56 protein-coding genes and 5 pseudogenes (2 of these 61 only partly in view) are annotated in these 55,669 nt (G+C 71.7%); 25 read left to right on the top strand and 36 right to left on the bottom strand.

The window, feature by feature from the left end; all coding sequences use genetic code 11:
* Positions 1–652: the 3' portion of a cytochrome P450 gene (locus tag AMK21_RS12715; RefSeq protein WP_073877268.1), read on the top strand. Its footprint begins 737 nt before the window's first position; 652 of the gene's 1,389 nt are visible here — the last part of the coding sequence; its start codon lies beyond the left edge, outside the window; its stop codon occupies positions 650–652.
* A gap of 140 nt (positions 653–792) precedes the next feature.
* Positions 793–1,125 (top strand): SCO4225 family membrane protein, encoded by a 333-nt coding sequence (locus AMK21_RS12710; RefSeq protein WP_073877266.1) that lies wholly within the window; start codon positions 793–795, stop codon positions 1,123–1,125.
* Positions 1,126–1,280: 155 nt separating this feature from the next.
* Here AMK21_RS12710 and AMK21_RS12705 read toward each other — a convergent pair whose 3' ends face one another.
* Both AMK21_RS12705 and AMK21_RS35400 read right to left on the bottom strand, forming a co-directional pair.
* Positions 1,281–2,384, bottom strand: a complete 1,104-nt coding sequence (locus AMK21_RS12705) for a methyltransferase domain-containing protein (RefSeq protein ID WP_073877264.1) — start codon at positions 2,382–2,384, stop codon at positions 1,281–1,283.
* A 374-nt stretch (positions 2,385–2,758) separates the two neighbouring features.
* The gene (locus AMK21_RS35400; protein ID WP_199863185.1) at positions 2,759–2,911 is read right to left on the bottom strand and encodes a hypothetical protein; all 153 of its coding nucleotides are present in this window, start codon (positions 2,909–2,911) and stop codon (positions 2,759–2,761) included.
* Between the two features lie 131 nt (positions 2,912–3,042).
* Here AMK21_RS35400 and AMK21_RS12700 point away from each other — a divergent pair, with 131 nt between their 5' ends.
* From AMK21_RS12700 to AMK21_RS12680, 4 genes are all read left to right on the top strand, one after another.
* Positions 3,043–4,161, top strand: coding sequence for a helix-turn-helix domain-containing protein (locus AMK21_RS12700; protein ID WP_073877262.1), 1,119 nt, complete (start codon positions 3,043–3,045; stop codon positions 4,159–4,161).
* Between the two features lie 12 nt (positions 4,162–4,173).
* Positions 4,174–4,755 (top strand): HD domain-containing protein, encoded by a 582-nt coding sequence (locus AMK21_RS12695; protein WP_073877260.1) that lies wholly within the window; start codon positions 4,174–4,176, stop codon positions 4,753–4,755.
* Positions 4,756–5,331: 576 nt separating this feature from the next.
* Entirely contained in the window at positions 5,332–6,435 is a 1,104-nt protein-coding gene (locus AMK21_RS12690; protein WP_234421916.1) for a MarR family transcriptional regulator, read from the top strand.
* A 279-nt stretch (positions 6,436–6,714) separates the two neighbouring features.
* A complete protein-coding gene (locus AMK21_RS12680) occupies positions 6,715–7,161 on the top strand; it encodes a hypothetical protein (RefSeq protein WP_073877256.1) in 447 nt (148 codons plus the stop codon).
* Between the two features lie 426 nt (positions 7,162–7,587).
* Here AMK21_RS12680 and AMK21_RS12675 read toward each other — a convergent pair whose 3' ends face one another.
* From AMK21_RS12675 to AMK21_RS12635, 9 genes and pseudogenes are all read right to left on the bottom strand, one after another.
* On the bottom strand, positions 7,588–8,193 hold the full coding sequence (locus AMK21_RS12675; RefSeq protein WP_073877248.1) for a TetR/AcrR family transcriptional regulator: 606 nt from the start codon (positions 8,191–8,193) through the stop codon (positions 7,588–7,590).
* Entirely contained in the window at positions 8,181–8,915 is a 735-nt protein-coding gene (locus AMK21_RS12670; protein WP_073877246.1) for an enoyl-CoA hydratase family protein, read from the bottom strand. The genes AMK21_RS12675 and AMK21_RS12670 overlap by 13 nt, the downstream gene beginning before the upstream one ends.
* Positions 8,912–10,495 (bottom strand): 4-coumarate--CoA ligase family protein, encoded by a 1,584-nt coding sequence (locus tag AMK21_RS12665; RefSeq protein ID WP_073877244.1) that lies wholly within the window; start codon positions 10,493–10,495, stop codon positions 8,912–8,914. Before AMK21_RS12665 ends, AMK21_RS12670 begins: the two co-directional genes overlap by 4 nt.
* 140 nt (positions 10,496–10,635) lie before the next feature.
* Positions 10,636–11,808: an acyl-CoA dehydrogenase family protein gene (locus tag AMK21_RS12660; protein ID WP_073877242.1), complete on the bottom strand. Its 1,173-nt coding sequence runs from the start codon at positions 11,806–11,808 to the stop codon at positions 10,636–10,638.
* Positions 11,805–13,805 carry an acetyl/propionyl/methylcrotonyl-CoA carboxylase subunit alpha gene (locus AMK21_RS12655; RefSeq protein ID WP_073877240.1) on the bottom strand — a complete coding sequence of 667 codons (2,001 nt, stop codon included), beginning with the start codon at positions 13,803–13,805 and terminating at the stop codon, positions 11,805–11,807. The genes AMK21_RS12660 and AMK21_RS12655 overlap by 4 nt, the downstream gene beginning before the upstream one ends.
* Before the next feature lie 36 nt (positions 13,806–13,841).
* On the bottom strand, positions 13,842–15,440 hold the full coding sequence (locus tag AMK21_RS12650; RefSeq protein WP_073877238.1) for an acyl-CoA carboxylase subunit beta: 1,599 nt from the start codon (positions 15,438–15,440) through the stop codon (positions 13,842–13,844).
* Positions 15,437–17,167, bottom strand: a complete 1,731-nt coding sequence (locus AMK21_RS12645; protein ID WP_073877236.1) for an acyclic terpene utilization AtuA family protein — start codon at positions 17,165–17,167, stop codon at positions 15,437–15,439. Before AMK21_RS12645 ends, AMK21_RS12650 begins: the two co-directional genes overlap by 4 nt.
* Complete coding sequence (locus AMK21_RS12640; protein ID WP_073877234.1) at positions 17,164–17,970, bottom strand: TIGR03084 family metal-binding protein; 807 nt, start codon at positions 17,968–17,970, stop codon at positions 17,164–17,166. Before AMK21_RS12640 ends, AMK21_RS12645 begins: the two co-directional genes overlap by 4 nt.
* Positions 17,971–18,088: 118 nt before the next feature.
* Positions 18,089–18,277: pseudogene (locus AMK21_RS12635) on the bottom strand (TetR family transcriptional regulator); the annotation flags it as partial.
* 247 nt (positions 18,278–18,524) lie between these two features.
* Between AMK21_RS12635 and AMK21_RS12630 the strand changes: the two are divergent.
* Together AMK21_RS12630 and AMK21_RS12625 are read left to right on the top strand one after the other, a co-directional pair.
* A complete protein-coding gene (locus tag AMK21_RS12630; RefSeq protein WP_073877232.1) occupies positions 18,525–18,767 on the top strand; it encodes a CopG family transcriptional regulator in 243 nt (80 codons plus the stop codon).
* The gene (locus tag AMK21_RS12625) at positions 18,764–19,198 is read left to right on the top strand and encodes a type II toxin-antitoxin system VapC family toxin (protein WP_073877230.1); all 435 of its coding nucleotides are present in this window, start codon (positions 18,764–18,766) and stop codon (positions 19,196–19,198) included. The genes AMK21_RS12630 and AMK21_RS12625 overlap by 4 nt, the downstream gene beginning before the upstream one ends.
* Positions 19,199–19,211: 13 nt before the next feature.
* Here AMK21_RS12625 and AMK21_RS12620 read toward each other — a convergent pair whose 3' ends face one another.
* Entirely contained in the window at positions 19,212–20,171 is a 960-nt protein-coding gene (locus AMK21_RS12620) for an EamA family transporter (RefSeq protein ID WP_073877228.1), read from the bottom strand.
* Between the two features lie 117 nt (positions 20,172–20,288).
* Here AMK21_RS12620 and AMK21_RS12615 point away from each other — a divergent pair, with 117 nt between their 5' ends.
* Positions 20,289–21,221, top strand: a complete 933-nt coding sequence (locus AMK21_RS12615; RefSeq protein ID WP_073877226.1) for a LysR family transcriptional regulator — start codon at positions 20,289–20,291, stop codon at positions 21,219–21,221.
* 13 nt (positions 21,222–21,234) lie between these two features.
* Here AMK21_RS12615 and AMK21_RS12610 read toward each other — a convergent pair.
* A pseudogene (locus AMK21_RS12610) lies at positions 21,235–21,531 on the bottom strand (phosphotransferase-like protein); the annotation flags it as partial.
* 54 nt (positions 21,532–21,585) lie between these two features.
* Entirely contained in the window at positions 21,586–24,429 is a 2,844-nt protein-coding gene (locus AMK21_RS12605) for an FAD-binding and (Fe-S)-binding domain-containing protein (RefSeq protein WP_073877224.1), read from the bottom strand.
* Between the two features lie 242 nt (positions 24,430–24,671).
* Here AMK21_RS12605 and AMK21_RS12600 point away from each other — a divergent pair, with 242 nt between their 5' ends.
* The 9 genes and pseudogenes from AMK21_RS12600 (at position 24,672) to AMK21_RS12560 (ending at position 32,529) form a co-directional block, all read left to right on the top strand.
* Positions 24,672–26,225, top strand: coding sequence for a sensor histidine kinase (locus AMK21_RS12600; protein WP_073877222.1), 1,554 nt, complete (start codon positions 24,672–24,674; stop codon positions 26,223–26,225).
* Positions 26,222–26,659 carry a roadblock/LC7 domain-containing protein gene (locus tag AMK21_RS12595; RefSeq protein WP_073877220.1) on the top strand — a complete coding sequence of 146 codons (438 nt, stop codon included), beginning with the start codon at positions 26,222–26,224 and terminating at the stop codon, positions 26,657–26,659. Before AMK21_RS12600 ends, AMK21_RS12595 begins: the two co-directional genes overlap by 4 nt.
* On the top strand, positions 26,656–27,027 hold the full coding sequence (locus AMK21_RS12590; RefSeq protein WP_007449967.1) for a DUF742 domain-containing protein: 372 nt from the start codon (positions 26,656–26,658) through the stop codon (positions 27,025–27,027). The genes AMK21_RS12595 and AMK21_RS12590 overlap by 4 nt, the downstream gene beginning before the upstream one ends.
* On the top strand, positions 27,008–27,667 hold the full coding sequence (locus AMK21_RS12585) for a GTP-binding protein (RefSeq protein WP_073877219.1): 660 nt from the start codon (positions 27,008–27,010) through the stop codon (positions 27,665–27,667). Before AMK21_RS12590 ends, AMK21_RS12585 begins: the two co-directional genes overlap by 20 nt.
* Positions 27,664–28,926 (top strand): cytochrome P450, encoded by a 1,263-nt coding sequence (locus AMK21_RS12580; protein WP_073877218.1) that lies wholly within the window; start codon positions 27,664–27,666, stop codon positions 28,924–28,926. The genes AMK21_RS12585 and AMK21_RS12580 overlap by 4 nt, the downstream gene beginning before the upstream one ends.
* Entirely contained in the window at positions 28,923–30,152 is a 1,230-nt protein-coding gene (locus AMK21_RS12575) for a cytochrome P450 family protein (protein WP_073877216.1), read from the top strand. The genes AMK21_RS12580 and AMK21_RS12575 overlap by 4 nt, the downstream gene beginning before the upstream one ends.
* Positions 30,153–30,249: 97 nt before the next feature.
* Positions 30,250–31,368, top strand: coding sequence for a phosphoserine transaminase (serC, locus tag AMK21_RS12570; protein ID WP_073877214.1), 1,119 nt, complete (start codon positions 30,250–30,252; stop codon positions 31,366–31,368).
* Between the two features lie 157 nt (positions 31,369–31,525).
* Positions 31,526–32,137 (top strand): Uma2 family endonuclease, encoded by a 612-nt coding sequence (locus tag AMK21_RS12565; protein ID WP_073877212.1) that lies wholly within the window; start codon positions 31,526–31,528, stop codon positions 32,135–32,137.
* A pseudogene (locus AMK21_RS12560) lies at positions 32,097–32,529 on the top strand (DinB family protein). Before AMK21_RS12565 ends, AMK21_RS12560 begins: the two are co-directional and overlap by 41 nt.
* Positions 32,530–32,561: 32 nt before the next feature.
* Here the strand turns inward: AMK21_RS12560 and AMK21_RS12555 are convergent.
* From AMK21_RS12555 to AMK21_RS12485, 15 genes are all read right to left on the bottom strand, one after another.
* The gene (locus AMK21_RS12555) at positions 32,562–32,975 is read right to left on the bottom strand and encodes a DUF4259 domain-containing protein (protein ID WP_073877210.1); all 414 of its coding nucleotides are present in this window, start codon (positions 32,973–32,975) and stop codon (positions 32,562–32,564) included.
* A 96-nt stretch (positions 32,976–33,071) separates the two neighbouring features.
* Positions 33,072–33,545, bottom strand: a complete 474-nt coding sequence (locus AMK21_RS12550) for an Asp23/Gls24 family envelope stress response protein (RefSeq protein ID WP_073877208.1) — start codon at positions 33,543–33,545, stop codon at positions 33,072–33,074.
* 105 nt (positions 33,546–33,650) lie between these two features.
* The gene (locus AMK21_RS12545) at positions 33,651–33,908 is read right to left on the bottom strand and encodes a gas vesicle protein K (protein ID WP_026241249.1); all 258 of its coding nucleotides are present in this window, start codon (positions 33,906–33,908) and stop codon (positions 33,651–33,653) included.
* Between the two features lie 59 nt (positions 33,909–33,967).
* Positions 33,968–34,207 (bottom strand): gas vesicle protein, encoded by a 240-nt coding sequence (locus tag AMK21_RS12540; protein WP_199863184.1) that lies wholly within the window; start codon positions 34,205–34,207, stop codon positions 33,968–33,970.
* 3 nt (positions 34,208–34,210) lie between these two features.
* Positions 34,211–35,038: a GvpL/GvpF family gas vesicle protein gene (locus AMK21_RS12535; protein ID WP_073877205.1), complete on the bottom strand. Its 828-nt coding sequence runs from the start codon at positions 35,036–35,038 to the stop codon at positions 34,211–34,213.
* Complete coding sequence (locus tag AMK21_RS12530) at positions 35,035–35,433, bottom strand: gas vesicle protein (protein ID WP_073877202.1); 399 nt, start codon at positions 35,431–35,433, stop codon at positions 35,035–35,037. The genes AMK21_RS12535 and AMK21_RS12530 overlap by 4 nt, the downstream gene beginning before the upstream one ends.
* Complete coding sequence (locus AMK21_RS12525; RefSeq protein WP_073877200.1) at positions 35,430–36,617, bottom strand: SRPBCC family protein; 1,188 nt, start codon at positions 36,615–36,617, stop codon at positions 35,430–35,432. Before AMK21_RS12525 ends, AMK21_RS12530 begins: the two co-directional genes overlap by 4 nt.
* A 6-nt stretch (positions 36,618–36,623) precedes the next feature.
* Entirely contained in the window at positions 36,624–37,730 is a 1,107-nt protein-coding gene (locus AMK21_RS12520; RefSeq protein ID WP_073877198.1) for a histone protein, read from the bottom strand.
* On the bottom strand, positions 37,723–37,989 hold the full coding sequence (locus AMK21_RS12515; RefSeq protein WP_030567135.1) for a gas vesicle protein GvpG: 267 nt from the start codon (positions 37,987–37,989) through the stop codon (positions 37,723–37,725). Before AMK21_RS12515 ends, AMK21_RS12520 begins: the two co-directional genes overlap by 8 nt.
* A 2-nt stretch (positions 37,990–37,991) precedes the next feature.
* Positions 37,992–38,771: a GvpL/GvpF family gas vesicle protein gene (locus AMK21_RS12510; RefSeq protein ID WP_073877195.1), complete on the bottom strand. Its 780-nt coding sequence runs from the start codon at positions 38,769–38,771 to the stop codon at positions 37,992–37,994.
* 1 nt (position 38,772) lies between these two features.
* Positions 38,773–39,252, bottom strand: a complete 480-nt coding sequence (gvpJ, locus tag AMK21_RS12505) for a gas vesicle protein GvpJ (protein WP_073877193.1) — start codon at positions 39,250–39,252, stop codon at positions 38,773–38,775.
* 33 nt (positions 39,253–39,285) lie between these two features.
* Positions 39,286–39,609, bottom strand: a complete 324-nt coding sequence (locus tag AMK21_RS12500; RefSeq protein WP_073877926.1) for a gas vesicle protein — start codon at positions 39,607–39,609, stop codon at positions 39,286–39,288.
* A gap of 122 nt (positions 39,610–39,731) precedes the next feature.
* Positions 39,732–40,373 carry a class I SAM-dependent methyltransferase gene (locus tag AMK21_RS12495; protein WP_073877191.1) on the bottom strand — a complete coding sequence of 214 codons (642 nt, stop codon included), beginning with the start codon at positions 40,371–40,373 and terminating at the stop codon, positions 39,732–39,734.
* A gap of 67 nt (positions 40,374–40,440) precedes the next feature.
* The gene (locus tag AMK21_RS12490) at positions 40,441–41,358 is read right to left on the bottom strand and encodes an ABC transporter permease (protein WP_234421915.1); all 918 of its coding nucleotides are present in this window, start codon (positions 41,356–41,358) and stop codon (positions 40,441–40,443) included.
* On the bottom strand, positions 41,355–42,416 hold the full coding sequence (locus AMK21_RS12485; protein WP_073877188.1) for an ATP-binding cassette domain-containing protein: 1,062 nt from the start codon (positions 42,414–42,416) through the stop codon (positions 41,355–41,357). The genes AMK21_RS12490 and AMK21_RS12485 overlap by 4 nt, the downstream gene beginning before the upstream one ends.
* Before the next feature lie 112 nt (positions 42,417–42,528).
* On the opposite strand from AMK21_RS12485, the gene AMK21_RS12480 reads away from it, so the two are divergent.
* Together AMK21_RS12480 and AMK21_RS12475 are read left to right on the top strand one after the other, a co-directional pair.
* Entirely contained in the window at positions 42,529–43,377 is an 849-nt protein-coding gene (locus AMK21_RS12480) for a TetR/AcrR family transcriptional regulator (RefSeq protein WP_073877186.1), read from the top strand.
* Positions 43,378–43,426: 49 nt separating this feature from the next.
* Complete coding sequence (locus tag AMK21_RS12475; RefSeq protein WP_073877184.1) at positions 43,427–43,828, top strand: PPOX class F420-dependent oxidoreductase; 402 nt, start codon at positions 43,427–43,429, stop codon at positions 43,826–43,828.
* A gap of 22 nt (positions 43,829–43,850) precedes the next feature.
* Here the strand turns inward: AMK21_RS12475 and AMK21_RS12470 are convergent, their stop codons facing one another.
* Entirely contained in the window at positions 43,851–44,870 is a 1,020-nt protein-coding gene (locus AMK21_RS12470; protein ID WP_073877922.1) for a hypothetical protein, read from the bottom strand.
* Positions 44,871–44,982: 112 nt separating this feature from the next.
* Here AMK21_RS12470 and AMK21_RS12465 point away from each other — a divergent pair, with 112 nt between their 5' ends.
* A complete protein-coding gene (locus AMK21_RS12465) occupies positions 44,983–45,693 on the top strand; it encodes a GDSL-type esterase/lipase family protein (protein ID WP_234421913.1) in 711 nt (236 codons plus the stop codon).
* Between the two features lie 107 nt (positions 45,694–45,800).
* Positions 45,801–46,034 (top strand): annotated as a pseudogene (locus AMK21_RS12460) (HAD-IA family hydrolase); the annotation flags it as partial.
* A 21-nt stretch (positions 46,035–46,055) separates the two neighbouring features.
* Here the strand turns inward: AMK21_RS12460 and AMK21_RS12455 are convergent.
* Together AMK21_RS12455 and AMK21_RS12450 are read right to left on the bottom strand one after the other, a co-directional pair.
* Positions 46,056–46,697 carry a TetR/AcrR family transcriptional regulator gene (locus tag AMK21_RS12455; protein ID WP_073877182.1) on the bottom strand — a complete coding sequence of 214 codons (642 nt, stop codon included), beginning with the start codon at positions 46,695–46,697 and terminating at the stop codon, positions 46,056–46,058.
* Positions 46,698–47,153: 456 nt separating this feature from the next.
* Positions 47,154–47,696, bottom strand: coding sequence for a MarR family winged helix-turn-helix transcriptional regulator (locus AMK21_RS12450; protein WP_073877180.1), 543 nt, complete (start codon positions 47,694–47,696; stop codon positions 47,154–47,156).
* A gap of 19 nt (positions 47,697–47,715) precedes the next feature.
* Here AMK21_RS12450 and AMK21_RS12445 point away from each other — a divergent pair, with 19 nt between their 5' ends.
* Entirely contained in the window at positions 47,716–48,657 is a 942-nt protein-coding gene (locus tag AMK21_RS12445; protein ID WP_073877178.1) for a DMT family transporter, read from the top strand.
* Here the strand turns inward: AMK21_RS12445 and AMK21_RS12440 are convergent.
* Positions 48,641–50,953, bottom strand: coding sequence for a glycoside hydrolase family 3 N-terminal domain-containing protein (locus tag AMK21_RS12440; protein ID WP_073877175.1), 2,313 nt, complete (start codon positions 50,951–50,953; stop codon positions 48,641–48,643). The genes AMK21_RS12445 and AMK21_RS12440 overlap by 17 nt on opposite strands.
* Positions 50,954–51,080: 127 nt before the next feature.
* On the opposite strand from AMK21_RS12440, the gene AMK21_RS12435 reads away from it, so the two are divergent.
* Positions 51,081–51,680 (top strand): TetR/AcrR family transcriptional regulator, encoded by a 600-nt coding sequence (locus tag AMK21_RS12435; RefSeq protein ID WP_073877918.1) that lies wholly within the window; start codon positions 51,081–51,083, stop codon positions 51,678–51,680.
* A 167-nt stretch (positions 51,681–51,847) separates the two neighbouring features.
* On the opposite strand, the gene AMK21_RS12430 is transcribed toward AMK21_RS12435, so the two are convergent.
* The 3 genes and pseudogenes from AMK21_RS12430 to AMK21_RS12420 form a co-directional block, all read right to left on the bottom strand.
* On the bottom strand, positions 51,848–52,750 hold the full coding sequence (locus AMK21_RS12430; RefSeq protein ID WP_073877173.1) for a CPBP family intramembrane glutamic endopeptidase: 903 nt from the start codon (positions 52,748–52,750) through the stop codon (positions 51,848–51,850).
* Positions 52,751–53,021: 271 nt separating this feature from the next.
* Positions 53,022–53,177, bottom strand: a pseudogene (locus AMK21_RS12425) (deaminase); the annotation flags it as partial.
* A gap of 139 nt (positions 53,178–53,316) precedes the next feature.
* Positions 53,317–54,435, bottom strand: a complete 1,119-nt coding sequence (locus AMK21_RS12420; protein WP_374194569.1) for an aromatic ring-hydroxylating oxygenase subunit alpha — start codon at positions 54,433–54,435, stop codon at positions 53,317–53,319.
* Positions 54,436–54,767: 332 nt separating this feature from the next.
* On the opposite strand from AMK21_RS12420, the gene AMK21_RS12415 reads away from it, so the two are divergent.
* Positions 54,768–55,669 carry the 5' portion of an AMP-binding protein gene (locus AMK21_RS12415; RefSeq protein ID WP_073877171.1) on the top strand. The gene runs 769 nt beyond the window's last position, so 902 of the gene's 1,671 nt are visible here — the first part of the coding sequence; it begins with the start codon at positions 54,768–54,770; its stop codon lies off the right edge, out of view.

Here is a 55,669-nt window from a genome sequence, read left to right as displayed (position 1 = left end):
CCTGCGGGCGCTGCTGTTCGCCGGCATCGAGGCCACGGCCTCGACCCTCGCCTGGGCCTGCTACGAGTTGGGACGCCACCCCGACCACCAGGCGGCCATCCGGGCGGAGGCCGACGCCGTCCTGGGCACCGACGCCCTGGCCGACGCAGTCCGACCCGACCTGATGCCCCGTACCGCCGGATTCGTCCGGGAGGTCACGCGACTCCACGGCATCCCGTTCCTGGTACGCCGACCCCGCCACGCGACGTACGTCGGCGAACAGCCGGTACCCGCCGGCGCCCTGGTCACCCTGCCCCTGGGCGCGGTGCGCCGCGACCCTGCCCGGTACGCGCGGCCCGAGGAGTTCGACCCGCTGCGCTGGTCGCCCGAGGCCCACCCTCAGCTCTCCCCCGCCGCCCTGCTCCCCTACGGGCTCGGCCCACGGTATTGCCCCGGCGCCGCAGCCTCCGAGATCCTGACGCCCGTCGCGCTGGCGAGCCTGGTCCGCTCGCGGACGCTCCGTACGACGCCGCCCGGCAGGACCGTCCGCGTCAGCCTGGAACTCACCCCCATGCCCAAGGGCCTGACCATGGTGGCCGAACCCCGTGAGCCGCACCCGCCTGTTCCCGGGCCGGCACACGGTGAGCAAGCCGACCCCGTCCGACGGCCCTGAGCGAAGGGACTCCGGGATGGCTCACGGGTACGAACGTGAGTACGCCAACTCATGTGGCGGGCGTCAGCAGACGGCAGAGTTGCGGTCGTTGACAGAACAACCACCGCACCGGGCATACCGCCGTCCCAGGGAGAACCGACATGGCCAAGACCTCTCGTTCGCTGCCGCAGACCCTCCGCCACTACTTGGTGAACCCTCTGGCTCTGGGCTACCTGGGCATCGTGCTCGGGGTGTGCCTGTGGGTCGCCGCGGACGCCTTCTTCGCCTCATCCTCCGGAGACGCCAGCTTCGCCGGCGTGTGGGCCATACTGGCGACCGCCCCGACCTCGCTTCTGTTCACCTTCGCGGGTCCCATAGGCCTGATAGGCATCCCGATCGGTGCCGTCGTCCAAGCCTTCGCTCTCGGCGCCCTGTACCGCTACGTCACCGAACGGCACGCCCAGGGCACCGCGAGCGGCGTCAGCGGCGCCTGACCCCGGAAGGCTGGCCCGCTCCGGCGCAGCCTGACCCCGGAAGGCTGGCCCGCTCCGGCGCCCACAGGCCTTGCCACGGCTTGCGACTCCCCTGACCGAGGCCGGTACGACGAGGAGGGGCCGATCTCATCCGATCCGTAGTCAGACGGCAACTCCTATGCCCTGGCAGGGCGGATGACTTCGAGCGGGTCCCGCAGCCACACCTGCTGCCCCCGGTCGCTCACGGTCAGCCCGAACTGATCAGCATCGGGCCGCCCGACCGTCTCGTACTCCCACCAGGCCTGCTCGATCTCCTCCCACAGGAATCCGGGTCCGTACTGCCACACCTCCTCCCCCGTGGCAGCCGTCGCGGCGCCCCCGCCCTCGCAGGTCGCCCACACCCGGACACCTTCCGGGGTGTCCTGGTGGATGAGCCGCACGCCGGGCAGCCGCGCCCCGGCGTACAAGGCGAACCCGAGGTCCAGGAGCCGCGCCGGATCCAGACCGGCGGCCCGGGCCCGCCCCTTCCCCCGGACGTCATGGAGGTCGGGGGCGCGGTGGGAGCGCATCGGCATGTACGTCGCCCCGCCGCAGAACGGCCCGGTCGCGGTGCCGTCACCCCGGACATGGAGCTGGACCAGGGCCCCGGACCAGAACTCCCGGGCCACCGGGGCGACAAGGACCCCGCCGGGCCGCACCTGCCGCAGCAGCGCGTACGGGACGTGGCGGAGGGCGCAGGTGGCGATCAGCCGGTCGACCGGACCCAGGCCGGGCCACGGCTGCTCACCGTCCCCGATCCGCAGGTGCGGCCGGTACCCGGCCTGCGCGAGTGCGTCGGCCGCCTGCCCGGCCACGACAGCATCCAGCTCGATGCTGTGGACCAGGTCGTCGCCCAGCCGCTCGCAGAGCAGCGCGGCGACGTGCCCCGTCCCGGTCCCGATCTCCAGCACCCGATGCCCGTCCTCGACACCGAGGAGACCGAGCATCCGGGCCACCATCGACGGCATCGAGTTCGACGACGTCGCCACACCGGGCCCGCCCCCGGTCCCGTCGTCGAGCTGGGTGACGACGGGTTCGTCGCTGTTGACCAGGGCGAGCCACTGCTCCGTACCGACGACCGGCTCGCACCGGTCGGCCAGCTGCCGCCAAACGACCGCCGGTACGAACCGGCTACGCGGCACGGCCTCGAACACCCGCCGCCACCGGCCGGTCAGCAACCCACGGTCGGCAAGGTCCTGCACCAGGTCCGGGTAAGTGGGGACGTGCTGTGCGGTACTCACGGCAGCCGGGCGTACTTGGGGCGGCTGCCATCCGGGGACGGCTTCGGCTCCGAAGGCGGGGTCCACGGCTTGTCCGACGGAGGCCCACCATGCTTACCATCGTCCATCAGTGCGGTGCTGCTCATCATGCATCTCCTTTGTGCTGTGGGGTTGTTCGGCTGCCCGGGTGGTGCAGCCGGTAGATCCCGTACGGCGGAAAGAGGTCGACCCGGCGCGGACAGCCGCCCTCCCCGTAACACCTCACCCCCGAGCCCTCCGCCAGACCCGGCCGAGCTTGACGACCGCCGGACACGAGACCCCGGCACAACAGACGGCACAGTGCCGCGTGTGGTCGAGCCAGGCCCTGCAGGCGGTGTTACCCGGGGAAGTGGTCTTCACGAGGCGCCCTCGGCACAGGTGGGGCATTTGCAAGCGGGGTATTCGGGCGCATACTCCGGCCTGTCCAGTGGCGCCACTTCGGCTTCCGGACGGATCACCCGGATACCGCCCTCGCGGTCCACCTCGTACACCTTGATCGTCATCGTCACGACACACGCCCTTCCACTACGCTCGGTCGCTCGGTCGTCACTGTGCCTACGACGGTAGGGAGCAGGGGCCGCCGCTTGAACTGACCGCGAGTACGGGTGTCCGGCTGCGGTCGACAGGCAAGGGGGACACCATGGACGACGGCTCACGCACTTCCCTGACCAGTGGTCAGGGAAGGCCGCAGAGGAGCCGTGGCGGCACCGTGTCCGGGTACGTGTTCCGCCTGATGCGCGAGCAGTTGGGCCACACCCAGGATTCCCTCGCGGAGCAGCTGCGACTTTCGCCCGACACCGTCGCAGGCTGGGAGTCGGGACGCCGCCCCCTGATCGCTGTACCGGTCGGGCAGATGCTCGTATACCGCCATCAGCTCTTCCAGCTGGGCAGTGCGCCGGCCTTGCTCCTGACTTTGGAACGGGCCATGGAGGCCGACGTACTGCTGGCAGCGGCTCTCGACGAGGAAGTACCCGCCCGTGACAGCCCGCTCGGTGCGTGGGTCATACAGCGCGAGCTGGTCGAGGTGCTGTCCTGGCCGCTCAACGGCGTGACTCCAACACCGTTGCGCGCGCTGCCCGACCCACCGCGACCACGCCGGGGCCCCGTACCGCAAGGACCGGAGCTCCCCGCTGCCGACCGTAGGCGCTTCTTTTCCCGCATGCGCCAGGCGGCGGAGCAGGCGCATGGCAGGGACCGCTTTCTGCTACGCCGCCAGGCCCTTTACCTGGCCGGGTACGACGCCGCATCCGACACTTCCGAGTGGCTGGCCCAACAGCAGCGGGCCGAGCGCCCGGACGGCTGGCTGACCAACTGGCTCAACGCCCGTTCGGTCGCGGCCGTCGCCGCCAGGCAGGGCGATCGGGATCGGATGGAGCACTTCATCACCACGGCCCTCACCGATGACGACGCGGGCGAGGCAGCGAACCTCAACTACTGGGCGTACTGGATCGGAGAGGCACCGCATATCCAGCTGTCCGACGACTTCATAGCCGAAACGAACCCAGGCCCGTGGCCCGGCGACAAACTGATGCGTCACCTCGTGCGGGGCTTGACTCCGGACCACGGATTCTTCGATCTGAACGTCCACACTCTGTGGGCGTTGGTCGCCGCCCGCCCGAACCTGCTGCGGCCCGGAACCGTGATGGGAAACGAACTACGCGCATCCCTTCCTGTGATGTTGGATGGTCGGGAGCTGTCGGCACGATCGCGCCGGGAGTTGGAGGGCATCCGGTACGCAATCCGCCTCGCCGAGGCGTGAGAGGAGGGGGTCGTGGCTGACGACCTGTCCGCGGTGGGCCGTTTCCTGTACGAGGCGGGCACGCTCAAGCAGACGCGGCGCACCGGTTGGTGGATGGCCGGGGTCCGTGACCCCGAAAGTGTTGCCGAGCACTCGTGGCGTACGGCGCTGATCGCCACGATCATCGCGAAGCTGGAGGGCGCCGACCCTGCCCGGGCCGCCTACCTCGCCGTGTGGCACGACACGCAGGAGAGCCGGACAGGCGACGTGAACCACCTCGGAAGGAAGTACGCGCCCGTCGGCGACCCGCAGGAAGTCACGGCCGACCAGACGATGGGCATGCCCGAGGTGCTGGCCTCGGCGGTTCGCGAGATGGTCGCGGAGTATGAGGCGAAGAAGTCGCCGGAAGCGGTCTGTGCTCGCGACGCGGACAAGCTGGAGTGCCTGCTCCAGGGCATCGAGTACAAGGCGCAGGGCTACGAGAACGCCCAGCGGTGGATCGACAACAGCCGCGGCCGTCTCGTCACGGAGACCGCGAACCGGCTGGCCGACGAGCTCCTGGCGCAAGGATCACTTGACTGGCTGCGCACCGCCCTCGGGGAGGGCGGGGAATAGCCCAGGTTCAGGGCCCGCGTAACGTAGTTCCGGGTCTCGTCCACCCCACGATCCCGGCGCTTTCGCAGAGGCTGACCAGGGACGCACTATGCGCGCTTGCCCCGAACCCTTCCGCTCTCGCAGTCGTAGTCGCCGCAGCACCGAACTCGGAGATGCGATGGAATTGGAGCCGGGGAGCACCGGAGGGCCGTGCCCCCCTGGGTGGGCGACGGCCTGCTCCTCGCTCGTCCGGGGCTCGGGTCTCAAGCTCCGGCCGCCGAGCTTCGGGGCAGGCCGACTCACTCTTCCGGGTATACGTGGGCGTGTCCTGGCCCGAAGCTCGGGTCCCGGGACACGGGCGTCGGGACGCGAGCCCCGGGGTTCGAGCGCCTTCTTTAACCGGTGGGTAAGAGAAGGGGGTTGGGAAAACCTCCCCTACCTCCCCGACCCGTCACGGCCAGGAAGTATGACTAATCGTGACAGCTTGCGGCGCAGCGTCACGACTGCTTACGGTTCGAGAACCAAACGACCCCGACACGGTGTTGGCACACCAGGCCGGGGTCTGACCGCAAGATCGCTAAGCAGAAGGTCGATCCCGTGGCTACCCAGCACACTAGCTCTGCCCTGCCCGCCCCCGCACGCTCCGCCGCGTACCCGATGGCGAAGCCCGGCTACGGAAAACGTACGGCACCGGGCCAACGCCCCCGCTTGCCGGCCGACTTCAGCCTGCTGCCTGCGCGTGAGCGGTATGTCGCCGCCTTCGTCGACCGCCTCCCCGAGGGCGCGGCGATGAGCGTGAAGCAGCTGGCCAAGCAGCTCCCGCTCTACGGCCAGCAGGCCATCAGCAGCGCCCTGACCGCCCTGTCCGTCGCCGGGCACCTGCGGCGCGTGCGGTGCGCGGTCGGTGCGGGCGACGAGACGCGGTGGGTCTTCCGCACGTTCTGGTCCCGCACGGCACGCGACAACGAGTGGTGGACCGCCCACCTCGCCACCGAGAACTCCAAGCGGGCGGTGGCTCCCGACATCACTTCCGCGCCGCCGTGGGTCCCGGACGAGGAGCCAGCACCGCCGCCTGTCCCGTCGGAGGAGCCCGGTACGGAACAGGCCCCCGAGCCCACCGCCGTACCGCATCAACGCACTCCGGTCCAAGCGCCGGACGGTGAGCCAGCGCCTCCCGCCGAGGCATCGGCCCCGACGCCTCAGCCCTCCCAGGCCACCCCCTCCCCCGCCTACCTCGCCCTGGCCCGCCTCGGCCACGAGGACCGCCGCCTCCCCCTCTCCGCCAACGACTGCGCGGAACTGGAACCACAAGCAGCGCAATGGCTCGCCCGAGGCGTCAACGTCGACTACCTCATCAGCGCCCTCACCGCAGGACTCCCCGCCCAGGTCGACACCCCCCTCGGCTTCATCCGCAAACGCCTCACCGACAAAATCCCACCCAGGATCCCCACCCCCACCAGCACCTCACCCCACACCCCTGACCCCGGCCCAGCCCGCCGCATCCTCATGGAATGCACCGACTGCGGCCGCCCCGGCCCACCAGAAGCCCTCCCCGACGGCCTCTGCCACACCTGCCGCACCACCCACCGACCCCACACCGACAAGACCCCGATCAACCCCACCGAGACCACCGAGACCACCGAGACCACCGACATCAAGACACGCATGACCGACCTCCGCGGCCTGCTCAAAACCGTCTGAGGCCGACAGCGACTTGGCAGAGACACTGAACGCCGGACTCGTGACAGCGGACCGAGAGCTCGCTGGAGCTTTCGGTCCGCGCTGCACGGTGACTGACCCGCGGGGCGATCAGGGACCGCACTGACGTGCTCCTTTCGACAGAATGACAGGATGAACGAAGAGACGACCGATAGCGGAGGGACAAGAGCGGTGTGCTCCTTGGGCCCTGCCGCCGCCTCGGCTCCAGCGATATCGGGCTTGCCCGTTCCGGACTCGCGGGCGGCTTGGCGAAGGATGGGGATGGGCAAGGCACTTCTCACGCTGCTCGCAATCGCCGCGCTGGCCGCGTGCACGGCCCAGCAGGGCGCTATGTGCACACTCACCGACATGGACTCGGGGGTCTCCGTCATCTGGCGGCCGGCCGACTTCGAGGACACCGGAGGAGCCATGATCCGGGTCTGCGTGGACGGCTCGTGCAAGGAGCGCGCGTCCGGCGACCCGAGCGATCCGATCGGACGCGTGTCGGTACAGCTCCCGGAGAACATCGGGGCCAAGAAGCTGCCGGTCGAACTGACCGTGACTCCGGTGAAGGGGAGCAGCCCGGTCAAGGACACCGAGCAGGCCCAGTTGGCCGAGGAACACCCCAACGGCAAGGGCTGCGAACCTGTGGCCTGGGTCGCCTCCTTCCGCGCCGACCCGGTCAAGGGGCTGGTCTCCGCGGAGGGCTTCTCCCTCCAGGGGAAGTAGCGGTACGGGACGGACCGCCGCATGGCAGGGCCGCCCTGGTGCGGGCCGGCCGTGTCGGAGACGCCGACATGGGGCGCCCTTGTCGTTCCGCAGCACGCGCGGTTCCGCCACCCCGCGCTGGGAGGGGGAGTCCCGCGAGGCTGCCAGGGCCGTACGCTCCCCGTCACCGACGGGTGGCGCGTCATCCCGTCCGCTCCCCGGCCTCCTCGGACACGCCCCGCGCGCTCGCACTCGCGCTCGCACTGCCGTTCCCTGACCACTGCTGCTGCCTGCGCACAGCGTCAACGCAGCCGGCGCCACGGCGGCCTACGACCGATCGGGCGGCCGTGCGGACGTTCGACGCCGACTCCTCATCCGTGCGTCAACTCCCCGACTCCGAAAGGCCCGCGCCCGCACCGAGAACCCGCGCCGGCCCACGGGCACGGCTCACCCCAGCCCCTCCTCCACCAGCGCCGCCCACTGCGACACCACCCGCGCACGCCGGGCGGTGTCGTCGGTCAGGAGGTTGGCGAGGCCCAGTCCGCGGGCCATGTCCAGCAGGCCCTGGACCGTCTCGCGGGCGCCGGGGCGGGACTCGTCGGCGCCCAGGAGCTCGACCGCGATGCGGTGGGTCTCGCGGCCCACCCGTGCCTCCAGCTCCGTCACGCGCGGGCGCAGCTGGTCCTCGTTGGACGCGGCGACCCAGAGCTGGAGCGCGGCCCGGAACAGCGGCCCCGTGTACAGGTCCACCAGCGCCGCGACCACCTCCGCGCGGCCCTGGACGGGGAGCGCGCGCAGGGCGGCCGAACGCTCCTCGGCCACGTACTCCACCGCCCCCGTGAACAGGTCCTCGCGGGTCGGGAAGTGGTGCTGGGCCGCGCCCCGCGAGACCCCGGCCCGCTCGGCGACGACCGAGACGGTGGAGCCCGCCCAGCCGTGTTCGGCCAGGCAGGCCACCGCCGCCTCCAGGAGCCGCTGCCGGGTCGCCCGGCTGCGGTCCTGCTTCGGCGCGTGAGCCGATCTCGCAACACTGGAGGATGTCACCGCACCCATGCCGGGTCCCGTCGTTCAAGGAAGGCCGTCACCCCCTCCCTGGCCTCCTCGGAGGCGAACAGCGTGGCAGCTCGGGCGATGAGGCCTTCGGCGTACTGGCCGAAGCTCTCCAGCACCGTAGCCGTGACCAGCTCCTTCGATGCGGCCAGCCCCTGCGGTGACGCCCTGCGCAGGCCGTCCAGGACCGGGACGAGGGCCTGGTCCACGTCCTCGGCGGCCACCGTCACCAGCGAGATCCTCGCCGCCTCCGCCGCGTCGAACCGCTCCCCCGTGAGGTAGTAGCGGTTCGCCGCCGTACGGTCCACGCGCGGCAGCAGCGTCAGGGAGATGACCGCCGGGGCCAGGCCCAGCCGCGATTCCGTCAGCGCGAAGGACGACGCCTCGCCCGCCACCGCGATGTCGCACGCGGCCAGCAGGCCGAGACCTCCCGCCCGGACATGCCCGTCGACGCGGGCCACCACCGGCTTCGGCAGCGCCACGATGTCCCGCATCAGGCCTACGAACGCCGCCGGGTCCGGCGGAGCCGTGAGGTCCGCCCCGGCGCAGAACGTGGACCCCGTGTGGGTCAGCACCACCGCCCGTACGGTGTCGTCGGCGGCGGCCTCCGCCAGCGCCTCCCGGACCTCGTCCACCAGCGCCGCCGAGAGCGCGTTGCGGTTGGCCGGGGAGTCCAGGGCCAGGGTCGCCACACCCCGTTCCCTCGCCCCTACGATCAGAGTCACTGTTCCTCCGTCTTCTCCCGGTCGCGCAGCTCGCGCCGGAGGATCTTGCCGGACGCCGCCCGGGGGACGGCCCCGATGAACTCGGCCTGCCGCACCTTCTTGTACGGGGAGACCCGCTCGGCGACGTACGCCATCACCTCGTCGGTGGTCAGGCCGTCCGCCGCCGGGCCCCGGACCAGGAACGCCTTCGGGACCTCGTTGCCCTCGGCGTCGTACACCCCGATCACCGCCGCGTCCGCCACCTGCTCATGGGTCAGCAGCAGCGCCTCCAGCTCGGCGGGCGCGACCTGGTAGCCCTTGTACTTGATCAGCTCCTTGACCCGGTCGACGACGTACAGCCAGCCTCCCTCGTCGGTCCGGCCGACGTCGCCCGTGTGCACCCAGCCGTCCGCGTCGATCATGTCGGCGGTGGCGTCGGGGCGGCCCAGGTAGCCCTTCATCACCTGCGGTCCGCGGATCAGGATCTCGCCGTCCGTCCCCGGCTCCGCGTCCCGCGCCGGGTCCTCCAGCGACACGATCCGCATCTCGGTGTTCGGCAGCAGCTTTCCCACCGCGCCCGCCGGCGGCTCCTCCACGGAGAGCGGCACCACATGCGTGCCGGGCGACAGCTCCGTCATCCCGTACGCCTGCCGCACCGGCGGCACCCCCAGCCGGGCCGAGCACGCCTCCGCCAGCTCGGCGTCGAGCGGGGCGGCGGCGCTGACGATGTACCGGAGCGACGACAGGTCGTACTCCCCCACCAGCGGGTGCTTCGCCAGCGCCAGCACGATCGGCGGAGCCACGTACAGGCCGGTGATGCGGTGCGTCTGGATGGCCTCCAGGAACTGCGCCAGGTCGAAGCGCGGGAGGACGACGACGGTCGAGCCGCAGCGCAGGGGCGCGTTCATGAGCGCCGTCAGGCCGTAGATGTGGAAGAAGGGGAGAACAGCGAGGATGCGGTCACCCTCCCCCATCGGGATGAACGGTCTCAGCTGCTCCAGATTCGTCGCGATCGACCGGTGCGTCAGCATCACGCCCTTCGGCGTGCCCGTCGTGCCGGAGCTGTACGGGAGCGCCGCCACGTCCTCGCCGGGGTCGATGGCGACGGCCGGCTCGGGGGCGGTGGAGGAGAGCATGTCCAGGATGGAGGTGTGGCCCTCCGCCTGGTCGCAGACGTAGATCTCCTGGACGCCGCCGGCCAGTTCGGCCGCCCGGCGGGCCGTCTCCAGGAGCGGGGAGACGGTCACGATCCACTTCGCCCCGCTGTCGGCCAGCTGCTTGGCGAACTCCTCGGCCGTCGCCAGCGGGTGGACCGTCGTGACGGAGGCCCCGGCGCGCGTCGCGCCGTAGAAGACGGCCGGGTACGCGATGGTGTTCGGGCTGTGTAGGGCGAGCACGTCGCCCTTCCTGACCCCCGCCTCGGCGAGTGAGGCGGCGATCCGCCGGTGGAATCCGTCGAGTTGGGCGTACGTGAGGGACATGCCGTTCGTCCCGTCGATCAGGGCGACCGTGTCACCGAACCCGGCGGCCCCGCCGAGGACCGCTTCGTGGATGGGCTCGTCGAGGGCCGGTACTTCTGCGTACTCACTGCGGAACACCATGGCAGTCAACCCCTGTCGTCGCGGTGGCCCGCGCCGCCCGGGAGGCGGCGCGGGACACCGTGCGGGTGTGGAGAGTCAGAATCGCCCCTGGGGGTGGGGAAGGGGGAGAGGTAGGACGGGCGAAATCGCTCTGAGGGCCTCTAGTACGATTTCGGCAGGCCCAGCGACTGGTGCGAGACGTAGTTCAGGATCATCTCGCGGCTGACCGGCGCGATCCGGGCCACCCGGGACGCGGTGATCAGGGAGGCGAGCCCGTACTCGCGGGTCAGGCCGTTGCCGCCCAGGGTGTGGACCGCCTGGTCGACCGCCTTCACGCAGGCCTCGCCGGCCGCGTACTTCGCCATGTTCGCCGCCTCGCCGGCGCCGATGTCGTCCCCGTCGTCGTAGAGCCGGGCGGCCTTCTGCATCATCAGCCGCGACAGCTCCAGGTCGATGTGCGCGGTGGCGAGCGGGTGCGCGATGGCCTGGTGGGCGCCGATCGGGGCCTTCCAGACCTGGCGCGTACGGGCGTACTCGACGGCCCTGCCGAGCGCGAACCGGCCCATCCCGATCCCGAACGCGGCCGTCATGATCCGCTCGGGGTTCAGCCCCGCGAAGAGCTGGAGCAGCCCCGCGTCCTCGTCTCCGACCAGGGCGTCGGCGGGCAGCCGTACGTCGTCCAGGACCAGTTCGAACTGCTTCTCAGGGGCGTGGAGTTCCATGTCGATCCGGTTCCGCCCGAAGCCCTCCGCATCGCGCGGGACGATGAACAGGCAGGGCTTCAGCTTCCCCGACCGGGCGTCCTCCGTGCGGCCCACGATCAGGGTCGCGTCGGCTATGTCGACGCCGGAGACGAAGACCTTTCGGCCGGTGAGCACCCAGCCGGCGTCCGGTCCCGTCCCGTCGCGGCGGGCGGTGGTGGTGATCCGGTGGGAGTTGGACCCGGCGTCCGGTTCGGTGATCCCGAAGGCCATGGTGAGCGTGCCGTCGGCGAGGCCCGGCAGCCACCGCTGCTTCTGTTCGTCCGTACCGAAGCGGGCGATGACCGTGCCGCAGATCGCGGGCGACACGATCATCATGAGGAGGGGAGAGCCCGCCGCACCCAACTCCTCCAGCACGATCGAGAGTTCCGCCATGCCGCCGCCCCCGCCGCCGTACTCCTCGGGAAGGTTCACCCCGAGGTAGCCGAGCTTCGCCGCCTCCGCCCACAGCTCGTGGGTGTGGGAGCCGTCGCGGATGACGGTGGTCATGTAGTCGCGCCCGTATCGCTTTCCGAGGGCGGCGACGGCGGCGCGCAGCGCCTGGTGCTCTTCGGTTTCGAGGACGGTGCTCATGCATTCTCCTCCGGTGCGGATACGGTTACGGGTGCGGTTACGGGTGCGGGGTCGTGGCCCAGGTCCTCCTGGACCACGGCGAGCAGGGCGCCCACCTCGACCTGGTGGCCGGGGGCGGCGTGCAGGGCGGTGAGGGTGCCGGCGGCCGGGGCGAGGATGCGGTGCTCCATCTTCATCGCCTCCAGCCAGATCAGCGGCTGCCCGGCCTCGACCGCGACCCCGGGCGCCAGGCCCTCCGCGAGGCGGACGACGGTGCCGGGCATGGGGGCGAGGAGGGAGCCGGGGTCGGTCTGCGTGGCGGGGTCGGTGAAGCGGGGCAGGGCGGTGAAGGTGTACGAGGCTCCGGCGGTGTCCACATAGAGGCGGTCGCGGTCGGTGGTGATCGTGAAGTGCCGCGTGAGGCCTTTGAGTTCGAGGGCGACGCGGTCCGGGGTGGCGGCGAGGACCCGGACGCCGGGGGCGTCGTGCGGTTCCGGGGTGCCGGTGCGCGGGGTGCGGTAGGCGATCTCGTGCTCGGTGCCGTCGGGTTCGCTGCGGTAGCGCTTGACCTGGGGCTGCGAGGGGACGTTGCGCCAGGCGCCGAAGCGGGTGGGGGCGGGGCCTGGGGCGTTCGTGGCGCGTACGGCCTCCGCGAGGGCGGCGGCGAGGGCGGCGGTGGCGGGGTCGCCGGGTCCCGGGGCGGTGAGGTCGGCCAGGTGCCGGTCGTAGAAGCCGGTGTCGAGACGGGCCGCCACGAAGTCCGGGTGACGCAACGACCGTACGAGCAGGGCCCGATTGGTGACCGGTCCGTGGATGCGGGCGCGCTCCAGGGCTCCGGCCAGCAGCCGTACCGCCTCGCTCCGCGTCGGGGCGTGGGCGATGACCTTGGCGAGCATCGGGTCGTAGTGGACGCCGATGGTGTCGCCGCCGGTGTATCCGGTGTCCAGGCGCAGGCCGGGCGCGTCCGGCACCTCCAGCGTGAGCAGTGCTCCGGTCTGCGGCTGCCAGTCGTGCGCGGGGTCCTCGGCGTAGAGCCGGGCCTCCACCGCGTGGCCCGACGGAGACGGGAGCGCCGGGTCCAGCGGCTCCCCCTCCGCCACCCGCAGTTGCAGCGCGACCAGGTCCACCCCGAACACGGCCTCCGTCACCGGGTGCTCGACCTGGAGGCGGGTGTTCATCTCCAGGAAGTACGGCCGCCCCTCCGCCGAGACCAGGAACTCCACGGTCCCCGCCCCCCGGTAGCCGACCGCCCGCGCCGCAGCCACCGCCGCGTCGTGCAGCCGCGCCCGCAGCGCCTCGTCCAGACCGGGCGCCGGGGCCTCCTCGATGACCTTCTGGTGGCGGCGCTGGAGCGAGCAGTCCCGGGTCCCGAGCGCCCACACGGTGTCGTACGCGTCCGCCATGATTTGGACCTCGACGTGCCGGCCCCGCTCCACGTACGGCTCCGCGAACACCTCGCCGTCCCCGAAGGCGGACGCGGCCTCGGCAGCCGCTGCCAGCAACTCCCCTGGCAGGGATTCGAGTTCGCGGACGATCCGCATGCCGCGACCACCCCCGCCCGACGCGGCCTTCAGCAGCAGCGGCAGATCGTCGGCGCTCGCCGTCGCCGGGTCCACGGGGGCCAGCAGCGGCACCCCCGCCCCGCCCATCAGCTCCTTGGCCCGGGTCTTGGACGCCATCAGCTCGATGGCCTTCACCGGCGGGCCCACCCACACAAGACCCGCGTCCTGCACGGCGGCGGCAAAGGCGGCGTTCTCGGAGAGGAAGCCGTAGCCGGGGTGCACGGCATCCGCACCGGCGGCCAGCGCTGCGGCCACGACGAGGTCGCCGCGCAGGTAGGTGTCGGCGGGGGCGGAGCCCGGCAGGCGTACGGCGAGGTCCGCCTCGCGTACGTGCAGGGCGTCGGCGTCCGCGTCGGAGTACACGGCGACGGTGGTGATGCCCAGGGCACGGCAGGTGCGGAAGATCCGGCAGGCGATCTCGCCCCGGTTGGCGACAAGGAGAGTGGTGATGGTCATCTGGCCCTCACATCCGGAAGATTCGTCATGCGCGGGTCACATCCGGAAGACGCCGAAGCCGCCACGGGCGCCCTCGACCGGTGCGGTGTGGATCGCGGACAGGCACATCCCGAGGACGGTCCGGGTGTCGCGCGGGTCGATCACCCCGTCGTCGTACAGCCGCCCGGACAGGAACATCGGCAGCGACTCCGCCTCGATCTGCTGCTCCACCATCGCGCGCAGCCCGGCGTCCGCCTCGTCGTCGTACGGCAGCCCCTTCGCGGCGGAGGAAGCACGGGCGACGATGGAGAGGACGCCCGCGAGCTGCTGCGGCCCCATGACGGCGGACTTGCTGCTCGGCCAGGCGAAGAGGAAGCGCGGTTCGTAGGCGCGGCCGCACATGCCGTAGTGCCCGGCCCCGTACGAGGCGCCGATCAGGACCGACAGGTGCGGGACCTTCGAGTTGGCGACCGCGTTGATCATCATCGCGCCGTGCTTGATGATGCCGCCCTGCTCGTACTCCTTGCCGACCATGTAGCCGGTGGTGTTGTGGAGGAAGAGGAGCGGAATGTCGCGCTGATTCGCGAGCTGGATGAACTGGGCGGCCTTCTGCGACTCCTCGCTGAACAGCACCCCCTGCGCGTTGGCGAGGATCCCGACCGGATACCCGTGCAGCCGCGCCCACCCCGTGACCAGGCTCGCCCCGTACAGCGGTTTGAACGCGTCGAAGTCCGAGCCGTCGACCAGCCGGGCGATCACCTCGCGCGGGTCGAAGGGCACCTTCAGGTCGCCCGGCACGATCCCGAGGAGCTCTTCCTCGTCGTACTTCGGCGGCTCGGCGGGCCCCGGGTCGGGTGACGTCTTGCGCCAGTTGAAGCGGGCGACGATACGCCGGGCCTGCCGGATCGCGTCCTGTTCGTCCACGGCGAAGTGATCGGCGAGCCCCGACGTACGGGCGTGCATCTCGGCCCCGCCGAGGGACTCGTCGTCGCTCTCCTCGCCGGTCGCCATCTTCACCAGCGGCGGTCCGCCGAGGAAGACCTTGGACCGCTCCCGGATCATCACGGCGTGGTCGGACATGCCGGGGACGTACGCGCCTCCGGCGGTCGAGTTGCCGAACACGACGGCCACGGTCGGGATTCCGGCCGCCGACAGCCGCGTGATGTCCCGGAAGAGCGCCCCGCCCGGAATGAAGATCTCCTTCTGCGACGGAAGGTCGGCGCCCCCCGACTCCACCAGGCTGATGCAGGGGAGCCGGTTGGCGAAGGCGATCTCGTTGGCGCGCAGGGCCTTCTTCAGCGTCCACGGGTTCGAGGCCCCGCCGCGTACGGTCGGGTCGTTGGCGGTGATCAGGCACTCGACGCCCTCCACCACCCCGATCCCCGTGATGAGCGAGGCGCCGACCGCGTAGTCACTGCCCCAGGCGGCCAGCGGCGACAGCTCCAGGAACGGGGTGTCGGGGTCCACCAGCAGCTCGATCCGCTCCCGCGCGGGGAGCTTGCCGCGCTTGCGGTGCCGGGTCACGTACTTCTCGCCGCCGCCCGCGAGCGCCTTGGCGTGCTCGGCCTCCAGCTCGGTGAGCTTGGCCAGCATGGTGGCCCGATGGGCGGTGTATTCGGGGCTGCCGGTGTCGAGCCCGGTGAGCAGGACGGTCATGCGGACACCTCCGGGTCATCGATGCCTTCGAGCAGTCCGACGGGGACGGGCAGCCACCGCGACCGCAGCCACTCCCCCACCGCCTTGGCCTGCGGGTCGAACCGGGCCTGCGCGGCGACGCCCTCCCCCAGGAGGCCGTGCACGGTGAAGTTCAGGGCGCGCAGGTTGGGCAGGACATGGCGTTTGACGGTCAAGTCGGCCGCCTCCGGGAGGAGTTCCTGGAACCGCTCGACGGTCAGCTCATGGGCCAGCCACCGCCAGGCGTCGTCGTCGCGCACCCAGACGCCCACGTTGGCGTCGCCGCCCTTGTCGCCGCTGCGGGCGCCCGCGATGAGCCCGAGGGGGGCACGGCGGGTGAGCCCGGAGGGGTACGGGGCGGGGAGCGGCGGTTCGCCCACCTCGACCAACTCCTTTGTGCACGTGGGCGGTTCTACGATCTCCCGGCGCCCGTCCGGCAGCACGGCGGTGTGCGCGACCTCCCCCGCCGGTACGTGGGCCGCCTCGAACACCCCGTAGGGCGCGCCCTTTCCGGGCGGGGCGGTGACGTGGAATCCCGGGTAGCTGCCGAGGGCCAGTTCGACGGCGGCCCCCGAGACGGCCCGGCCCACCGCGTCGGCGTCCCGGTCGCGGACGACGAGCCGGAGCAGGGCGCTGGCCCGCTCCTCGGTGTCGGCGTCGGGGCGGTCGGTCCGGGCCAGCTCCCAGCGGACCCCGGCCGGCGCGCGCCCGGCGCCGCGCTCCAGGGCATCGGCGAACTGCTGCTTCACCAGGCGGGCCTTGGCCTCGATGTCCAGGCCCGTGAGGACGAACACGACCTCGTTGCGCCAGCCGCCGAGCCGGGTGAGCCCGGCCTTGAGCGTGGGCGGCGGGGCCTCGCCGCGTACCCCGTCGATGCGGACCCGGTCCGGGCCGTCGGGGGTGAGCCGTACGGTGTCGAGGCGGGCAGTGACATCGGGGCCGGCGTACCGGGCTCCCCCGGTCTCGTACAGGAGTTGGGCGGTGACCGTGCCGAGGTCGACGACGCCCCCCGAACCGTCGTGCTTGGTGATCACGGACGACCCGTCGGCGTGGATCTCGGCGAGGGGGAAGCCGGGGCGGCGCACGTCGTGCTCCCCGAAGAGGGCGTAGTTCCCGCCCGTCGCCTGCGTACCGCACTCCAGCACGTGCCCGGCGACCACCGCCCCCGCGAGCGCGTCCAGGTCGTCCGGGCGCCAGCCGAAGTGGGCGGCGGCCGGGCCGGTGACGAGGGCCGCGTCGGTGACCCGGCCGGTGACGACGATGTCGGCCCCGGCCCGCAGGCAGGCGGCGATCCCGGCGCCGCCGAGGTAGGCGTTGGCGGTGAGGAACCCGTCGGGCACGGGGAGGCTGTCGCCCTCGACGTGGGCGACGGTGATCGGGACCCCGACCTTGGCCGCCAACTTACGTACGGCGTCGGCCAGTCCGGCGGGGTTGAGGCCGCCCGCGTTGGTGACGATCTTCACCCCGCGTTCGTGGGCGAGGGCGAGGCCTTCTTCGAGCTGGCGCAGGAAGGTGGTGGCGTACCCCTTCGCCGGGTCCTTGAGGCGGCTGCGGCCGAGGATGAGCATGGTCAGCTCGGCGAGGTAGTCGCCGGTGAGGACGTCGAGGGGGCCGCCGGTGAGCATCTCGCGGACGGCGTCGAAGCGGTCGCCGTAGAAGCCGGAGGCGTTGCCGATACGGAGGGGCGCGGGGGCGGGGGCGGCGCTCACCGGTGACCGTCCCGCTCCGCACGTGGCAGCCGGCCCGGCCCGGGAGGTCCGGCGAAGGCCTGGGCGATGGAGAGCCACTGGTCGGCGTCGCGCCCCTCGGCGGTGACGGCGAGGTCGGCGCGGTGGGCGCGCTGGGTGACCAGGAGGCAGAAGTCGAGCAGCGGGCCGGTGACGCGCTGGGCGGCGCCCTCGGGCCCGTACGCGATCAACTCTCCTTTTGGCGCTACCAGTTCGACGCGGAACTCATCCGCAGGTGCCGTGATGCCGCGTACCGCGTAGGCGTAGTTCCGGGTCCGTACGCCGATCCGGGCGACATGGCGCAGCCGGGCGGTGGTGGCGCGGGAGACCCCCAGGGCGTCGGCGATGTCCTGGCCGTGGGCCCAGGTCTCCATGAGCCGGGCGGTCGCCATGGACGCGACGCTCATCGGCGGCCCGTACCAGGGGATCCGGGTCCCCGCCGGGGCGTCCCGCAGCACCTTGTCGAGCCGCTGCCGCCCGCCCCGCCACCGGGCGAGGAGGGCGTCCGGGGCGTGGGCGGCGACCAGGGCCTCGGCGGCCTCGTCGACGAAGGCCTCGGGGGCGGCGAGCGCCTTGGCCACCTCGTCGCCGAACCGGTCCGGCTCGGTGGCCGCCAGCAGGGCGACCTCGTCGGTCCAGGCGAGGTGGGCGATCTGGTGGGCGACGGTCCAGCCCTCGGCGGGGGTCGGGCCACGCCATCGGTCCGGCTCCAACGCGCCCACCAGTGCGTCGAGTTCGTCGCTCTCCTCGCGTAGATCGTCGACCACCGCTGCGACAACGGACACGTGCGCTCCCCTCGGGACCGGGTGTGGTGCCCAGGAGCATGGCAGCGGACCAGGAAACATTCAAGCACGCTTGCATGGTTTTCTGCCCGGCCTCGGCCCGGGGCCGGCCACCGGTCGCCTACGACCCGCGCGCCTCGACCGTGTCCAGCGCCGGGGCGAGGACCGCGAAGGCCCGGTCCGTCAGCACAGCGGGATCCTCGGCGCCCCCGCTGTCGCTCCAGCGCCGCAGCACCGTGTCGAAGGCGGTGAGGGCGGCACCGGCGGCGAGGCGGGGATAGAGGTCCCCCTCCGGGGCGCGCCCCTGCCGCCCCGGGGGCCACCGACGCGGAGACCGGGCGGCGGCTGTGGGAGGTGTCGGAGGCGATGACCGATGTCCGGTTCCCGTTCCCCGCACCCGCCTGAGGCCCGGGGCCGTGTCGGGTTGCCGTGCCGGGGCCCGCCCGAGGCAGGCCGCCGCTGCCCATCTCCGCCGATGACTGCCGAACCGTGCCTGGTGATCCCACGCTCGAATCTCCCACCCTGCCCTACGTAGGGCAGGGTGGTAATCTGGCCTCATGATAAAGACGACCGTGTACCTTCCGGAAGAACTGGAAGTGCGACTCGACGCCGAATCGGCCGCGACCGGAATCAGCAAGGCGGAGCTCATCCGGCGCAGCATCGCCCTGCTGCTGGACCATGCGGAGCGGCCGAAGCGCAGCCGGGAGCTGCCGGTCTTCGACAGCGGACGTTCCCTCACACCCGACGAGATGAACGAGTCGGTGTACGAACACATCAAGGAACGGGCCGCACGCCGTTGATCATCGTCGCCGACACCTCCGCCCTCTACGCCGCCTTCGACGCCGCACAGGCGGAGCATTCCGACGCGGCCCGGATCCTGGAGAACGAGAGGCTGGCCATCTCGCCCCTGGTCGTCACCGAGCTGGATCACCTGGTCCATCGCGGCCTGGGGTTCCCGGCGGCAATGCAGGTGATGGAGGCACTGAACTCCCGCATGGACGACGGCCAGTACCGCCTCGCCGAACTCAAGCTCGCCGACCTGCGTACCGCCCAGGAAGTCAGGCGGAAGTACGAAGGCCTGCAGCTCGACCTGGCCGACGCAGTCGGAGTGGTTCTCGCCGACCGCTATCGGACCGACCGCATCTTCACCCTGGACCAGCGCGACTTCCGGGCGATGGCCCCCCTGACACCGGGGCTGGACGCCTTCCGGATCCTGCCCGCCGACAGCTGAGGCCTCCGCCCCCTCACCCCTGCTTCCGCGCCCCCGTCTGACTGCGTACCGCGCCCATGCTCGCCCCGATGACCAGCGCGATGGCCAGGGCGTCCGCCGTGGAGAGGGCCTGATTCAGGATGAGGAAGCCCGCCGTGGCCGCGATCGCCGGTTCCAGGCTCATCATCACCGCGAAGGTGGAGGCGGGCAGTCGGCGCAGGGCCATGAGTTCCAGGGTGTACGGGAGGACCGAGCTGAGGACCGCCACCGCCGCGCCGAGCGCCAGCGTGGACGGGACCGTGAGCTTCTCGCCGGACTCCCAGATGCCGAGCGGCAGTGAGAGGACCGCCGCCACCACCATCGCCAGGGCCAGCCCGTCCGCCTGCGGGAAGCGGCGGCCGGTGCGGGCGCTGAACACGATGTACGCCGCCCACATCGCCCCGGCCCCCAGCGCGTACGCCGCACCGACCGGGTCCAGGCGGTCGAAGCCCCCTCCGCCGAGCAGGACCACGCCGACCAGGGCGAGCCCGGCCCACACCACGTTGATCAGGCGGCGCGAGGCGAAGACGGAGAGCGCGAGCGGGCCGAGCACCTCCAGGGTGACGGCGATACCGAGCGGGATACGGTCCAGCGCCTGGTAGAACAGCGTGTTCATGCCGCCCATCGCGACGCCGAAGGCGACCACCGTGCCCCAGTCCGCGCGCGAGTGTCCGCGCAGCTTCGGCCGGCACACCACCAGCAGGATCAGCGCTGCCGCCGCCAGCCGGAGCGTGACGACGCCCAGCGCCCCCGCCTTCGGCATCAGCAGCGCCGCGACGGCCGAGCCGAACTGGACGGACAGGCCACCCGCGACCACCAGCACGATCGGCACCAGCGCCGTCCCACGCCCGGGGCCGGGCCCCGACCCGTGGTCGGCGGCATCCAGAGCGGGCACCGCCTCGGGTACGGCGACGGCTGCGGCGGCCGGCTCTGCGGCACTGCGCTGGACGTTCACGGGCGGCCTTCCCAGGGTACGGAGCAACGCGCCGCGCACGCGGCGGCCAGGCTCCACGTTAAGGACCCGCACGCGTCCCGTGAAATGAGTTCTGGGCTCCCGTTATGCTCCGGACGCATGAGCAACCCGGAAGGCGCGGAAACCGCAGGCGAACCAAGGTCCCTCACACACCCAGGCCGCCCCGCCCCCACTCGCGCCGTCGAGCTCCGCCACCTCCGGGCCTTCCTCGCCGTCGCGGAGGAGGGCAACGTCACCCGGGCCGCCGCGCACCTCGGCCTCACCCAGCCCGCCGTCTCCCGCACCCTCGCCGCCCTGGAGCGCCACCTGGGCATCCGGCTCGTCGACCGCTCCACCCACCACCTCGCCCTCACCCCCGAGGGCGTCGCCTTCCACGATAAGGCCGCCGCCGCGGTCGCCGCCTTCGACGAGGCGCTCGACACCGGGCGGCTGCGCCACTGGCCCCTGCGGCTCGGGCACGCCTGGTCGGCCTTCGGCCCGTACACCACACCGCTGCTGCGGAGCTGGCAGGAGCGGTATCCGGCCACCCCGCTGGAGCTGCTCCGGATCGACGACCGCACCGCCGGGCTCACCCGGGGCGAGGTCGACGCGGCGCTGCTGCGCGGGCCGGTGGAGGCGCCGGGGCTCGTCACCGAGGTGCTGTTCACCGAGGCCCGGGTGGCGGCGGTGACCGCGGACGGCCCGCTCGCCTCGCGTACGTCGCTGCGCCTCGCCGACCTCGCGGACGGCCCCGTCGTCCTGAACACCGTCTCCGGCACCACGACCCCCGGGCTGTGGCCACCGGAGGCCCGGCCCGCCGCCACCCTCACCGTCGCCAACACCGACGACTGGCTGACCGCCATCGCCGCCGGGCGCGGCAACGGCGTCTCGGCCGCCTCCACGGCCGCCATGCACCCGCACCCGGGCGTCGCCTACGTTCCGCTGGAGGACGCCCCGGGCGTCCCGGTCCTCCTCGCCCGCCGGGACGGCCCAGGCCACCCCGCCCTGCCGAAGCTGGCCGCGCTGGCCCGGGAGATGGTCGCACGCGGGTGAGCCCGGGCCCGGCCCGCTGGCCCGCCGCGCCGCTGAGGAACACCTCGTCGACGATGATCCGGGCGCCCGCGCGGGCCATCGCGGCGATCCCCTCGGTCCAGGCGTCCTCCAGCTCCCGGAACTCCGGGCCGATGCTCACCCCGCCGTCCGGGCCGAGCGCGATCCCGGCGTCCGAGGCCTGGAGGGATGCGGGCATCGCGTCGACCATCGTGTCGGTCCCCAGCGCGAGCCAGTGGTCCGGCAGTACGGCCTGCAGACACCGGACGATCCCCGACTTGCCGGAGCTGGAACCGCCGTTGAGAACGATCACTCGAGTCTTCACGCGCGTCACCGTACAAGCGCCCGCAGGCGCGGGAAACGCATTTCAGCGGCCGCCCTCCCTCCCGGCCCCCAGCCCCTCCGCGATCACCTCCGCCAGATGCCGCGCACGCCGCCCGGCCAGCTGGTCCAGCTGCGTACGACAGGAGAACCCGTCCGCCAGCAGTTCCGTACCCGGCTCCGATCCCCTCACCGCCGGCAGCAGTTGCTCCTCCGCACACGCAACGGACACCTCCCAGTGGCCCTTCTCGAAGCCGAAGTTCCCGGCCAGGCCGCAGCACCCCCCGCTCAGCTCACCGGTCAGCCCCATCCGCTCCCGCAGCCGCCGCTCCGCCGCGTCCCCCAGGACCGCGTGCTGGTGGCAGTGGGTCTGGCCGACGGCCGGACGGTCCAGGCGGGGCGGGGTCCAGTCGGGGGCGTACTCCTCCAGGTACTGGGCCAAGGTGCGTACCGAGGAGGCCAGTTCGGCGGCGCGCGGGTCGTCGGGGAGGAGTTCGGGCAGGTCGGTACGGAGGGTGGCGGCGCAGCTCGGTTCGAGGACGACGAGCGGGTGGCCGGCGAACAGGCCGATCCGGTCCAGGGTCCGGCGCATCACCGCACGGGCCCGGTCCAACTGCCCGGTCGACACGTACGTGAGCCCGCAGCACACCCCGCGCGGCGGCGGCAGCACCGTACGCCCCGTCGCCTCCTCCAGCACCCGGACCGCCGCCCGGCCCACCTGCGGCGACAGGTACTCGGTGAAGGTGTCCGCCAAGACGTGCACCACCCGGCGGGACGAGCGGATGCGCGTTCCCTTGCCCTGCCGTCCGCGCAGCCACCGGCTGTACGTCTCTGTCGCCAGCTCCGGGATCGTCCGTTCGGGCGTGATCCCCGCCAGCCGCTTCGCGAGGGCCGCCAGCGGGCGCATCCGCGCCAAGGCGTTGAGCGGGCGGGCGAAGGGCGCCGCCAGGCGCAGCCACCGCGGGAGGCGGCCCAGCGCGTAGTGGGCGGCGGGCCGGAGCCGGCCCCGGTAGTGGTGGTGCAGGAACTCCGCCTTGTACGTGGCCATGTCGACGCCCACCGGGCAGTCGCTACGGCACCCCTTGCAGGAGAGGCAGAGGTCGAGCGCGTCCCGTACCTCCGTGCTCCGCCAGCCGTCCGTGATCACCTCGCCCGCGAGCATCTCGTGCAGCAGCCGGGCCCTCCCCCGCGTCGAGTGCGCCTCCTCGCCGGTCACCCGGAAGGACGGGCACATCACGTCGGCGCCGGGAGCCGTCTCCGTACGGCACTTGGCGACGCCGACGCAGCGCCGTACCGCGCCCGCGAAGTCGCCGCCGTCCTGGGGGTAGCCGAACTCCACGTCCACCGGGCGCTTCGGCAGGACGGCGAAGCGGAGGTTCTCGTCGAGGCGGGCCGGGCGGGCGAGCACGCCGGGGTTCAGGCCGCCGTCCGGGTCCCACAGGTCCTTGAACCGGCCGAAGAGGCCCACGAGTTCGTCCCCGTACATCCGGGGCAGCAGCTCCGCGCGCGCCTGCCCGTCGCCGTGCTCGCCGCTGAGGGAGCCGCCGTGCGCGACGACGAGGTCCGCCAACTCCTCCGAGAAGGCGCGGAATCGGGCGATCCCGGGCGAGGCGAGGAGGTCGAAGTCGATGCGGACGTGGATGCAGCCGTCGCCGAAGTGGCCGTACGGCGTTCCGCGCAGGCCGTGCTGGGCGAGCAGGGCCCGGAAGTCGCGTAGGTAGGGGCCGAGCCGGGCGGGCGGCACCGCGCAGTCCTCCCAGCCGGGCCAGGCCTCGGTGCCGTCGGGCATCCGGGTCGCGGTGCCGGAGGCGTCCTCGCGGATGCGCCACAGGGCCCGCTGGCCGGCCGGGTCGGTGACGACGGTCCCGTCCACCGCGTCGGCCGCCCGCAGGATTCGCTCGGCGTGCGCCTTCGCCTCGGCCGGGGTGGCGCCGCCCGTCTCCACGAAGAGCCAGGCGGCCCCGCGCGGCAGCAGCCCGGCCGGTTCGCGTACGAGGTCGGCGGCCATGCCCTCGACGGTGAGCGGGCGGTAGGGGAGGAGCCCCGGGGCCGCCTCGGCCGCCGCCGACTCGTCGGCGTACCCGAGGACGGCCAGGGCGCGGGCGCGCGGATCCTCGACCAGGCGGACGGTCGCCTCGGTGACCACGGCGAGGGTGCCTTCGCTGCCGCAGAACGCCCGTACGGGGTCGGGGCCGGAGGGATGTTCGGGGAGCAGGGCGTCGAGCGCGTAGCCGGAGATGCGGCGCGGGAGGTCGGGATAGCCGGTGCGGAGGAGGGCGAGGTGGGCGTCGATCAGTTCGCGTACGCCGTGGGGGCCAACGGCCCATCCCTGCTCCAGGCGCAGCGCCTCGCCCCCGTACCGGACCACCGACAGCCCGCGCACGTTGTCCGCCGTGGTGCCCCAGGCCACCGAGTGCGAGCCGCAGGAGTTGTTGCCGATCATGCCGCCGATGGTGCAGCGGCTGTGCGTGGAGGGGTCCGGGCCGAAGGTCAGGCCGTGCGGCGCGGCGGCGGCCCTCAGGTCGTCCAGGACGACGCCGGGCTGGACGGTGGCGGTGCGGGCGGCCGGGTCCAGGTCGAGGATCGCGCGCAGGTGGCGGGTGAGGTCCAGGACGAGGCCGGTGCCGGTGGCCTGGCCCGCGATGGATGTGCCACCGCCGCGCGGAACGACGGGGACCCCGTACTCCTGGCAGAGCGTCAGCGCGGCCGCGATGTCGTCGGCGTCGCGCGGGGCGAGGACCGCGAGGGGGACGCGGCGGTAGTTGGAGGCGTCCATCGTCGTCAGGGCCCGGGCCGAGCGCCCGAAGTCGCTCTCGCCGCGCACGGCGGAGCGGAGCGCGGCGGCGAACCCGTCAGGAGCCTCGGCGGTCGGGCGATGCTGTTCGGCCATGGCTTCAGCATGCCGTCGGTACCGATGAACTCTTGGGATGCGGACGGATAAAAACCCTCAAGCCGCACAAAAAAGCCCACAGGATCTTCCCAAACAGACCGTCAAGTCTCCTATAGTGACCAGGACTTGAGCAGGAACTATCAGCTCCAGTTGTGCATGATCGCCCGCTCCCGTGGTGAACTGTCCGGATTTAGCCGGTCCAGTTTCGCCCGTTCCGCACCGTCCGCCACCGAGGACTCCGATTGCGCCCCTCATTCAGGCCCACCGCACTCGCCCTGCTGATCTCGGCAGCCGCCACCGGCACGCTGACTCTGTGGGCCGTGGCCGCGGCCCCCGATTCGGTACGGACCCCGCTGGCCTGGGGCGCGGGCGCGGCCGCCGTGCTGCTGAGCGTCAGCGTGGCCGTCACCGTCCACACCCTGGGAGCCGCGCGCACGCTGCGCTCCCTGCGGGCCGCCGACTCCCAGCGGTTCACCTCCGAGACCTCGCGCCTGGTCTCCGCCTCCGCGGCCGAGGCCCAGCGCTTCACCGCGGAGACCGCCCGGATCAAGGCCGCCGCCTCCGCCGAGACCGCCCGGATCACCGCCGAGGCCCGCGCCGAGAACGAGCGGATCGCCGCGGAGGCCGCCGCCGAGCGGTCCCGGCTGTCCGTGACCGTCGACCGGCTCACCGCCCGCGCCACCCGCGCCGAGACCGAGCGGTCCGCCGCCGTCGCGGCCTGCGCCAACGCGGCCGGGCGGATGCAGGCCCTGGCCACCAGCATGCTGGCCGACCTGCGGGAGATGGAGCACCGGCACACGGACGAATCCGTGCTCGGGGACCTGCTGTACCTGGACCACCGCACCGCCCAGGCGGGCCGGCTCGCGGACTCCATCGCCGTACTGACCGGCGCGCGTTCCGGGCGGCGCTGGGCCAAGCCGATCGTCATGGAGTCGATCCTGCGCGGCGCGATGGGCCGCATCGGCAGCTACCAGCGCGTCCGCCTCCACTCCACCAGCGATGTCGCGATCGCCGGGCACGCGGCCGAGGGCGTCATGCACGCGCTCGCCGAACTCCTGGACAACGCTGCCAACTTCTCGCCGCCCACCGCCGAGGTCCACGTCTACGTGGAGGAGGTCCCGGCGGGCATCGTCATCACCGTCGAGGACAGCGGCCTGGTCATGAGCGAGGTGCAGCTGCGCCGCGCGGAGCGGGCCGTCTCCGCGGAGAACCAGGACCTCACCAACCTCTCCGGCACCCGGCTCGGCCTCGCCGTCGTCGGCCGGCTGGCCCGTAAGCACGGCCTGACCGTCTCCTTCCGGCCCTCGGCCCGGGGCGGCACCGGCGCGCTGATGATGCTGCCGCAGGACCTCATCTCCCGCGCCACCGCACCGGCCCCGGGCCCGGCGGCCGCGCTCCCGACCGCGCCCCCTGCTCCCGCCCCCGTCGAGCCGGAGCCGTCGCACGCCTCGGCCGCCGGCGCGGACACCGCCCGGACCGCGCCCACGGCCCGGTCCGTGACCGCTGACGACTCCGCCACGCCCTCGGCGCCGGCAGCGGAGCCACAGAGCACGGAGTCGGAGTCCGAGTCCGAGTCCACCGGCACCGTCCCCGCGTTCGGCGAGAGCGGCCTACCCAAGCGCCGCCGCGGCCGCACGCTGGCCGCCGCCGAGTCCCGAACCGGTAACGCCACCTCCGGCGGAGCCGACAACCCCCGGGCCCGTACCACCGACCCGAAGGTCCAGGCAGCGCGCTTCAGCACCTTCAGCCGGGCGGTACGTGCCAACTCCCCGCACCCGGAAGGCAACACCCGATGACCGCGACCACCGACGAGAAGCTCAACTGGCTGCTGGAGGGGCTGCTCGACCGCACCCCCGGCACCCGCCACGCTCTCGTCCTGTCCCGCGACGGCCTCAAGCTGTGCCGCACCCCCGAGCTCTCGGTCGACCAGGCCGACCAGCTGGCCGCGATCTCCGCCGGGATCCAGAGCCTGTCGCACGGCGCGTCCATCGAGTTCGGTGACGGCACCGGCGGCGTACGCTCCGCGATGGCCGAGTTCTACGGCGGTGTGCTGTTCATCGTCGAGGCGGGCGCGGGCGCCCACCTGGCCGTCGTCGCCGACGAGGAATCCGACGTGGGCCTGGTGGGGCACAACATGAGCGAGCTCGTCGAGCAGCTCGGCGAACACCTCGTCGCCCCGCCGCGCTCCCCCGCCGCCGACCTTCCGGCGGCCGAGAGCTCGGCCGTATGACGACGGCGCCCCGCCCCCGCCCGGGCCGCGACGACGATCCGGACCGGCTGTACACCCTCACCGGGGGACGCAGCCGTTCCGACTCGGCCGCCTTCGACCTGGTGACCCTCGTCGTCGCCGAGTGCGACCCGGCCCCCGGCATGCAGTCGGAGCACGTCGCGATCCTGCGGATGTGCCAGGGCCCCACCGCCGTCGTCGAGATCGCCGCGAGCCTGAACCTGCCGGTCAGCATCGTCCGCATCATGCTGTGCGACCTGCTGGACACCGGCCGGATCAGCGCCCGCCACCCCCGTACCGCCCGTGTCGCGGACCGGCTCCCCGACCCCGACATCCTGGAACAGGTGCTCGTTGGACTCCGCAACCTCTGACCGCGCCGCCCTGAGCGACACCGCCGACAACGGACTCAAGATCGTTGTCGTGGGCGGCTTCGGCGTCGGCAAGACCACCATGGTCCGTTCCGTGAGCGAGATCCGTCCGCTCAACACGGAGGAGACGATGACCCGCGCGGGCGAGGCCGTCGACCACCTCGACGGCGTACAGGCCAAGACGTCCACCACCGTGGCGTTCGACTTCGGCCGCATCACGCTCGACGAACGCTCGGTGCTGTACCTCTTCGGCGCTCCCGGACAGGAGCGGTTCTGGTTCCTGTGGGACCGGCTGTTCTCCGGCACGCTGGGCGCGGTCGTCCTGGTGGACACCCGCCGGCTCGCCGACTCCTGGTACGCCATCGACCGCCTGGAGCACCACGGCACGCCGTTCATCGTGGCGTGCAACGACTTCGGCGGCCCGCTCCACAGCGAGCAGCAGATCCGCGAGGCCCTGGACCTCGCGGACGACGTGCCGCTGGTGGAGTGCGACGCCCGGGACCGGTCCTCCAGCAAGTACGTGCTCATCACGCTCGTCGAACACCTCGCCGCGCTCTCCGCCGCCCGCCTGCTCGCCCCTGAGGCGGCCGCCCCCGAGGCGGCGCTGGCGGCGGCCGCCCCGACCCCGGAGCCCGCCCCGTGACCACCACCTCCGGCTGCCCCGTCACCCACGGGTCCGTACCCCTGTCCGGGCCCCGCTTCCAGAGCGACCCCGTCCAGCTCTACCGCGACATGCGGCGCGACCACGGCGCCGTCGCCCCGGTCGTGCTGGACGGCGACGTGCCCGCCTGGCTCGTCCTCGGCTACCGCGAGCTGCACCAGGTCACCGGCGACCCGGCCCTCTTCAGCCGGGACTCCGACCTGTGGAACCAGTGGGACCGCATCCCCGACGACTGGCCGCTGCTGCCGATGATCGGGCGCAAGCAGCCCTCGATCCTCTACACGGTCGGCGAGCGCCACAGCGTCCGCGCGATGATGATCAGCAACGCACTGGAGGGCGTCGACCCGTTCTCCCTGAAGCGGTACGCGGAGGAGTTCGCGGACGAGCTGATCGACCGGTTCTGCACCAAGGGCTCGGTCGACATCATCGCGGAGTACGCCAAACTGCTCCCCGCTCTGGTCCTGGCCAGGATCTACGGCTTCTCCGACGAGGAGGCCTACCCCCTGGTCGGTGCGATCAACGACATGATCGACGGCCGGGAGCGGGCGCTCGCCGGACAGCAGCACCTCGGCACGTCGATGTTCCAGTTGCTGGCCGACAAGCACGCCGAGCCCGGTGACGACGTCGCCAGCCGGATGATCGCGGACGCCGGCGGGTTCACCGACGAGGAGGTCGCCCAGGACCTCATGGTGATGATGGCGGCCGGGCACCAGCCGACCGCCGACTGGATGGGCAACTCCCTGCGCCTGATGCTCACCGACGACCGGTTCGCCGCCTCGCTCTCGGGCGGGCGCCACAGTGTCGCGGAAGCGATGAACGAGGTCCTCTGGGAGGACACCCCGACGCAGAACGTGGCCGGCCGCTGGGCCGCCCGCGACACCCACCTCGGCGGCCGCCACATCCGCGCCGGTGACCTGCTGCTCCTCGGCCTCGCCGCCGCCAACGGGGACCCGCAGATACGGACCCACGGCTCGGCGCTGACCGGCGGCAACAACGCCTTCCTCTCCTTCGGCCACGGCGAGCACCGCTGCCCGTTCCCGGCCCAGGAGACCGCCGAGGTCATCGCCCGTACCGGCATCGAGGTCCTCCTCGACCGGCTGCCGGACGTGGACCTCGCCGTCCCCGCCGAGCAGCTCACCCGCCGCCCGTCGCCGTGGCTGCGCGGACTGACGGACCTGCCGGTGCTCTTCACGCCCACGCCCGCACTCGGCAGACCCGGAAGCCTCGGAGGCCCCGCATGACCCGCATCGCGCTGGACCCGTTCGTCACCGACCTCGACGGCGAGAGCGCCGCGCTGCGGGCGGCCGGTCCGCTGGCCGAGGTGGAGCTGCCGGGCGGGGTGCACGTCTACGCGGTGACCCGCCACGCGGAGGCCCGCGCGCTGCTCACCGACAGCCGGGTGGTCAAGGACATCAACGTGTGGGGCGCCTGGCAGCGCGGCGAGATACCGATGGACTGGCCACTGATCGGCCTGGCCAACCCGGGCCGCTCGATGCTGACGGTCGACGGGGCCGACCACCGCCGTCTCCGTGCGCTGGTGGCGCAGGCGCTCACGGTGAAGCGGGTGGAGCGGCTGCGGGCGGGCATCGAGGCGCTGACGAACGCGAGCCTGGAGAAGCTGGCGGCCCTCCCGGCCGGACAGCCGGTGGACCTGAAGGCGGAATTCGCCTACCCGCTCCCCATGAACGTGATCAGCGAGCTGATGGGGGTGGACGCGGCGGACCACCCGCGGCTGAAGGAGCTGTTCGAGAAGTTCTTCTCGACGCAGACGCCGCCGGAGGAGGTCCCGCAGATGATGGCGGATCTCGGGACCCTCTTCACGAAGATCGTCGACGACAAACGGGCGAACCCGGGCGACGACCTCACCAGCGCCCTGATCGCGGCCTCCGAGGACGGTGACCACCTCACCGACGAGGAGATCGTCAACACGCTGCAACTGATCATCGCCGCCGGACATGAGACCACGATCAGCCTGATCGTCAACGTGGTCGAGGCGCTCCAGACCCACCCGGAGCAGCGCGAGAAGGTGCTGAACGGCGAGATCCCGTGGGACGGCGTGATCGAGGAGACCCTGCGCTGGAACACCCCGACCTCACACGTCCTGATCCGCTTCGCGACGGAGGACATCGAGGTCGGCGACAAGATCCTCCCGAGGGGCGAGGGCCTGATCATCTCGTTCGGCGCCCTGGGCCGGGACGAGGAGCAGTACGGCCCGACGGCGGGCGAGTTCGACGCCACCCGCACCCCGAACCGCCACATCGCCTTCGGCCACGGCCCGCACGTCTGCCCGGGTGCGGCGCTCTCCCGCCTGGAGGCGGGCATCGCGCTCCCCGCCCTCTACGAGCGCTTCCCGGAGCTGGAGCTGGCGGTCCCGGCCTCCGAGCTGCGCAACAAGCCGATCGTGACGCAGAACGACCTGTACGAGCTGCCGGTGGAGCTGGGCTGTCCGTTCGGCCACGACGCGTAGTTCGTCACTGCACGCGGGCGCCCACGGGCCGGAGCGCGCGTCTCATCGGACGGACACGGTTGCTGAGCCGTGCCGCCGAGGGACTACGCTCCGACGCGTGGCCGACATCCAGATTCCCGCTGACATCAAGCCCGCCGACGGACGCTTCGGCGCCGGTCCTTCCAAGGTGCGGACGGAGGCGCTCGACGCGCTGGCCGCCACCGGCACCTCTCTCCTCGGTACGTCCCACCGCCAGGCCCCGGTCAAGAACCTGGTCGGCGAGGTACGCGACGGCGTGCGCGCGCTCTTCGCCCTCCCCGAGGGTTACGAGGTCATCCTCGGCAACGGCGGCTCCACCGCCTTCTGGGACATCGCGACGCACGGTCTGATCGAGGCGAAGTCCCAGCACCTGAACTTCGGTGAGTTCTCCTCCAAGTTCGCCAAGGCCGCGAAGCTCGCGCCCTGGCTGTCCGACCCCACCGTCATCGCCTCCGACCCGGGCACCCACCCGGACCCGCAGGCCGAGGCGGGCGTCGACGTCTACGCCTTCACCCACAACGAGACGTCGACGGGTGTCGCGGCACCGGTCGAGCGCGTCGCGGGCGCCGACGAGGGCGCGCTCGTCCTGGTGGACGCCACCTCCGGTGCGGGCGGCCTCCCGGTCGACGTCACCGAGTCCGACGTCTACTACTTCGCCCCGCAGAAGTCCTTCGCCTCCGACGGCGGCCTCTGGATCGGCGTGTTCTCCCCGGCCGCCCTGGAGCGCGCCGCCCGGATCCACGCCTCGGGCCGGCACATCCCGGAGTTCTTCTCGCTCCCGACGGCGATCGACAACTCCCTGAAGAACCAGACGTACAACACCCCGGCGCTGTCCACCCTGTTCCTGCTGAACGAGCAGCTGAAGTGGATGAACACCCAGGGCGGCCTGGACTTCACGACGGGCCGCACGGCCGCGTCCTCCGGCCACCTCTACGGCTGGGCCGAGGAGTCCAAGTACGCGACCCCGTTCGTCACGGACCCGGCGAAGCGCTCGCAGGTCATCGGCACGATCGACTTCTCGGACGAGATCGACGCGGCCGCCGTCGCCAAGGTGCTGCGCGCCAACGGCATCGTGGACACCGAGCCGTACCGCAAGCTGGGCCGCAACCAGCTGCGCGTGGCGATGTTCCCGGCGATCGACCCGGCGGACGTGCAGGCGCTGACGGCGTGCATCGACTACGTGATCGAGAAGCTGTAGCCCTTCGGCTCTCTGCTGTACGGAGACGGCCCGGTACCCGCGTAGGGTGCCGGGCCGTCTCTGCACTCGACCGGGTGGCATATGCCAGAAGCGAGGTTCTCGGCCGTCCCGCTCTACGATGATGCTCTCGACACCAGCCCGATTCGGGAGGCCCGCAATGCCTGCAGCAGCAGTCGAGCACCCCTGTGACGATGAGCCGGAAACGCTGCTGGAAACGGCCAACCGTCTCATGGAGCAGCTTCCGGGGCATCGCGTCGAGATCATCGGAGGCGTCATCACCGTGGCACCACCCCCGGACGGCCCGCACGTGGACGCCCTGACCACGCTCATGCTCCCCTTCCTCTCCGCCGGTCTGCACGGCGAGGCGTCGAGAGTCCTCCAAGGCATCGGCCTCTGGCTTCCCAGCGGCCCCGAGGACTACGTGATCCCGGACCTGACGATCGTCGACTCCGACTACAACGAGCGTCTGATCGCGAACAACAGCTACGACCCCGCCTGCTTCCGCCTGGTCCTGGAGGTCACCTCCGGGAACTACCAGAACGACCTCCGCAACAAGGTCATCGCCTACGCCCAGGCCAAGATTCCGGTCTACGTGATCGTCGACCGCAAGCACGGCCGGGTCCACGTCCTGACCGAGCCGCTGCCCGGCGGCTACGACCGCCACGAGGTCTACGCTCCCGGCCAGGAGGCCCCGCTGCCCGCCTCCATCGGCGCCGAGGTCACCCTCGATGTCGCCGAGCTGCTGCGAGCGGGCCGCCCGAAGCGCTGACGAGCAGCTGCGCCGTCCGATGACCCCGACCGGGACGAGTCTGCTCGGCCTGGTCAAGCATCTCGGCGCCGTCGAACACGGCTGGTTCTGCTCGCCGTTCGGCCGGGAGACCGAGCCGTTCTGGTTCGACCCGGCGACCGAGGACATGGCGGCCGGGCCCGACGAGACCACCGCCGACGTCCTCACCTTCTACGGCCGCGCCCGCGCGGCCGTAGACCTCGATCCGGGAGACGGACCTGGAGACGACGGGCACCGCGTGGGACGGGCGGGTCGTGTCGATGCGGTGGGTGCTCATCCACATGCCGGAGGACACGGTCCGGCACGCCGGCCACATGGACATCGTGCGCGAACTGGTCGACGGCGCGGTGGGCCGCTACCCGGGCACGGAGTGACCGAGCCCCGTCCTCACTCCCCCGGCCCGACCTCACTCCACCGGTGCCGCCGCCAGCACCGCGCGCAGGGCGGCTATCCCCGCCAGCCATTCCTCCTCCGCCCCGGCATCGGCCCACAGGTCCAGCGGCTCCGCGTTCGCGCCGGTGAGGCGGTCCAGGGCGCGGACCGCGAGCGGGCGCAGGTCGGCCGGGAGCGGGGGCAGGGGGTCCTTCGGGCCGTACGCGGTGGTGACGGGCTCACCGCCGGGGCACTGGGCGGCAACCAGTGCGGCTGCCGCCACCGCCTCCTCGCCGCTGTCGAGATAGTCCTGCGGCCCGGTGCCGGCGGCGGCGGCCAGGACGGCCCGGAGCACGTCCGCCTTCTTCTCCGGATCGGCGTCGTCCACGCTCCCGCCGAAGTCCGCCGCGGTGTCGTTGTCGAAGTGGCCGATGTCCCAGGCGCCCATGGGGTCCCCCTCCAGTGCTCCGCAGTGTTCTGCGTCGATGTCCCCATCCTCACAGCCACCACTGACAATCGGCCGGGCCCGGGCCCAGGGCCGGGCTCACCTCACCCGGGAGCCCCCGCCTCGGGAACCGCCGCCGTCCGCGCCGTCCTCGTCCTCATCGTCGTCGTCCGGGATGTGCACGTCGAAGACGTTGATGTTGATCTCGACGACCTCCAGTCCGGTCATCGTCTCCACGGCGTCGGTGACATGGGAGCGGATCCGGTCGGCCAGCTCATGGATCGGAACGCCGTACTCCACCTCGACGTCGACATCGATCGCCGTCTGTTTCTCGCCCACCTCGACCTTCACGGTCCGTCCGCTGCTCGACGCTCCGGAGACCCGGCCCGTCACAGCGCCCAGCGCCTTCGACGCGCCCTTGCCCACGGAATGGACGCCGTCAGTCTCACGGATCGCGATGCCCGCGATGGTGGCCACGACGCCGTCGGCGATGGTGGTCCGGCCTCGCACGCCGCCACCTTCGCTCCCGCCGCTCGTCGCCGGGTTTCCGCTCCGAGGTTCTATGTCGACCATGTCCGCCTCACAGAGAGTGGTTGCCACGGGTGCTCTCCCACCCGCACGGGCCCCCTCATCCACTCTCCGCCCGCCCGCGACCATCCGCCATTCGGGCACCCGACCTCAGTCGCGGGGCAGCAGTGTCCCGAGCGGGCCGAGGTCCAGGTTGAGGTCCTCCGGGCGCACCCCGTGCTGGTCGCAGAGCTCCTTCATCCGCTGGTCGAGCAGCATGAGCGTGGTCCCGATCTCCTCGACCTGCTCATCGCTGAGGTCACCCTGTTCGACCCGGCGGATCGCCTGGCGCTCCATCAACTGCCGCAGCAGCTCCACCACGGTCAGAACCAGGGCCACCAGGTCCCGCCCCATCTGCTCGGAGTCCAGATCGACCCGCGACCCCGAGCGCGCACCCGCACCCGCACCCGCACCCGCACCCGAGACCGTCACAGCGGCCCCCCGTCGGCCCAGGGCGCCGGAACCCGCTCGCTGACCGACGACAGCAGGGCGTGCAGCGACACCCGTACGAGAGGTACGTCGGCGATGGCGATCACCAGGTCCCCGCTGACGACGACCCCGGTCGCCAGAACACGGTCCAGCAGGTCCACCAGCGGCACCCCGATGGGCCCGCTCAGGGGCTCCGGGCTGTCCCAGGGCACCACCGCGTGCTCCGCGTCCGCGTCCACCGGCTACACCTCTCCGACGAAGGAGTAGGGCACCCAGGGCCCGGTCAGCTCGATCCGCGTTCCGGTCCGCTCGCCCAGAGCCCGTACCAGTGAAGCCAGTTCGTCCGCGCGCTGTTCGGCAACGAGGTACGTCGCGTTGAGCACGTGCACCCGGCCGTCGCCCCCCGGTACGGCTCCGTGCGTACGGAGACGGCGCGACGCGGCCGCCAGCTCACGGAGTTCGGCGTCCACCGATTCCGCGACGGACAGGGCCCGTTCCCGGCGCCGCTCCCGGCGCTCCTGGGCCCCGCGTCTGCGGTTCAGGTAGGCGAGCCCCGCACCGGGGGCGTGGGCCTCGCGCCTGCCGCTTCCCACGGGGGCGGGCTCCCTCTCCTCCTGGGCGGCCGGGTGCTCGGGCTCGTACACCTTCACGCCCCACTCGGCGTGGTGCGCGATGCGCTTCAGCACGCCGTGAAAGCGGTGCGCCTCGTCGTCGAGGGCCCGGCGGGCCCGGTCGTCGTCGTGGTAGAGCGTGGCAAGGGGCAGAGGTACGGCGGGCCCGTGGACGGCCGCGGCGGACACGACCTCGTGGTGGGCCCGCGCGTACCGCTCGATCTCCTGCCGGTCCGAGAGCCGCGACTGCCAGACCTCGTCCGTGAAGTCGGCAGCCGGGACGGTCTGGACCACGGCGGTCAGCGGCCCGGAGGGCAGCAGCCGGACCGCCGCGCCGCCGGGCATACCGGCCAGGCCGGTGACGTCCGCCGAGTTCACGGCACGGGTGCCCCGGCAGACGGCGAACACGTAGGTGACACCGGTGTCCGGAGCCTGGTCCCGGGGTGCGGGGTGCGTCATCTCTGCCCGGTCTCCTTGCTGTCGTCCCTGTCGCCCCTGTCATCCCTGCCGGTGTTCCGGTACGGGGCGTCGGTCTCGTCCGTGACCGGTTCGAGGGCCTGGAGGCGCTCCCGCAGTTGGCGGTTCTCGTCCTCCAGGGCACTACGCGACGCCTTGGAACTGAGGGCCGGATCGGTCTCCCACCAGTCGATGCCCGCCTTCTTCGCGGTGTCGACGGATGCCACGAAGAGGCGGAGCCGGATGGTGAGGAGCTCGATGTCGAGGAGGTCGATCTTGATGTCCCCGGCGATGACGATGCCCTTGTCCAGGACGCGTTCGAGGATGTCGGCGAGGTTGGTGGTGCTCTGGGGGCCGTTGTCCGGCTGTACGCCCTGGCGGAAGTCGAGGTCGGTCACCGCGCGGCCTCCGACCGGCGCCTGCGGCTCGCGCGCTTCGGAGCGGGCGGCTCCTCCGGCTCTTCTTCTTCGGCCTCTTCGTCCTCTTCCTCTTCGGCCTCAGGCTCCTCTTCCTCTTCGGCCTCTTCCTCTTCTTCGTCGTCCTCTTCGTCTACGGCCTCCGGTTCCTCGTCCTCGTCCTCGTCCTCGCCGTCCTCCTCGTCCTCGCCGTCCTCGTCCTCCTCGTAGTCCTCTTCCTCTTCCTCTTCTCCCTCTTCGGGCTCCTCGTCTTCGGCCTCTTCGCCGTACTCCTCGTCCCCGCCTTCTTCGTCCTCGGCCTCCTCCGCCTCCTCGCGCTCGACGGCCTCCTCGTGGGTGACCACGACCTCGCCGTCGCGGATCTCGCCGCGCCACCCCTCGGGCTCCTCCTCGGTGAGGGTGACGTACCGGTTGAAGTGCTTGAAGTCCAGCCGTACGCGGCGGCCCTGGGCGCGCCAGAGGTTGCCCGTCTTCTCGAAGAACCCGGACGGGTAGTACTCCACGACCAGCACGATCCGCGTCAGGTTCGGGGCCAGCTCGTGGAAGCTGATGGCGCCCCGCGTGCTGCCCTTGGCGCCCTCGGACGTCCAGACGATCCGGTCGTCCGGGACCTGTTCCTGCACCGTGGCCTTGAAGCTGCGGGAGGAGGGGCCGACCTTTACCTTCCAGTCGCTCTCCTCGTCCTCGCCCTTGGAGACGCTCTGGACGCCCTTCATGAAGCCGCTGAACTCGTCGTACTGCGTCCACGCGTCGTACGCGGTGCGCAGCGGTACGCCGACGTCCATCACTTCGATGATGTTCATGAACTTTCCGCCGCCGGACTTGCGGTTGCCCTTCCCACCGCCGCCGCCTCCGTCGCCATCACCACCACCGCCGAAGAGGCCTTTCGCCTTGTCCATCACCGCGTCCTTGGCACCCTTGGCCTTCTCCGACATGAAGGCCTTGGCCGGGGATTCGCCCTGGAGCACGCGCGAGGCGATGGCGGGGAGCGAGCCGCCGTTCTCGGCACTGTCGCTCAACTGGCCGGTCAGGTCCTTGAGTTTGTCGCCCGCCTTCTCGGCGAGCTGCTGGACCTGGGCACTGGCGAACTTCGACAGTTCCTCTTTGATGCGGCCGACGCCTGACTCCGCCGGAGCCTCGGATTCGTCCTTGTCCGTCGTTGCCATGACTGACTACCTCCGGCGATCGGCGCGCTTGGATGCCGACCGCTTCGATGTCGCTGTCTTCTTCGCGGCAGACTTCTTGGCGGCGGGCTTGTTGGCGGGCTTCTTCGTTGCGGACTTCTTCGTTGCGGACTTCTTGGCCGCCGACGTGCCGGACGCCGACTTCTTGGCTGCCGACTTCTTGGCCGGGGCGGTCTTCTTGGCCGGGGCGGTCTTCTTCGCTGCCGTCTTCTTCGCGGGAGCGGACTTCTTGGCTGCGGTCTTCTTCGCCGGCGCCTTCTTGGCCGGCGCCTTCTTGGTCGGCGCCTTCTTGGTCGGCGCCTTCTTGGCCGGCGCCTTCTTGGCGGGGGCGGACTTTTTCGCCGCGGGCCGCCTAGCCGGAGCGGCCTTCTTCTCAGCCGACTTCTTGGCCGGGGCCGCCTTCCTGGCGGGTGACTTCTTCGCCCTGGACGGCGGCGGGGCCGCCTCTTCTTCCTCTTCTTCCTCTTCTTCTTCGGGCTCCTCGGGCTCCTCGTCCTCCTCCGGCTCCTCTTCGAGCTCCTCCTCGGGCTCGTCCTCCTCCTCGTCCTCCTCCTCTTCCTCCTCCTCGTCCTCCTCCTCGTCCTCCTCCTCTTCCTCCTCCTCTTCCTCTTCCTCGCCTTCGTCCTCTTCCTCTTCCTCGCCTTCGTCCTCTTCCTCTTCCTCGTCCTCGCCCTCTTCCTCGCCCTCGTCCTCGCCCTCTTCCTCGTCCTCGTAAGCGCCTTCCGGCTCCTCCTCGGACCCCTCGCCCTCTTCCTCGTCGTCCTCCGCCTCATCGACCGGCGCCGTGGTGAGCCGGGCCGTCCGGTCGCCGATGGCGTCCGCCAGGTTGGCCATGGAGCGGTTGGCGGCGGCTGTCACCGCCTGGCGGCCCGCTTCGAGGACCTCGCCCCGCAACTGCTCCTGCAACTCGGCCACTTGCGGTACCTCGCCGAGCCTGCGCATTCCCTCGGCCGCCAGCTGGCGGGGTTCGAGTCCGAACCGGCGCCCGGCCAGATAGGTCGCGACGCTCAGGGCCAGCCGGCCCTTCTTCGTCCGGCCCAGCACGTATCCGCCCACCACGGCGGCTGCAAGGGCCACCTTCGCCTGGTCATCCATGCCTGTCACCTTCTGTAGTCGGTGTCCGGCCGGTCTGCGCGGCATACAGCCGGTCGAGCAGCCTCTCCTCTTCCGCTTCGAATTCCTCCAGCCCGATGTGCCCCTCGTCGAGTTCGTGGTTGAGGGCCGCGAGCTGCGCTCGGATGACTCCCGGGTCGTAGAGCTCGCGTTCGGCGGCGTCCTGCAACCGCTCCGCGACCCACACCACGCCCCGGGCGGGCGCGAGGGGAAGCAGCAGCAGTCCGGAGATCAGCCCCATCGTCAGCCTCCACCGACGGGTGCGGGTGCGCTCCGGTCGCCGGTGCCGACGAAGCTGTAGCAGGGCAGCGGGCCGGCGATGCGGAGGTCGACGCGGTCGCGGTGGGCCGCGGCGAAACGCTCGGCGGTCGCGCGGAACCGGTCGCTGTCGGCCTGTGCCACGAGAAAGGACACGTTGAGCGCGCAGCCGGGAACCTCGGGCCCCCCGGTCGTCGCGCGGGCCATCGGTGCCAGGTCCCGCAACGCACGCCTACCCGCCTCGCCCGCCCGGCGCGCCAGGGCGGAGGCGACGGCTTCGCCCAGGCGCACATTGGCCTCGTAGCCGGGGCGCCTGCGGGTCGCCTCGCGCAGCCGCCGTACGGTCGCGTCCCCGGCCACCAGCGCGGCGAGGGAGTCATGGGCGGGCAGCGCCTTGACGTTCATCTCGATGTGCCCGGCGACCCGGTCCAGGGCGGCGAGGTGGCCCGCCTCCGCCGCGGCCAGCTGGGCACGCAGAGCGTCCTCGTCCGGCGCGACCATGCCGAAGCGCATCGGCAGGACGGGCCCGCTCCCCGCAAGCTGCGCCAGGAGATCCTGGTGGGCCAGCAGGTCGCGGCGCCGGGCGCGCAGCTGGGCTGGGGCGGCGCTGACCACCGCGGCCACCGGGCCCGCGCCGACGGACCGCAGCGGGGCGGGCGGGCTGCCCACCCCCCCGGACTTCCGGGGCAGCGGAGTCCCGGCCCGCACGACCGCGTACACGTACAGTCCCGGCGCTCCGGCGCGTCCCGGCCCTTCGGCGCGCACGTCAGGCCTCCGCTCGGCGTCGGCGACTCGTGCTGCTGCTGACGGGGGCCCGCCGCTTCTTCGGACGCGCGGGCCTCTCCTCCGCCTCCGCCTCGTCCTCGTCGTACTCGTCGTCATCGTCGGACCCACCCGCCCCGACCGCCTTGCGTACGGTGTCGCCGACCGACTCCGCGGCCTTGCGCACCTTCCGCTTGCCGATGGAGCGGGCGGCGGAGCCGCCGAACAGCTCGGGGACGGTGGAACTGCTGGGGTCACGTTCGAGATCGAGGCGGTTGCACGCTTCCGCGAAGCGGAGGTAGGTGTCCACACTGGCCACGACTATGCGTGCGTCGATCTTCAGGATCTCGATACCGACCAGGGAGACCCGTACGAATATGTCGATCACCATGCCCCGGTCGAGAATCAGCTCCAGCACGTCGTAGAGCGTGCCGGCGCGGGGCGGGCACGGAGCGGCACCGTCGACGTAGGTCGTGGTCGTCATGGGAGGTCCTTTCAGCTGTCGGACGAAGGCGGGTCACTCGTCTGCGGCACCGCGCCGGTAGCGTCGGACCCGGGTGTACTCCAGGAGTTCGCAGGCCCCGTCGAGCTGCACCTCGTACGAGGCCAGGAGGCTGGTCGTGTCCGGGATGCGGGGCACTTCGAGGACGTCCACGACGACGCACCAGCCGTCGTCGTCGGAGCGCCGGATCGCGGAGACGCCCTCGGCCGGGTGGCTGATCAGCGCTTCCAGGCTCCGACAGGCGGCGCGGGCGGCATGCTCGGGCCCCTTCCTGGCCGGGGGCTTCTTCCGGGTCCCCGTGGAGGAGCGTTCGGCGCGCGCTGAACGATGGTCTGCCATGGTGACCAGTCTGGTCACTCTGGGGCGCTCCGCATCTCGGGAGAGCCAGTGGTGCGACACCCCCCGCCGGAGGCGGGGCGTGTGACGGGTCGGGCCTCCGCCGGAGGCGGGGGTGTGCGGCGTCAGGCCTCCGCCGGCCGCCGCGCCAGCACGAACCCCTGCGACGCCCGCTCCGGGAACGGCCCCTCCGTCTCCCGCTCCTTCCACAGCACGGCCCGCACCTCCAGGCCCGCCGCCCGCAGCAGCGCGGCCATCCGCTCCGGCTGCCGCCGGTGGAAGACGAGCGAGACGTCGTGGCCCCAGGCCTCCGTCATCCGCAGCGGCTCGTCCCCGGCCTGGAACCCGAGCTGTACGGGGGCGCCAGGAGCCAGCACGCGGTGGAACTCGGCGAAGGCGCGCGGGAGTTCCTCGTCCGGGACGTGGATGGTCGAGTACCAGGCGAGCATGGACCCCTCCGCGAAGCGCAGCCCGGGGTGTTCCTCCCGCGCCACGGCCAGCATGCCCGGGGCGAGGTCGATCCCGAACACGTCGAGTCCCAGGCCGAGTCCGTGCAGGTGCCCCGTGACCCGGCCGGTCCCGCACCCCACATCGGCGACGGGGAGCCCGTGCCCGTCCGCGGCGGCCAGCTCGGCGAAGGCGGAGAGCACGGACCGCTCCACCGGCTTCGCCGCCAACTCCTCGCGGGAGAAGGCGGCGTAGTCGGCGGCCAGGGTGTCGTAAGAGGTGCGGGTGGTGCGGAGGAAGGCGGGTTCGCGTTCGGTCATGAGGAGGAACCTTAGGGCCTCCCTGCCCGACTCCGCGCCCGCCTCCCTGCCCGACTCCCCGCCCTCCTCACCGGCTCAGCAGCCGGAACCGGCGCACCGCCAGCGGCAGGAAGACCAGCGTGATCACCACCGGCCACACCACGGCCATCAGCAGGGCGTGCTCCTCCACCCAGGTACCGCCGCCGGCCACCGGGTTGCCGAACAGTTCGCGGGTGGCGGTCGCGGTCGAGGAGATCGGGTTCCAGGCGGCGATCGTGCCCAGCCAGCCCGGCATCAGGGACGGGGCGACGAAGGTGCTGGAGATCATCGTGAGGGGGAAGGCGACCGCGTACAGCCCGCCCGCCGCTTCCGGGGTGGGGACCAGCAGGCCCAGCCAGACGCCCACCCAGATCAGGCTGAACCGCAACAGCAGGAGCAGCCCGAACGCCTCGAGGGCGGCCATCACCCCGCCGCCCGCGCGCCAGCCGATCAGCAGGGCGGTGAGGGCCAGGATGGTCAGCTCGGCGGCCGCCACCGCCAGGTCGGCCACCCCGCGTCCGGAGGCGAAGGCGGAGGGGGCCATCGGCATGGACCGGAAGCGGTCGACGACCCCCTTGCCGACGTCGGTGACGACGGCCACGGCGGTGTTCATGAAGCCCATGGCCATGGTCATCGCGAACATGCCGGGCATCAGGAATTCCCGGTAGTCACCGCCGCCCGGCACCTCCATGGCGCTGCCGAAGATGTACCCGTACAACAGGACGGACAGGATCGGGAAGCCGAGCTGCCAGACGATGGCCGAGGGCCGGCGCTGGTAGTGGGTGAGGGTGCGGCGGGTAATGTTCCAGCAGTCGGAGACCGCCCAGTGGGCGAGGCCGTGTTCGCGACCGCCGTCGATCACCGCCGGGTTGTTCGCCCGAGGGCTGCTCCCCGGCCTGCTCCGCGGGATGCTCTCCGGGCTGCTCGCCGGACCGCTCCCCCCGGGATCCCCATCGAGCGTCGTCATGCCGCCGCCACCTCTCGCGCGCCGGGAACGCCGACGCCCTGGGAGGTGTCGGCCGTGTCGTGCCCGGTCAGGCGCAGGAACACGTCGTCCAGGCTCGGCCTGCGCAGCCCGATGTCCTCCACCGCGATCTTGTCGTCCTGGAGGCTCCGGGCCACCTCGGTCAGCGCGGCCACCCGGTCGGCGACCTGGGCGTGCACCCGGCGGGTGGTGTCGTCGGTGAGGACGAGCCCGCCCCCGGCCACCCGGCCGACGGCCTGCGCCACCGCGGCCAGGTCGCCCGGGTCCGCGGCGACGACCTCGATCCGGTCGCCGCCGACGCGGTTCTTCAACGCGTCGGGGGTGTCGTCGGCGATGGCCCGCCCCCGGTCGATGACGGTGATGTGTGAGGCGAGCTGGTCGGCCTCGTCCAGGTGCTGCGTGGTGAGCAGCACGGTCGTGCCGCCCGCCACCAGGGCCCGGATCGCGTCCCAGACCTCGCCCCGGCCTCGCGGGTCGAGCCCGGTCGTGGGCTCGTCCAGGAAGAGCACGTCGGGCGAGAGGATCATCGAGGAGGCGAGGTCGAGCCGTCGCCGCATGCCGCCGCTGTACTCCTTGGCGCTCCTGTCGGCGGCTTCCACCAGGTCGAAACGTTCCAGCAGCTCCCCGGCGCGCTGCCGCGCCCCGCGGTTGCCCAGGTGGAAGAGGCGTCCGAACATCTCCAGGTTCTGCCGCCCGGTGAGGCCCTCATCGACGGCCGCGTACTGACCAGCGAGCCCGATCCTGCTCCGTACGCGGCGGGGCTCGCGCCCCACGTCGAGCCCGGCCACCTCGGCCCGGCCGCCGTCGTACCGCAGGAGGGTCGTGAGGACCCGTACGGCGGTGGTCTTTCCGGCACCGTTGGGGCCGAGCAGGCCGTGGACGGTGCCGGGGCGGACGGCGAGGTCGAACCCGTCGAGCGCCCGCTTCTCCGCCCCGCCCCTCCCCTGCACCCGGTACCGCTTGACAACCCCTTCGGCGAGCACCGCGTAGCCGGACACGACCCCGGACACAGACCCGCACCTTCGCCTGGTTTCAGGCATAGACATAACAAACCCCCTACTTCTCCGACCAACCCCGAACCGAATTGAGTACACCGTACCCCAAACCGAGTACGGCGTACCCAGATTGCCTTCGGCGCATTACGCTGACCCCATGGCGAAAGACGGATCAACAGGATCGACAGCGGCGGCGACGGACGGCACCACCACCGGGAGCGGCGACATCGCGCGCAGCCTGGAGCTCCTGTGGGGCACCGGGGACCGCCCCAGCCGCGGCCCCAAACCGGGCCTCACGCTGGACCGGATCGTCACGGCCGCCATCGCCGTCGCGGACGCGGAAGGGCTGCCCGCCGTCTCCATGCGCCGGCTCTCCACGGAGCTCGGCACGGGCACGATGTCGCTCTACCGGTACGTCCCCGGCAAGGCCGAACTCCTGGACCTGATGCTCGACCGGGTGCTGGGCGAGCCCCTGTCCGACGAACGTCAGGGTTCCGACGAGCGCGAGGGCGCCGGCGGCGTCCCCGACGACTGGCGGATGGCGATCAACGGCATGGCTCGGACCTACCTGGACAACCTGCGCCGCCACCCCTGGCTGCTGAAGATCAACCAGGCCCGTACGGTGCTCGGCCCCAGCGCCCTGCGCGGTCTGGAGCGCTCACTCGCCGCCCTGCGCTCCATGGGGCTGCGCGACCCCGAGCTGATCGGCGTGATCATCACGGTCAACAGCTTCGTGGAGGGCCTCGCCCGCACCCAGGGGGACGCGGCCGAGGCGGTGGCGCAGACCGGGCTGAGCGACGAGGAGTTCTGGGACAGCCAGCGCCCCTACCTGGAGCGGGCCATGCTCAGCGGCGCGTACCCGATGATGGCGGGGATGTCGGAGGACACCTTCAGCGCCGACTTCGACCACTTCGCGTTCGGGCTGGAACGACTGATCGCCGGTTTCGAGGTCCTGGTCGCGGAGCGGACGGCGGCCAGGGCGGCAGCGGACCGGTCGGCAGGCTGAGCGAAGGACCGGACATGACAACGCGCCCGGCCCGTGCCCCAATGGGTACATGGACGCGAGCCGGGAGCTAGCCCCTTTCGTGAAGCAGTACGCCGTCCTGCTGAGCACCCACCGGCAGGACGGCACGTCCGTGGGCACGCCGGTCAACATCGCCGTCGAGGGCGATCACGCCTTCATCCGGACGTTCTCGTCGGCCTGGAAGGTCGAGCGGATGCGTAACCACCCGAAGGTGGAGCTCGCCCCGTGCACGATCCGGGGCAGACCCACGGGTCCGCAGATCAGCGCCCACGCACGACTGCTGCGGCCGGGCACGAAGGAGAACACGCACGCGGCACGGATGCTGTCGCGGAAGTACCCGATCGTGCAGGGCGTGCTCGTCCCGCTGGTGCATCGGCTGAAGCGGGACAGGACCCTTCACTACGAGGTGTGGCCGGTGACGAACGGCGACTGAGCGGAGGCCGAGGCCTCAGGCCTCACCCCTGCCCCCGCCTCCGCCGGAGCGCGAACCACAGAGCCCCCACCCCGACGATGATCACCGCACCGAGCCCCACACTGCCCTTGCCGTCGCCGTCCTGACCGTCGCCCGCCCCCTGGGAGGGACTGCCGCTCCCCGAGGGCTTCCCCTTCCCCTCCTGGCCTCCCTTCCTCTGGCCCCCCTCGACCTCCACGCACACGACCCCACTACGCGCCCCCTCGGAGCCGAACATCAGGGCCGATCCGTCCGCCGTGTACGTCACCGACTCCGCCTGCCGCTGGAACGGCGCGGCGACCGACCGGCTCTCCCCGAGGCGGCCGTCCTCGAAGTCGTACACGCGGGCGCTGAAGTACGAGCGCAGCACCAGCGAGCCCCCGTCGGGCGAGAAGGCCCCGTCCGTCACCCACGGCACCTCGCCGACGCGCCGGAAGGTGTTGGTGCCTCCGGAGGTGAGCTTCGCGGGCCCTTCGTAGAGCCCGCCGCCGTCCTCGTTCTTGGAAGCGATGTAGACGCGGCCGGTCTGGGGGTGGACCATCAGCGCCTCGGCGTTGCGGGCCCCGTCGGCGTACTTCACGTCGTACTGGGTCGCGGGGACGGTGGCGTCCCGGAGGGCCTTGGGCTCGGGAAAGCGATAGATCCAGACATGGGACCAGGACCCGTCCAGGTTGTCCCCGATGTCACCGACGTAGATGTCACCGTCGGGCCCGATCGAAACACCCTCCACATCACGCGGCTCCCCCACACCCCGCATCGTGATGGTCGCGACGGTCTTCCCGGTACGGGAGTCGACGGCGAAGACGTGGGGGCCGTCGTCGCTGTCGTTGTGCGTCCAGTAGACGCCGGGATGCAGACGGCTGGCGGCGAGGCCGCTGGACTCGGTGATACGGGAGTCCTCGATCGTGAAGTCACGGTCGGGTTCCCCGTCGGCGGCGACGGCGGGGCAGGCGGCCCCCAGGAGCAGCAGGAGGGCTGCGGCGGGAGTGGCGAGACGTGCCGGGCGGCTCGGATACGGACGCATGGCCCAAGTGTCCACGGTCCCGACCCCGTCCACTCCGGGGCCCGCCCCCGCCCATCCCACCGTGTCCGTCGTCACGTCGCAGGCCACAGCCGTGATCGGCCATGATGACGCCATGCGTTTTCTCCCGGTCGGCGACTCCATGACCATCGGCGCCACCGGCGACTTCACCTGGCGCTACCGCCTGTGGCAACACCTTGAGGCGGTCTGCCCGACTCCGTACGAGATCGTCGGGCCGCGCACGACGCTGTACGACCCCGAGGCGAACGCCCCGCTCTCCAACGCGTACGCCGACCCGTCCTTCCCGCCCGACGCCCGCAGGCACCTGGCGGGCTGGGGCGAGGGGTGGCTGCACATGGCGCCGGCGATCGCGGACGCGGTGCGCGCGGCGGAGGCGGACGTGCTGCTGGTCTCGCTGGGCCTGATAGACCTCGGGTTCTACACGGACGCCGAGCAGACGGCCGCCAACGCCCGCACGTTCATCACGGCGGCCCGCACGGCCAACCCGCACATCCGGATGGTGCTGCTCCCGGTGATACCCAACGTCCGGGCCGAGTCGGACGCCCCCTTCGCCGCCTCCTGTGCCCACTTCAACGAACTCCTCGCCAAGGCCGTGGCGGACCTGGACACCCCGGCCTCCCCGCTCCTGCTGGCCTCGCGCCCGCCGGGCTACGACATCCACACGGACACGTACGACGGCACCCATCCCGGCCCGACCGGCGAACACCTCCTCGCCGCCGCCTTCGCCGACGCGATGCACCAGGCGTGGGGGCTGGGCGGCCCGTACGCCCGGCAGCAGACGACACCGCAACCTCAATTGGCCTGAGCGGCGACCCGACCCGAGCGACGGAACTCTCCCCACAGATCTCCGGGCCACCCTCACCGGCCCGTCCGCCGACGCGCTGCTCCGCGGCCAGGTCACCGTGGAGACGGCACGGCAAGCCGGCACCTGATCTGTTCCTCCACGCGCCAAGGCACATGGGCGTCGCGCCGGAGGCTTGAGCCGTGGTCGAGGACGGCCAGTACGGTCTCCAGGCCGCCCGGGCCGCCGGGATGCGCGCTTTCGCCTACGCCGGGGGAATGACTCCCCCGCACCACCTCGAAGGCCCCGGCACCGTCACCTTCGACGACACGCGCGCCCTGCCCGGCCTCATCGCCGGCCGGTGACCGCCTCGCACCTCCGCACCCTCACCCCACCGGCTGCGACCCCAGCATCGTCAGCGCCAGTTGGGTCAGTTCGCCGGAGACCTCCTCCGGGCGGGCGCGGCGGCAGCGGCGGGTGTGGTGGGCCATCAGTTCGTGGACCGTGCCGACCATCACCATGACGTCGACCCGGTGGTCCCGGTCCTCCGCCTCGCCCCGCTCCACCGCCCGCTCGGCCTCCCCGGTGAGGAACTCCGTCCACAGCGCGCGCCAGAGTTTGCAGTGCTCGTCCACCACCGCGCTCACGCCCAGCACCTCGACGAAGGTCACCCGTGCCTCGCGCGGATCCCGGGTGACGGACTCCACGTACGCGTCGAAGAGGCGCCGGACCCTCTCCGCGATCGGACACTCGTCGATCCCCTCGGAGAGCAGGGCGGCCTCCATGGCCCGCAGGCCGACGGTGGTGACCCGGTTGTGCAGGGCGATGAGGAGCCCTTCCCGTGTCCCGTACTCCTGCCGGAGCACCTCGGGCGTGACCCCGGCCGCCTCGCACAGGTCCGCCTCCGAGGTCTCCCGGTAGCCGACGACGCCGTACAGCTCGCGTGCGGCGTCCAGCAGTCGTTCCCTCGCCTGGGTACGGGCCTGGTCACCGGGCCCCGTCCGCTGAACCGCCCAGCCATCAGCCACCGGTCCTCCTTCAGCGCAAGGTGCGGGAGAGGGCCTCGGCACCTCTGCACGAACCGCCGCCCCATTGTGCGCGCCCGGAGCGCCGCCGGGGCGCCACGCCACACCCGTACGGGCGAATGCCCGCACGCGGAAACGCTTCTTCTCGGCGCGTCCCGGAGCCGGATCGAAACGGGGATCGGTACGGGGATCGGTACGGGGATCGGTACGGCGATCGGTGTACGTCGGCGACCGGGCCTCGGGGCGCCCGCTCTCAGCCCTGCTCGTCCGCGTACGAAAGCGCCTCCCGGTGTTCGTCGACGCTCTGGACGCCGTCGCCCGCCCGCAAGGTCAGGTCACGGGTTCACACGGGGTCGGCTCGCCCCTGACGTACGGGGCGGGGGTTGGCGTCCCCGCACCCGCCGAGCGGGAGGCGGGGCCGGCGCGCCGTAGACCGCCCCGCGCGCAGGCGCCTCCCGGTCAGGCCTCGCCGTCCGGCGGCTCCACCCGCGCCAGCCACGCGGTCAACAGCCGCTCCAGCGCCTCCGCCTCCCGCGGGTCCAGCGCGTCCAGCAGGTTCCGCTCGTTGCGCATGTGCTCGGTGAACGCCCGGTCGATCAGGGACCGGCCCGCCGGGGTCAGCGCCACCACACGGCCCCGGCCGTCCCCCGCCGAGCGGCGCCGGGTCACCAGGCCGGCGCGCTGGAGGCGGTCGATCCGCTTGGTCATGGCCCCCGTGGTGACCATCGTGTGCGCGGCCAGCTCGCCCGGCGCCCGCTCGAACGGCTCCCCGGCCCGGCGCAGCGCGGCCAGGACGTCGAACTCGCCCTCGGACAGGCCGTGGGTCCGGTAGACGACGTCGAGGCGGGCGGTCAGGAGGTGGCCCAGGCGGTGCAGCCGGCCGATGACGGCTTGCGGGGACACGTCCACGTCCGGGCGCTGCCGCGCCCATTCGGCCTGGATGCGGGCCACATGGTCGAGACCCGCGCCTTCCGGGGCGACGTCCCGAAAATTACCTTCCATGGAAGGCATAATAGCTTCCATGGAAGGTAACCTGAAATGGTCGCTGGTCACGGCGGTGGCCCCCGTGGCCTGGGGCACGACCTACTTCGTCACGCGGGAGTATCTGCCCGAGAGCCATCCGCTGTACGGCGCCGCCTTCCGGGCCGTGCCCGCCGGGCTGCTCCTCATGGCCGTCTGCCGGAAGCTGCCGCACGGGAGCTGGTGGTGGAAGTCCCTGGTACTCGGCGCCCTGAACATGAGCGGCTTCTTCGCACTCGTCTACGTGGCGGCGCAGCGCCTCCCCACCAGCCTGGCATCGATCATCATGGCCCTCGCGCCCCTGTTCATGATGATGCTCGCCTGGCCGCTGGTCGGTGAGCGGCCCGGCTGGAAACACCTCGCGGGGGCCATGACCGGCGTCGGCGGCGTCTGCCTGATGGTGTTCACGGCCGCCGGTTCGGTGGACGCGATCGGCGTGCTCGCCTCCGTCGGGGCCATGGCTATGTCCTCGTACGGGTATGTCCTGGCCAAGCGGTGGAGCGGCGGGGTGGACGTACTCGCCGCCACCAGCTGGCAGTTGCTCGGCGGTGGGCTGCTGCTCGCGCCGTGCGCGGCCTTCGTGGAGGGCGCGCCGCCCGCGCTGGACGGCCCCGCGCTCCTCGGGTTCGGCTACCTCGCGGTGGTGGCCACGGGCATCGCCTTCGCCGCCTGGTTCCTTGGGCTGAAGCACCTGCCGGCGGGGACGGTCGGCCTGCTGGGGCTGCTCAACCCCGTGACGGGCGTACTGCTGGGGCTCCTGCTCGCCGGCGAGAGCCTCTCGGGTCGGCAGGTCCTCGGCCTCGTACTCACCCTGTGCGGGGTCGTGCTCGGCCAGCGCGCCGCACGGACACCCGCACCACCGCCCGAGGCCCCCGAACCCGCCGAGACCCTCGAGCCCGCCACCCCGACCGAGCACCCCTCCCGCATCACCCCTTCACCGTGAACTCCGCCCTCAGCAGCACCTCGTCCCGCGACGACGGACCCACCAGCAGCTCGAAGCGGCCCGGCTCCACCACGCGCCGCCCTCGCGTGTCCACCAACGTGCAAGCGGCCACCGGGAGTTCGACAGCGACCTGCCGCGACTCCCCCGGGGCCAGCGCGACCTGCTCGTACGCCTTCAGCTCCTTCTCCGCCCAGGTCACGGACGTCACCGCGTCGCTCACGTACACCTGGAGGGTCTCCAGCGCGGGCCGGGCACCGGAGTTGGTGAGCGTCACCCGGGCACGTACCGTCTCGGTCGGCTCGACGACCGCCGTCAGCAGCTCCAGGTCCGTGTACTCGACGGTCGTGTAGCTCAGGCCCTCCCCGAACGCGAACGCCGGGCTCTGCGTGAGGTCCGCGTAGCGCGTGCCGTGCTGGCCGCGGACCTGGTTGTAGTACGTCGGCTGCTGCCCCGCGTGCCGGGCGAAGGAGAGCGGGAGCCGGCCGGTCGGTTCGATCAGGCCGAGGAGCAGCTCCGCCACCGCCGTACCGCCGAGCATGCCCGGGTTGGCCGCGTACACGATCGCCGCCGCACCGAGCGCGGACGGCGGCAGCACCAGCGGCTTGGAGCTGATGACCACGACGACCAGCGGCTTGCCCGTCGCCGCCAGCGCGTCGAGCAACGCGACCTGGTCACCCACGAGTTCGAGGGTGGCGGTCGACTTGCCCTCGCCGATCAGCTCGATCCGGTCACCGACGACGGCGACCACGTGGTCGGCGGCCTCGGCGGCGGCGACGGCCTCGCCGATCAGCGCGGGGTCGGGCGAGGCCGGGACGACGACCTCGGGGCGCGGCTGCCCGTCGAGGAAGAACTCCCCCTCCGGGTCTGGCCCGACGTCCAGGATGCGGGCGCCGGGCGCGTACGTCACGGTCCAGTCGGCGGGCACCCGGTCCCGGAAGCCGTCGAGGACGGTACGGATCATGGCGCGCGGCTGCCCGTCGGGGAGCCAGTCCGCCTGCCCGGAGGATCCAGCCCAGTCACCCAACTGGGTCTGCGCGTCATCGGCGTTGGGGCCGACGACGGCAACCGTACGGGGGCCGGAGGCCGTGGCTCGGGCCCGTCCGCCGCCGTGCGCGGTGAGGGCGCCCGGGTCCACCGCCTCCAGGCCGCCCGCCAGCGGCAGCGTGCCGTCGTTGGTCAGCAGCACCAGCGAGCGCCGGGCGGCCTCCAGGTTGAGCTCCGCGTGCGCGGTACTACCGATGAACTCGGCCTGCCGGGCGGCGTCGGGGTGGCGGGGGTTCTCAAAGAGGCCGAGTTCGAACTTGAGCGTCAGGACGCGGCGTACGGCGGCGTCGATCTCCGCCTCGGTGAGCGCGCCCTCCGCCACCGCCTCCTGGGCGCCGTCGAAGAACTTCCACGTCGTCATCACCATGTCGTTGCCCGCGCGGACCGCCGCCGCCGACGCCTGCGCGTAGTCGGCGTAGATCCTCTGCTCCCACACCATGCGGCCGACGTTGTCCCAGTCGGTGACCAGCGTGCCGGTGTAACCCCACTCGCCGCGCAGCACCTCGCCCAGCAGCCAGTCGTTCACGGTGATCGGCACGCCGTCCATGGACTGGTAGCCGAGCATGAACGTCCGGCAGCCCTCCTTGGCGACCCGCTCGAACGGCGGCAGGAACCACGAGCGCAGCTTGCGCCGGGAGATGTCCGCCTCGCTGGCGTCTCGGCCGCCCTGGGTCTCGGAGTACCCGGCGAAGTGCTTGGCGCAGGCCAGGATCGCGGTCGGGTCGGTCAGCCCCTCGCCCTGATAGCCGCGCACCATCGCGGAGCCCAACTCCCCGATGAGATAGGGGTCTTCTCCGAAGGTCTCGCTCACCCGGCCCCACCGCAGGTCGCGGGTGATGCAGAGGACCGGCGAGAACGTCCAGTGCACCCCGGTCGCCGCGACCTCCACCGCCGTCGCCCGCGCGATCCGCTCCACCAGGTCCGTGTCCCAGGTGGCCGCCATGCCGAGCTGCGTCGGGTAGATCGTCGCCCCCTCCCAGAAGGAGTGGCCGTGGATGCAGTCCTCCGCCACGAGCAGCGGGATGCGCAGCCGGGTCTTCTCGGTGAGGGCGGCCGCCTCCAGCACCCGCTCGGGCGAGGCGTGCAGGATCGACCCCGCGTGCAGCTCCTCCACGAGGTGCCGCACGCCCTCCTTGGCGTTGAGCTGGAGCATCTGGCCGACCTTCTCGGGCAACGTCATGCGGCCCAGGAGATCGGAGACCCGGTCCGCGACGGGGAGCGCGGGGTCGAGGTACGGCGGCAGGAGGCCCACAGGAGTTCCTTTCACGACGGCACTCCGCAGTACCGTACGCTCAATACCGACCGCTCGGTAAGTATTCATCCCTGTGAGAATCCGGGGCGGAACGAGAGAGGCGTTCGATGACAGCGGGTGAATGCGCGTGACCCCGGGACCTCAGCGCGGCTACGCCAAGGGCCGGGCCAAGCGGATCGAGATCCTCGACCAGGCGATGACCCTGTTCGGCGAGGCCGGCTACCGGGGTGCCTCGCTGCGCGTCATCGCCACCCGATGCGGCATCTCCCACCCGGGCCTCCTGCACCACTTCCCGACGAAGGAGGCGCTGCTCCTCGCGGTGCTCCAGCGCCGCGACGACGTGGACGACGAGTGGCTCGCCCTGGGCGTCACCCGGGGCGTCGACCATCTGCGCCGGCTGGTGGACCTCGCCGAGCTGAACGCCAAGCGGCGCGGGATCGTCGAGCTGTTCTCGGTGGTGGCGGCGGAGGCCACCGCCCCCGACCACCCGGCACACGCGTACTTCGAGGCCCGCTACCGTACGTCGGTCGCCAACACCGAACGCGCCTATCACCAGGTCCGGGAGGCGGGCGAGCTGCGCGACGGCGTCGAACCGGCGTCCGCTGCACAGCAGTTGATCGCCCTAATGGACGGCCTCCAGATCCAGTGGCTGATCAGCGACTGCACGACGGACATGGCAGGCGTCCTGCGCGCTCACATCCAGGCCCAGTTGACCGTGGAGTTCTGAGAGGTCCCCACGAGGGGGTCCCCACCAGGGGGTCCGGGCCGGCCACCCCGCACACACACCTCTGCTGTTACCTGACACCGGGGCCGATACCTGGCCACCCGGCGACCCGCGCGCCCCCGCCCGCACTCATGGTGGCGCTCAGCGCAACGCGGTCAACCGGGGGGGCTTCAGGGGCTCACCCGGTCAACCCCCCGCCGCTTCGCGAGCCATGCCATCCCCAGGCAGTACAGCGGGGCGAAGACGAACTCGACGACCATCGCCTGCCACGGGGCATCGGCCGCCGTCTCGGTGGAGGCGAGTTCGCCGAAGCCGGCCGCGAGGCCGAAGGCGAGCAGGTTGTTGGCGACGTGGAGGGTGATCACCGCCTCCAGGCCTCCGGTGCGGATGACCAGCCAGCCCCACCACAGCGCCGAGTAGAGGAGCAGGACGAACCCGGTGAGTTCGCCGAACCCGTGGGCCAGGGCGAACAGGAGCGACGCGAGCACGACGGCGGGCCAGGGCGACCGCACGGCCCGCCCGATCACCTGGACCAGCCAGCCCCGGAAGACGTACTCCTCGGCCGCCGCCTGGAACGGCACCAGCACCGCCAGCACGGCCAGGCTCACGAGAAAGGCGGTCCAGCCGGGAAAGCCGTCCCCGGTCGGTTCGGCGGACTCCTCCCCCCAGGTCCACGCGAACAGCACGCCGAACTGGACGATCACCAGCGGAAAGGCCACGGCGGCGCACAACCCGAGCCACTTCCACCGCAACCGGCCCAGGACCGAGGAGACGGTACCGGCCGGACGCCTGCCCAGATAGCGGGCGCCCCACAGGACGATGGGCATCCCGATCGCGATGCCGACGAGCTGGAGGGCCATGTCGGCGACCGGGTCCTCGAAGAACACCTCGCTGTCCGCCGACGCGGGACCCGCGTCCAGCACCGCCGCGAGGACGGCCCCGACCATGGAGACGACCAGGATGCCCACGACGACCAGGAGCAGGACGACCGACAGCTCCCCGAGCCACGCGAACCTGCCGCCCTGCCCGTTGCGCCCCTGCTGGTCGTAGCGCGCCCCGGCCTCGGCCCGCACGGGACCGGCCTGCGGGACGGGCCCGGGCGGGGGCAGCTGCCAGCCGGGTCCGGGGCCCTGCGGCGGCCAGCCGGGGCCTGGCCCCTGCTGCCAGCCGACTCCAGGGCCCTGCGGCCAGGTGGGCCCGCCGCCTGGAGGCGTGGGCGGGGGCGGGTCCCAGGGCGAAGGAGGTATATCAGGTTTCACACAGGGATCTTCCTGGCGCCCGGCCCCCGAGGTCAATGCGGCGCCCGCCCCGCTGTCCCGGCACCGTACGCGGGCCGGGGCCCTCTCACTGCCGCCAGAACAAGTGGTGCGTCACTCCGCTCGGGCTGGGCACGACCTCCAGGTGGAACCGGTCGAGCAGCTCGTCGGGCGAGTCCCAGAGACGTAGCCCGGTCCCGAGCGTCACCGGCGAGAGCACCACGTGCAGCGTGTCGACGAGGCCCCGGCTCCCCCGGGGTCCGTACACATCGGCCAGCGCGCACAGGACCCGGAGCCCGTCGAGAGCGGGGATCCGCCCGTGTGCGGACGGCGCCGCATCCTCCTGGCGTGTTGTAGATCCCGGATGCGGCAGGGCATTGCCGTCAGGCCGTTTCGAGCGCCCCCAGGTACCAGGAATGGAAGTCTGCCGCTATGTGGTGCTCGTGCGGGACGAGAACACCGCCGGTTTCATAGGCGCTGGACTTCATGTTGAGCTGGCACATCTCGCAGACTTCGAAATCCTGTCGGTTCACCCGGTGAAATAGTTCGACGGAATGATCGAGTCGCGCACCCTCCGGTACGCCTTTTGCGAACAGCCAGTCACACTCGACGATCGTGCGTTCCGCGGAAATAGGGAAAAGCCGGTGAAAAATGACGTGGTCGGGAACGAAGTTGATGAAGACCTGAGGGTTGATGGTGACCCCCCAATATGTGCGGTCCTGGTCCTCGGTGATGCCGGGGAGCTTGCCGAACCCACCGGTGCCGTCGACGCTGAACGCCTCCGCATCTTCCCGGAAACTGAGGCCGCGTCCCGCGTAGTACTGAGCCGCGTAACCCTGGACGCATTCGGGAAGTACGCTCGTCAGCTCGGGGTGGATGGAAGCGCAGTGATAGCACTCCATGAAGTTCTCGACGATGATCTTCCAATTGGCCTTGACGGTGTAGCTGATACGGCGGCCGACCTTCAGCTCCGCCATCTGCCAGCTGTCGATGGCCTGTTCGTCGTCGAACCGCCGGGTGATCGCGTGGACGACGGCCTCCTCGAAGGACGGCGGCTCCTCGGCGAGGCAGACCCACACATAGCCGAGGTATTCCCGCACGTGGAGCCGCTTGAGGCCCCAGTCACTGCGGTCCACATCGGGCATCTTGGCGAGGTGCGGCGCCGACACGAGCCGGCCGTCGAGGCCGTAGGTCCACGAGTGGTACGCACACCGGAGGTTGCGCCTGACCTCTCCGTACTCCTCTTTGCAGAGCAGGAACCCGCGGTGCCGGCAGACATTCAGGAAGGCCTGGACCGCACCGTCGTGCCCACGGACCACGACCACGTTCTCCCGGCCCACTCGTGCCGTGCGGAACTTGCCGGGAGTGGGCACGTCCGACACGTGCGTGACGGCGAACCAACTCCGGTGGAATATACGGTCCCGCTCCTGCTCGAAGATCTCCGGATCGCTGTAGTAGCGACCGGGCGGGGTCGCCATCAGGCTGGGCACGGTGGTGGTCACTTCCCTTCCCTTCCTCGCCGTCGGCGGCAGCGAACCACCGGTCAGCTCTCCTTTATCGGCGGGCCTTCACCTACTGCCATCCACAGAAGTACCCGGAGTCTCCTCAAGACCACAAGACTTTTCAGACCACGGCCCCAGGTCCGCAACTTGGGATAAAGACAGCGAGGCACGCGCCCGGTTCTCCGTAACTCACCGTTTGCGCACGTGGAATCCGACCGGCAGCGCAGGCGTCCTGTGAAGTATTCCGAGAACGGGCGAGCAATCCACGAGATGCCGATCCGAACGGGTCTGACCAACGCTGGTTGAACTGCCACCCCAAGGAGGAATTGAGCATGGTGGAAGATCTGCTCACCCGAACCGTCCCGGAACCTGGCCTGAGTTATGCGTGTGGCGTCGGCGACGTTCCGCTTCTGGACGAGACCATCGGAGAGAACTTCGACCGGATCGCCGCATCCTTCGGCGCCCGCGAAGCTCTGGTGGACTGCGTGACGGACCGCCGGTGGACGTACGCCGAACTGGCCGACGACGTCGACACCATGGCCCGAGGGCTCCTCGCACTCGGGATCACCAAGGGCGACCGCGTCGGTCTGTGGGTGCCCAACTGCGCGGAGTGGACCCTGACGCAGTACGCGACGGCCAAGATCGGCGCCATTCTCGTCACCATCAACCCCGCCTACCGCACCCACGAATTGGAGTACGTGCTCAACCAGGCGGGGGTGCGGCTCCTCGTGGCCGTGAAGAGCTTCAAGTCCTCCGACTACGAGAGCATGATCGCCGAGGTGCGGCCCGCGTGCGCGAGTCTCGAGCACGTCTGTCTCATCGGGACCGACGACTGGGACACCCTGCTGGCCGGCGGGGCGCACATCACTCCCCGGGAGCTGGCGGAGGCCGCGGCGTCCCTGGATGCCGGGGAGCCGATCAACATCCAGTACACCTCGGGCACGACGGGGTTCCCCAAGGGCGCGACGCTCTCGCACTTCAACATCCTCAACAACGGTTACTTCGTAGGCGAGTTGTGCAACTACACCGAGGCCGATCGCGTCTGCATCCCCGTCCCGTTCTTCCACTGCTTCGGCATGGTGATGGGCAACCTCGCGGCGACCAGCCACGGCGCGTGCATGGTGATCCCGGCCGCGGCGTTCGACCCCAGCGCGACCCTGGATGCCGTCCATACCGAGCGCTGCACCTCGCTGTACGGCGTTCCGACCATGTTCATCTCGGAGTTGGCCCATCC

This window comes from Streptomyces sp. CB00316 (assembly GCF_001905595.1).
In the GTDB taxonomy this organism is placed as follows: domain Bacteria; phylum Actinomycetota; class Actinomycetes; order Streptomycetales; family Streptomycetaceae; genus Streptomyces.
The sequence above is the reverse complement of the archived record's forward strand: the minus strand, read 5'-3'. Positions and strand labels throughout refer to the sequence as shown.

What these genes read in the sequence shown, in the direction of transcription:
- AMK21_RS12500 (WP_073877926.1), bottom strand. Translation starts at nt 39,609, where the DNA reads ATGGCAGACCATCGTTCAGCGCGCGCCGAACGCTCCTCCACGGGGACC.
- AMK21_RS12595 (WP_073877220.1), top strand. Translation starts at nt 26,222, where the DNA reads ATGACCGCGACCACCGACGAGAAGCTCAACTGGCTGCTGGAGGGGCTG.
- AMK21_RS12495 (WP_073877191.1), bottom strand. Translation starts at nt 40,373, where the DNA reads ATGACCGAACGCGAACCCGCCTTCCTCCGCACCACCCGCACCTCTTAC.
- AMK21_RS12710 (WP_073877266.1), top strand. Translation starts at nt 793, where the DNA reads ATGGCCAAGACCTCTCGTTCGCTGCCGCAGACCCTCCGCCACTACTTG.
- gvpJ (WP_073877193.1), bottom strand. Translation starts at nt 39,252, where the DNA reads ATGACGACCACGACCTACGTCGACGGTGCCGCTCCGTGCCCGCCCCGC.
- AMK21_RS12605 (WP_073877224.1), bottom strand. Translation starts at nt 24,429, where the DNA reads ATGGCCGAACAGCATCGCCCGACCGCCGAGGCTCCTGACGGGTTCGCC.
- AMK21_RS12655 (WP_073877240.1), bottom strand. Translation starts at nt 13,805, where the DNA reads ATGACCATCACCACTCTCCTTGTCGCCAACCGGGGCGAGATCGCCTGC.
- AMK21_RS12555 (WP_073877210.1), bottom strand. Translation starts at nt 32,975, where the DNA reads ATGGGCGCCTGGGACATCGGCCACTTCGACAACGACACCGCGGCGGAC.
- AMK21_RS12630 (WP_073877232.1), top strand. Translation starts at nt 18,525, where the DNA reads ATGATAAAGACGACCGTGTACCTTCCGGAAGAACTGGAAGTGCGACTC.
- AMK21_RS12475 (WP_073877184.1), top strand. Translation starts at nt 43,427, where the DNA reads ATGGACGCGAGCCGGGAGCTAGCCCCTTTCGTGAAGCAGTACGCCGTC.
- AMK21_RS12590 (WP_007449967.1), top strand. Translation starts at nt 26,656, where the DNA reads ATGACGACGGCGCCCCGCCCCCGCCCGGGCCGCGACGACGATCCGGAC.
- AMK21_RS12520 (WP_073877198.1), bottom strand. Translation starts at nt 37,730, where the DNA reads ATGGATGACCAGGCGAAGGTGGCCCTTGCAGCCGCCGTGGTGGGCGGA.
- AMK21_RS12490 (WP_234421915.1), bottom strand. Translation starts at nt 41,358, where the DNA reads ATGACGACGCTCGATGGGGATCCCGGGGGGAGCGGTCCGGCGAGCAGC.
- AMK21_RS12615 (WP_073877226.1), top strand. Translation starts at nt 20,289, where the DNA reads ATGAGCAACCCGGAAGGCGCGGAAACCGCAGGCGAACCAAGGTCCCTC.
- AMK21_RS12665 (WP_073877244.1), bottom strand. Translation starts at nt 10,495, where the DNA reads ATGGTGTTCCGCAGTGAGTACGCAGAAGTACCGGCCCTCGACGAGCCC.
- AMK21_RS12550 (WP_073877208.1), bottom strand. Translation starts at nt 33,545, where the DNA reads ATGGTCGACATAGAACCTCGGAGCGGAAACCCGGCGACGAGCGGCGGG.
- AMK21_RS12675 (WP_073877248.1), bottom strand. Translation starts at nt 8,193, where the DNA reads ATGGGTGCGGTGACATCCTCCAGTGTTGCGAGATCGGCTCACGCGCCG.
- AMK21_RS12680 (WP_073877256.1), top strand. Translation starts at nt 6,715, where the DNA reads ATGGGCAAGGCACTTCTCACGCTGCTCGCAATCGCCGCGCTGGCCGCG.
- AMK21_RS12660 (WP_073877242.1), bottom strand. Translation starts at nt 11,808, where the DNA reads ATGAGCACCGTCCTCGAAACCGAAGAGCACCAGGCGCTGCGCGCCGCC.
- AMK21_RS12515 (WP_030567135.1), bottom strand. Translation starts at nt 37,989, where the DNA reads ATGGGGCTGATCTCCGGACTGCTGCTGCTTCCCCTCGCGCCCGCCCGG.
- AMK21_RS12470 (WP_073877922.1), bottom strand. Translation starts at nt 44,870, where the DNA reads ATGCGTCCGTATCCGAGCCGCCCGGCACGTCTCGCCACTCCCGCCGCA.
- AMK21_RS12485 (WP_073877188.1), bottom strand. Translation starts at nt 42,416, where the DNA reads ATGCCTGAAACCAGGCGAAGGTGCGGGTCTGTGTCCGGGGTCGTGTCC.
- AMK21_RS12575 (WP_073877216.1), top strand. Translation starts at nt 28,923, where the DNA reads ATGACCCGCATCGCGCTGGACCCGTTCGTCACCGACCTCGACGGCGAG.
- AMK21_RS12525 (WP_073877200.1), bottom strand. Translation starts at nt 36,617, where the DNA reads ATGGCAACGACGGACAAGGACGAATCCGAGGCTCCGGCGGAGTCAGGC.
- AMK21_RS12465 (WP_234421913.1), top strand. Translation starts at nt 44,983, where the DNA reads ATGCGTTTTCTCCCGGTCGGCGACTCCATGACCATCGGCGCCACCGGC.
- AMK21_RS12445 (WP_073877178.1), top strand. Translation starts at nt 47,716, where the DNA reads ATGGAAGGTAACCTGAAATGGTCGCTGGTCACGGCGGTGGCCCCCGTG.
- AMK21_RS12535 (WP_073877205.1), bottom strand. Translation starts at nt 35,038, where the DNA reads ATGACGCACCCCGCACCCCGGGACCAGGCTCCGGACACCGGTGTCACC.
- AMK21_RS12650 (WP_073877238.1), bottom strand. Translation starts at nt 15,440, where the DNA reads ATGACCGTCCTGCTCACCGGGCTCGACACCGGCAGCCCCGAATACACC.
- AMK21_RS12700 (WP_073877262.1), top strand. Translation starts at nt 3,043, where the DNA reads ATGGACGACGGCTCACGCACTTCCCTGACCAGTGGTCAGGGAAGGCCG.
- AMK21_RS12480 (WP_073877186.1), top strand. Translation starts at nt 42,529, where the DNA reads ATGGCGAAAGACGGATCAACAGGATCGACAGCGGCGGCGACGGACGGC.
- AMK21_RS12565 (WP_073877212.1), top strand. Translation starts at nt 31,526, where the DNA reads ATGCCTGCAGCAGCAGTCGAGCACCCCTGTGACGATGAGCCGGAAACG.
- AMK21_RS12450 (WP_073877180.1), bottom strand. Translation starts at nt 47,696, where the DNA reads ATGGAAGGTAATTTTCGGGACGTCGCCCCGGAAGGCGCGGGTCTCGAC.